The organism is Paraburkholderia bannensis NBRC 103871 (assembly GCF_000685015.1).
Classification (GTDB): domain Bacteria; phylum Pseudomonadota; class Gammaproteobacteria; order Burkholderiales; family Burkholderiaceae; genus Paraburkholderia; species Paraburkholderia bannensis.
This window is the reverse complement of record NZ_BAYA01000018.1, coordinates 115,344-172,797: the sequence shown is the minus strand read 5'-3', so window position 1 is coordinate 172,797 and position 57,454 is coordinate 115,344. Positions and strand designations below refer to the sequence as shown.

The following is a 57,454-nucleotide window of genomic DNA, read 5'->3' as shown; positions in this document are numbered from 1 at the left end:
GTTGCGCCACCGCGCAAGACGGGCCAATCGAGCCGTGCAGCAAATAGTCCTTCAGAAACGTGGCGTGCAGCGTCTTGACGGCGGGCGCGGCAGGCGTGTGCTGGCTGGCGATGGGGATGTCGCGCGTGGCGATGCGCTTGAGGTCGCGATGCACCGCGGCCGGATCGGGCAGCGCGCGTCCCGGCGTCCAGCGGCAACTCGCGCTCAGGGCGCGCTGTGCCACGACGGCCTGCCATTCGCCGCTCGCCACCACGGCGAGCACGCTGCCATCGCGCACGATCTTCACCACGCCCGGCATCTTGCCGATGGCGGCTTCGTCGAAGCCCAGTAGTTTCGCGTCGTAGACCGGCGGCATGACCACGCGCGCGTGCAGCATGCCGGGCAACTGCATATCTTGTACGTAGCTCGCGCCGCCCGTCACCTTGCCGGGAATATCGACGCGCGGCAGCGACGTGCCAATCACGCGGAACGTGCTCGGATCCTTGAGCGGCGAAACCGGCTCGGCATTGCGATGCAGGTCGACGAGCGAGACGGCTGCGCCATAGCTGATCGTGCGGCCATCGGGCGCGCGGATCACGCCGTCCTGTGCGCTCAGCGTATTCCCTGGTATGCCGAAGTGTTTTGCCGCCGCATCCATCAGCAGGCCGCGCACCTGCGCCGCCGCGTTGAGCAATGCGCTGCCGCTATCGGCGATGGTGTGGCTGCCGGCGGTCAGCCCTTCATCGGGCGAGGCTCCCGTGTCCGCCGTCAGGAAGGTAATGAGCGAGGGCGTCATGTTCAGCTCCTCGGCGGCCACCTGGAGCAGGGCGGTGCGCACGCCCGTGCCCAGCTCCACCTTGCCGGTGAACACGGTTACGTGGCCGTCGGGCGCAATCTTGATCCACGCATCCAGCAGCGGATTGGTCTTGAGGCTGCCCGCCAGCGCCTGGGTCTTGCGCGAGACCGTGATGGCCTTGCCTTCATCGGCGATGACCTGCTGCGCGAAGACATCGACGCCCGGAACCAGGCTGAAAGCGACGAACAGCGCGCCCGAGCGCATGAAACGGCGGCGGCCCGGGTCGATCGGCTCAATCGCCGCAAGCGGCTCGTGCGGGTCGAATGCGTTATCGGAATGGCTCATTCTTTGTGCGCCTCCACGGTCGCCGACGCCGCAAGCGGTTGCGAGCGCAACGTTTCAGAACGTGTATCGGGCAAACCCGCCACTTCGCGCACTGCCGCAAGGATGCGCATATGGGTGCCGCAGCGGCAGAGGTTGGGCTCCATGTGCTCGCGCAATTCGGCTTCGCTCGGGTGCGGATTGCGTTCGAGCAGCGCCTGCGCGCGCATGATCATGCCCGCGATGCAGTAGCCGCATTGCGCCGCCTGATGCTTGATGAACGCGCGCTGGAGCGCGCCGGGCTGCTGCGTGGTGCCGAGGCTTTCCAGGGTGCGCACCGTGCGTGTGCCGATGGCGCTCACGGGCACGAGACAGGAGAAGGTCGGCTTGCCGTCCAGCAGCACCGTGCAGGCGCCGCATTGACCGAGGCCGCAGCCGAATTTCGCGCCATGCAGATGCAGGTCGTTACGCAGCGCGTAGAGCAGCGGCGTCGACGGATCGATGTCGAGGGTGTGGTTCTGGCCGTTCACGTTGAGCGTCGTAGTCATCGTGCGTTGTCCTGTTGTCTGAGCTGGGCGGCGAGCGCCTGGGCGTCCGGCCATGCGGTTTTTGTCGTGTACGCGCCGCGCAGGTAAGCGGCGAGATCGGCGACCTGGCGGTCGTCGTAGAGCGCGGCGAATGCGGGCATGTAGTTCATGGCGTCCTCGCCGTGCCAGCCGATGCCGTTCAACATCATCTGGATCGCGTTGCGCGGCGTGGCGGCGTTGACCGCGGTGCTGAACGCGAGCGTCGGGCGCTGGCCGATCGCCTGCATCGGCGCAGCGGGGCCGTGACATTGCGCGCAGGAAGCGGCGAAGAGCACCGCGCCGCGCTGTTGCGCCTCGCCCGGCGCGGTGGCGGCCGCCGCAACGTTCACTACGTTCGCCGCGCTCCCCGCGCCCGCAGGCTTTTGAATCGACAGGATGTAGGCCGAGATGGCCTCCACGTCCTCGGGCGGGACGCTCGCCAGGTCGCGCGTGACCGGCAGCATTGGCCCTGCCGCCGCGCCATGTTCGGACGCACGGCCAGTGCGCAGATACGTGACGAGCTGGGCCTGGCTCCACGGCTTCGCGGCTTGCCCGAGCGCATTGAGCGCGGGCGCATCCCAGCCGTCGACGATGCCGCCGTCGAACGCATGGCCGAGCTTTTCGCCGCCAATCGCATTGAGCGGCGAATGGCACGACGCGCAATGGCCCAGTCCATCGACAAGCTGCTTGCCGCGATTCCATTGCGCGTCACGGGTGGCAACTTCATCGTGCGGGCCGGGCCGCAAGAACAGCACGTTCCAGAACGCGACCAGCGGCCTGAAATTGAGCGGAAAAATCAGCGCATTGGGCGGCGTCGTCTGGCTGACCGGCTCGCGGCTCATCAGGTACGCGTAGGCCGCCGCGATGTCGTGATCGGACATGCGCGTGAAATGCACATACGGAAACGCGGGATAAAGCTGATGCCCGTCGCGCGCGATGCCGTGACGCAGGGCGCGCGCGAATGCCGCCTGCGACCACGCGCCGATGCCGGTCTGCACATCGGGCGTGATATTGGTCGCGTAGATCGTGCCGAACGGCGTGGCGAGCGGCAAGCCGCCCGCGAAGGGGCGGCCGCCGGCTTTCGTGTGGCACACGACACAGTCGCCGAGCGCCACCACGCGCGCGCCTTCAAGCTTGAGTTGCGTGCTGAACGCCGTCGGCGCGGGCGGCGCCTGCGGCGCGATGGCCGGTTCGTAGAGCATTGCCGCCACGACCGCGAGACCCGCAATAACGACCCCCGCCGCGCCGATCAACCAGCGTTTGCGGTTCATGGCCGCACCTTCGGGAGCGGCAAGAGATGCGAAAGTGCGGACATCGAAATTTCCCCTGTGAAGAAAGCCGTCGGTTACGCAGCCTGCCCTCGCGCGTGCTTGACCGCATGCGGGCCGCCGACGATCAGAAAGTGCGCGAGCGCGAGCAGCGGAAAGGCCGCGGCGACACCCGCCACGAGCGGCCAGCCGCCGTGTTCGTAGAGCACGCTCGCCATCGCGGAGCCGATTGCGCCGCCCACGAAAATGCTCGTCATATAGAGCGCGTTCAGGCGATTGCGGCTGGCGGCATGCAGCGCGTAGATCTCGCGTTGGCCCAGCACCATGCTCATCTGCACCGCGAAGTCGAGCAGCACGCCGGTCGCCACGAGGCCCGCCACGCCGGTCGAGCTTTGCACCAGCGTCGTGGCGTAAGCGAGCGCGCCCACCACGAGCGCGATCAAGGTCGCGCGCACCGAATGCCCCGCATCGGCAAGCCGTCCGGCGATGGGCGCCGACGTCGCGCCGATTGCGCCGACCAGCGCGAACAGGCCGATGCCGCCCTGCGAGAGACCGTAATGGCGCGTCAGTTCGATGGGCACGGCAGTCCAGAACAGGCTGAACGACGCGAACATGAGGCCCTGATAAAGCGCGCGATGACGCAGCACGGGCATGGTGCGCACGAGATGCAGCAGCGAGCCGATCAGTGCGAAATAGGTCGCGCGATGCTCGGGCTGGCGGCGCGGGATCGTCAGCGCGAGCACGCCGGTCACGAGCGTCATCAGCACCGCCGCCGAGCCGAACACCACGCGCCAGCCGAACCATCCGGCCACCACGCTGGAGATCGGGCGCGCCAGCAGGATGCCGAGCAGCAGCCCGCCCATGATCGTGCCGACGATGCGTCCGCGCGCATGGTCGGGCGCGAGATGCGCGGCGAGCGGCACGAGGATCTGCACGGCGACCGAGCTGAAGCCAATCAGCAGCGACAGCACGAGGAACGCGCCCGCGCCATGCGTGACGGCGGCAGCGGCAAGGCTCGCAATCGAGACGAGCGCGGTGGCGATCATCAGCTTGCGGTTTTCCACCAGGTCGCCGAGCGGCACGATGAAGAACAGGCCGAGCGCATAGCCGATCTGCGTGAGCGAAACGATCAGGCTGGCGGCGCCATTCGACAGGTGCAGCGACGGCGCGACCAACTCGGTGATCGGCTGCGCGTAATAAAGGTTGGCGACGATCGCACCGCAGCTGAAGGCGAACAGTGCGACAAGTCCTGCAGTCAGGTTGGCGGCGGTCTGGCTCGATTCGCCGCCGGTCTTGACTGCGCGCGAAGGCGTAGACATTCCAGGCTCCTTGAACGGATGGATCTCGATGGATCACGACAGCGCAAAGCTTAGGCGCGGGGCGATGGCGCCGGAATATGGCCACGGCGCAAGCTTGCGTTGCGTGGCGCGCAATGAGAGCCGGGCAACTGCGCCACGACAGCAAGCGTGACAGGCCGCGTCTTAAAAATCCTTTGGCGCGACCTTAAAAGAACTGGTGGTGCGCCTGGAAACGCCCGCGAGAGGCAGCGGGAGCGGCCACAGGAAGGGCCGCAGGAGGGGCCAGCGCGCGATGCGCGGGCATAATGGCGCGCATGGATAAACTGCTCGCTCTTACCACGCTGCTCGAAGTCGCCGATAGCGGCGGATTCGCGAAGGCCGCACGACGGCTGGGCGTGGCCACCTCGTCGGTGATGCGGCTGATGGACAGCCTCGAAGCGTCGCTCGGCGTGGCGCTGCTCACGCGTACGCCGCGCCGCGTGAGCCTCACCGACGCGGGCGCGGCCTACGTCGAACAGGTCTCGCGTCTGCTCGACGAACTGGCCGAAGCCGATGAAAGCGTGCTCGATCGCGGCGCGGAAGTGGCGGGCGCGCTACGCATCACCGTGCCGTCTGCCTATTGCCGCGCCGTGCTCGGGCCGCATCTGGCGGCGTTCGTGCGCGAGCATCCACGCGTGTCGCTGGACGTGCTGGTGGCCGATCATTACGTCGATCTCGCGCTGGAGCGCATCGACGTGGCGGTGCGCATTGGCGTGCCGGCAAGCGACCCGCACCTGATCGTGCGCACCTTGCAGGAGAACCCGCGCTGGGTGGTGGCGAACGCCGATTACCTCGCGCGCGCGGGCACGCCCGTCACGCCTGCCGATCTGGCCGGGCACGAATGCGCGCGCATCGGCTACGGCGGAGGCTATCGGGCGCGCCAGGCCTGGAGCTTCGCGCGCGAGCAGGAAGAGGAGTCCGAAGTGGTGAACGTGCGCGGACGGCTCGTGACGAACAACGTCGACATGTTGCGCGACGCCGTGCGCGCGGGACAAGGCGTGGCGTTATTGCCGCAATGGCTCGTGCAGGAAGAAGTCGCCGATGGCGCGCTGGAGCGGCTCTTTGCCGATTATCGCGTCACCGCCCAGGGCCGCGAGGCCGTCGTCTACGCGGCGTGGCTGCCTAATCGCCGCCATTCGAGCAAGGTGCGCGCGCTGCTGGCGTTCGTGCAGGCGCGGCTGGGCTAGCCGCTAGCCGCTAGCCGCTAGCCGCTAGCCGCGAACGGGCGCGGGCATCCATTCCCCGGCGAGCGCCTGCGCAACGCCCAGGCGATGCGCGAGGATCACCAGTTCCGCGAACGAACGCGCCTGCATCTTGCGCATCGCACTGCCGCGATGGATCTTCACCGTGACTTCGCTAATGCCGAGCTCGTCGGCGATCTGCTTGTTCATGCGGCCCGACGCCGCGAGCGACATCACCTCGCGCTCGCGCTGCGACATCGATTCGTAGCGCGCGGCCACATCGTCATTGGCGCGGCTCTGCGCAAGGCGCGCACGGTCGCGCGCGAGCGACGCCGAAATCGCATCGAGAAAATCCTGGTCGCGGAACGGCTTGGTGAGGAAGTCGGTCGCGCCGGCCTTCATCACGCGCACGCTCATCGGCACGTCGCCGTGGCCGGTGATGACGACGACGGGAATCGGGTCGCCCATGCGGTTGAGCGTGTCCTGCAGCGTGAGGCCGCTATTGCCGCGCAGGCGTACGTCGAGCACGAGGCAGCACGGCTCGCCGCCGCGCGTGCAATCCAGGAACGCCTGTGCATTCAGAAAGCCGCGCGCGTCCAGGCCCACCGAGCGCACCAGCATGCAGAGCGCCTCGTTGACGGCCTCGTCGTCGTCGACGATGTAGACCGTCGGCGAGTCGCTGGGAGAAGGGGAAGGGGCGTCGGTGCTGGACTGCAGGTTCACGTGTCGGTTCCGGATGCGCGCATGAATCGGACGGCATGCGTGGGGACATCCTAACGTGGCGTAAACCCGGTGTCTTGTTGGTTATCGGAGCGTTTTGGCGAAAATCGCGCAGCGAATTTTGGGCTCAGGACGCCGTCGCGTTCATCGTCGCATTCTGCCGCCGCCACGCGCCGGGCGCCGTGCCGACCGCTTTCGAGAACATGCGCGTGAAATGCGTCTGGTCGGAGAAACCGCAGGCGTTGGCGATTTCGACGAGCGTGAGCGTGCTGTGCGCGAGCATGCCCTGCGCCTGGGCGATGCGCTGCGCGAGCTGCCATTGATACGGCGTGTAGCCCGTCGAGCCGCGAAACGCACGAATGAAATAGCTCGCCGACAGACGGCATTCGGCGGCGATCGCTTCGACCGAAATGCCCGCGTGCGCGCCCGCGCCGTCGAGCAGCAGTTCCTTGGCGCGCGTCTCCTGCCAGCGCGACAGCGTCGCGCGCCGCTGCGCCGCGCCTGCACTCACGCCGCCGTAGCGCGCGACCAGATGCTGGCCCATCGCAAGGCCAATCTGTTCGAGAAAGAGCGGACTGTGCGCTTCGGGCTGATCGAAGGCGGGCAGCAGCGCGCGGGCGAGATGGCCGAACACGTCGTCGTGCTGGCCAGTCACGCGCGAGAGACCCGTCACGCGATGGCGCGAAGCATCGGCGCCCAGGCGTTCCAGCCACGCACGCGGCACCTCCACGAGCACGAAGTCGAACGAGCCGGACAGGTCGGCGCGATAGTTGTCGTCGAAATCGCGCACATAAAGCGCGTGCTCGCCGAAGTCGTGCGCGCTCGCCGCGCCGTTGCGCATGATGCGCCGCCGGTGGCCGCCTTGCAGCGACACGCCAACCAGAAAGCCGCGATCCTCCGCTGGCGTCTCGACCTGGCCGAAGATGCGCTCGCGTGCATGTTTGCGGTGCAGGTTCAGCTCGCCTGCGTCCAGTTGCTGGCTCAGCGCGAGCCGCTCCAGCGAGCAGCCGAAACCGTCGCGCACGGATGGTGCGGCCTGGGCGGGCGTGGCTTGAGTGGAATGGGCGCGCGGGGAGGGGGTCTCGGTGGTCACGGGCACGATCTCCGGGAGCGTCGATACCGGCGCGGCAAGCCGGCGCCGTCGGACTGGCAGTATAGGGCATGTCATATTTGTTCGCGGCGCCTGTCGTGGATTGACGCGCGGTTGTCAGAAGTTGTCGGGAATATGTCCCGGTCGTGCTATCCCGAGCGCAGACCGCCTAATACCTTCGTATGAGTGGCGCGCGAACCGCGCGCAAGGCGCGTCCAGAAGGCTCGCCGCCCGGGTCGCGGCGCGCGGCGCCCCGATTCGCGTTCTTCCGGTCAGGCGTGCGGGTGTTACCGGTAGCACAGCCACACCTATGGATGATGGAACAAGCGCCGACGAAACCCTACGATTCGCTTAACGACACGATGCAACGGTGTCCGGGCCGCTGCGCGAACGCGCAATAGAGCGAATAACGAGCACAGAGATGGCGAGGAAACCATGCACCAGTTCGACCGGGTGAGCGTGTCGCTGGCCAGCCGCGAACTCTTTCTGGATGGGCAGCCGCATCCACTGAGCGCGCGTGCATTCGACATCCTCGCGCTCCTGATCGAGGCGGACGGCAGCATCGTGTCGAAGGACGATATCTTCCACGCCGTGTGGCCCAGCACCATCGTCATCGACAACAACATTCAGGTGCATATCTCCGCTTTGCGCAAGCTGCTGGGCGGCAAGGACGGCTGGATCCGCACGGTCGCGGGCCGGGGCTACCGGCTCGCCGCGCCAGACCCGCGCGCCGTGGTGCAAGTCGATGCGCCGCGCGCCGCCCCGGCAGCCTGCGCCACGCCTGCACCCGCCCCCGCGCTGCGCAACGACGTCTGGCCGCGCGCCGTGCCCCGCATGGCGCTGATCGGCCGTGACGAGCCGCTCGCCAACCTGCTCGCACTGCTTGAGTGCACCACGCTGCTGACCCTGGTGGGCACGGGTGGCGTGGGCAAGAGCGCGCTCGCGTGCGAACTGGCCTACGCGTACAGCGCGGGCACCGGCGCGGGAATCCGCTACATCGACTTCTGCGCGGAAATGGCGCATTGCGCGGCGCACGCCGTGCCGCGCCTGCCGGACTTCGATCAGGCCGCCGCCCGCCACACGCTGTTTGTGGTGGACGGCTGCGAGAGCGCGATCGACGAGGCGGCGGCGTTCTGCCATGCGCTGGGCGCAGCGTATCCGCAGGCGCGCGTGGTGGCGACTAGCCGCGAGCCGCTGCGGATTGCCGGTGAGCGCGTCTATCGGGTCGCGCCGCTTGCCTTGCCGCCGCATGAGGCGCGCGAGGCGCAAGCTGCGCTTGAGGAGCCGGTGCGCGCGAGTGCCGCCGTGCAGCTATTCCTGCGCCACTTGTGCGCGGGCGACAACGGCAACCCGATGGTCACGCCGCCGCTGGACATGGTAGCCACGCTCTGCCGCCAGCTCGACGGTCTGCCGCTCGCACTGGAGCTGGCCGCGCGCCGCGCCGCGTTGATTGGCGTGGGGCCGCTGCTCGCACAACTCGACACGCAATTGCTGGCGCTGCCCAATGGCCTGCGCGGCGTGCCCGCAAGACAGCGCACGCTGGGCGCGACGCTCGAATGGAGCCATGCGCGGCTCGATGCGACCGAGCAGGCGGTGCTGCGCCGGATCGCGGTGTTCGATAGTGCGTTCGAGCTTGGCGCGGCGATGACGCTGGCCGCCTGCCCCCGCATCGACGCGGATCTCGTGATCGAAGGGCTCAGCGGGCTGGTGTCGAAGTCCCTCGTCACGGCCGAGCCGCACGCGACGACGGCGACCATGCGTTACCGCATGCCGCGCGTGACGCGTGCATTCGCGCTCGACAAACTCGCTCAAGCCGACGAGGCACACTGGCTCACGCGCCATGTGCAAGCTCTGTCCGAATGTCCCGCCGCGTCGCTGGCGTTCGCTGCCTGAATCAGCCGGTTGAATTAAATCCGGCTTTAATCGCAATTCAGGATTCTTCAGGTTTCGATAAGGACTTCTCTTTCTGTCGTCGATAAGCTGCCGTCAGGCATGCGGAATCGTACGGGCTTGCGAATCAACCCCGCCGCATCGCTATTGACCATAACGCACGCCATAACGTGCGCCACGTCGTTCGCACAGCGCGCGACGCATCGACGGAGAGAAACCGCATGACCACGCAACAGACTCACTCGACCCCCGCTTCGACCACGCGCCGCCGCCTGCTTTCCGCGAGCGCCGGCGTGGCCGGCGCCGTTGCCGCCATGTCGAGCCTGAGCGCCAGCGCCGCCGCGTCCGCAGGCGCCACGCCCGGTGCGCACGCGCACGGCACGGGCCACCACCATGGCGGCGGCTTCGTGAACGCGAAGGACGGCACGCCGATCTTCTTCAAGGACTGGGGCACGGGCACGCCGGTGGTGTTCTCGCACGGCTGGCCGCTGTCCGCCGACGCGTGGGACGCGCAGATGCTGTTCCTCGTGAACCAGGGCTACCGCGTGATCGCGCATGACCGCCGTGGCCATGGCCGCTCGGGCCAGCCGTCCGGCGGCAACGATATGGACACCTACGCAGACGACCTGGCCGCCGTGCTCGACGCCCTGGACGTGAAGGGCGCGATGCTCGTGGGCCACTCGACGGGTGGCGGCGAAGTCGCGCACTACATCGGCCGTCACGGTGAAAAGCGCGTCGCCAAAGCCGTGCTGATCGGCGCGGTGCCGCCGATCATGGTGAAGACCGAAGCCAACCCGAACGGCCTGCCGATGTCGGTGTTCGACGGCATCCGCGCCGGTGTCGCCGCGAACCGTTCGCAGTTCTACCTGGATCTCGCCACGCCGTTCTACGGCTTCAATCGCCCGAACGCCAAGGTGTCGCAAGGCCTGGTGCAGGACTTCTGGCGCCAGGGCATGGCCGGTTCGGTCAAAGGCCAGTACGAGTGCATCAAGCAGTTCTCGGAAGTCGACTACACCGAAGACCTGAAGAAGATCTCGGTGCCCACGCTGATCCTGCACGGCGACGACGACCAGATCGTGCCGATCGACGACTCGGCGAAGCTCTCGGCGAAGATCGTCAAGAACGCGACGCTCAAGGTCTACGCAGGCGCGCCGCACGGCATGTGCAGCACGCACGTCGACCAGGTCAACCAGGATCTGCTCGCGTTCCTGAAGGCGTGATCGCGGCGCGGTTAAACGCGCGTTAAATCCGCATTAAAGGTCTTTTCAATCCGTCCGGTAGCGATATCGGGCGGGCTTGCTATTGGCGCGAATAAATCAATCGAATCAATGCTGGTTCACAACTCTTCAGGTTTTCGACAGGACTTTACAGCGGGTGACCTCTAACCTTTGACGCAGCAAGCAAACCCGCACGAAACCCGCATTAAAGAGGAGAGCGTCGATGAGCGCCCTTGATCAACCTCGCCGCATCGCGGACCTAGTGGTCTACAACGGCAAGATTGCCACCCAGGACGAGCGCCGCTCGTTCTCGACCGCGCTGGCTGTCGCCGACGGCAAGATCGTCGCGAGCGGCAACGACCGCGACGTCATGCAATGGGCGCGCGACGGCGCACGCCGTATCGATCTCAATGGCCGCACCGTGATTCCGGGTCTCAACGACTCGCATCTGCACGTGATCCGCGGCGGCCTGAACTTCAACATGGAGTTGCGCTGGGACGGCGTACCGTCGTTGCGCGACGCGTTGCAGATGCTGCGCGAACAGGTCGCCCGCACGCCCGCGCCGCAATGGGTGCGCGTGGTGGGCGGCTGGAACGAATTCCAGTTCGAGGAAAAGCGCGGCCCGACGCTCGAAGAAGTCAACGCGATCGCGCCCGATACGCCGGTCTTCATCCTGCACCTCTACGACAGCGCGCTGCTCAACGCGGCGGCGCTGCGCGCGGCAGGCTACGACCGCGACACGCCGAACCCGCCCGGCGGCGAAATCCAGCGCGACAAGCGCGGCAATCCCACCGGCATGCTGATCGCGCGCCCGAACGCGGGCTTGCTCTACGCGACGCTCGCGAAGGGCCCCAGGCTGGCGCTCGAAGACCAGAAGAATTCGTCGCGCCAGTTCATGCGCGAACTGAACCGCCTGGGCGTGACGAGCGCCATCGACGCGGGCGGCGGCTACCAGGCCTATCCGGACGACTACGAAGTCATCATGGATCTGGCGAAGAACGACCAGCTTACCGTGCGCATCGCCTACAACCTGTTCACGCAGAACGCGAAGCGCGAGATCGAGGACTTCGCGAAATGGGTGAAGTCGACGCGTCCCGGCGATGGCGACGACTTCCTCAAGGTCAACGGCGCGGGCGAAATGCTGGTGTTCTCGGCGGCCGACTTCGAGGACTTCCTGGAGCCGCGCCCCGACCTGCCGGACGGCATGGAGCAGGAACTCGAAGACGTCGTGCGCCTGCTGGTGCAAAACCGCTGGCCGTGGCGTCTGCACGCGACGTACGACGAGTCGATCGAGCGCTTCCTCAATGTGTTCGAGCGCGTGAACAAGGACACGCCCTTCAACGGCCTGCGCTGGTTCTTCGACCACTGCGAGACGATCTCGCAACGCAATATCGAGCGGATCGCGGCGCTGGGCGGCGGCATTGCCGTGCAGCACCGCATGGCTTTCCAGGGCGAGTACTTCATCTCGCGCTATGGCGCGCAAGCCGCCGCGCGCACGCCGCCGGTGCGCCAGATGCTCGAAGCGGGCCTGCCCGTGGGCGCGGGCACCGATGCGACGCGCGTGGCCAGCTACAACCCGTTCGTTTCGCTCTACTGGCTCGTGTCGGGCCGCACCGTGGGCGGCACGCAGATGTATGCGCAGCGCGACCGGCTGGAGCGCATGGAAGCGTTGCGCCGCTACACCGTGGGGAGCGCCTGGTTCTCGAACGACGAGACGAAAAAGGGCGCGCTCGTGCCGGGCCAGTACGCCGATTTCGCGGTGCTGAGCGACGACTTCTTCACGATCGAGGAAGAAGCCATCAAGCACCTGAATTCGGTGCTCACGGTCGTGAACGGCCGGGTCGTCTACGCCGACGCGGAATTCACTTCATACGGGCCGCCCGCACTGCCGGTGAGCCCGTCGTGGTCGCCGGTTGCTGAATTTGGCGGCTATGCGCGCTACAAGCCGGTCGCTGCCAATACAACGAACGCAACACTCGCGCAGTCCTGCAGCGACGCCTGCGTGAACCTGTGCGGCGTGCACAAGCATGCTCACGGCTGGGCGTGGCGCAGCAATGTGCCCGCTGGCGACGCCAACGCGTTCTGGGGTTCGCTCGGCTGCAGTTGTTTCGCGTTTTAAGTTGGGTATTGAGCTTTAAGTCAAGACGAGGTTCGTGATGAAACGTTTCGAGAGCGCCGATATTGCGCTGCTGTTCCTGCGCGTGAGCGCCAGCCTGCTCGTGCTGTTCGTGCACGGCTTGCCGAAAGCGCTGCACGTGCGTGCGCAACTCGGTGCGATCGAAGATCCGTTGCATCTGGGCAGCGCCTTCACGCTCTCGTTCGCGATTTTCGCGGAGGTGGTGTGCCCGGTGCTCATGTTGCTCGGCATCTTCACGCGCCTCGCCGCGCTGCCGATCCTCGTCGTCACGGCGGTCGCGCTCGTGCTGGTGCATCCGGACTGGACGCTCGAACAAGGGCAGTTCGCGTGGATGCTGCTGATCCTGTTCGGCACCGTGGCGATTGGCGGTGCGGGGCGCTGGCGGCTCACGTGGCAAGGCATGCTGCGCGCCGCGCGTCGTTTCCAGCGGCGCCATCTGCTGGGCGCAGACTCCACCAACATTGCGAGCAGCAAGCCATGAGCGCGACCGCAGCAAACAGCAAGGCCGTGCTCGACCCGATGCGCGGCGAGAACACGGTGCTCGCCTTCGTCGCGGGCTTTGTCGATACGCTGGGTTTCGTCGCGCTGTTCGGCCTCTTCACGGCACACGTCACCGGCAACTTCATCATGATCGGCTCGGGCATCGCTGGCGTGAGCGGCGGCCTGCTCATCAAATGGCTGGCGTTCCCCGCGTTCGTGAGCGGCATCGTCGCAGCGCGCGTGCTCGCGGACAGGTTGCACGCGCGACCCCATGCCCTGCGCGTGGGCGCACTCTATGTCATGCAGATCGCGCTGCTGGCGGGCTTCATGATCGCGGGCCTCGCTGCCGCGCCGATCACCAACGCCGATGCGCCGCTCACGATCGCGTGCGGGCTGCTTGGCGCGGCGGGCATGGGCGTGCAGAACGCGCACCCGCGCCTCACGGCGCGCAGCGTCGTCGCCAATACGGTCATGACCGGCAACGTCACGCAGGCCGTGATCGACGTATTCGATCTGCTGACGGGCAGCACGCACGTCGATCGCCGCGAAGTGCGCGAACGCCTGACGCGCACGCTGCCGCCGGTGCTCGCTTTCGGCGTGGGCGCGAGCCTGGGCGCGATTGGCTATCTGGCCGCGTCGTTCTGGGCGCTGATCGTGCCGCTCGCTTTGCTGGGCGCGATTGCCTTCTTTGCCTGCCGCGCGAACGATAAGAGCGCAGCGCCGTAAAACCCTATTCGATTCTTCATCCGGAGCAACACGTGTCTTTCTTCAACCTGAATCGTCCCCTGAGCGCGATGGCGGCCGCTTCGCTCGTCGCCTTCGCGGCGCTGGGGCTGTCCTTCGGCGCGAGCCCGGTTTTCGCGGACGATTCGCAATATCCGGCAAGCGTCGCGCAGACGGGCGCAGTCGCGGTCGGCCCGCAATACGACACGACGCACGTCTACGTCGCGAGCGCCGACATCGACGCCTTCGTCAACAGCTTTCTGGCTACCTTCGGCGGCAAGGCCTCGCCGCGTGCCGTGTTCACGGTCACGCCGACGCCGAGCAAGACCGCATCGCAATACGTGCAGACGCCGGTGGGCATGCTCTCCGTGTTCGCCTTCGAGACGCCGGTGCCGTACCCGTTCGGCAACGAGCGCACGGGCTATCTCGTCACCGATATCGACAAGGCCGTGCACGCCGCGCGCGCGGCGGGCGCGGACGTGATCGTCGAGCCGTTCGACGACCCGATCGGCAAGGACGCGATCATCCAGTGGCCGGGCGGCCTCACGATGCAGCTTTACTGGCACACGAAGGCTCCGTCGTATGCGCCGCTCGAACGGGTGCCGGACAACCGCGTTTATGTATCGAAGTACGAAGCATCCAATTTCGTGCACCGTTTCGTGCGCTTCTCGCACGGCAAGGTGGTCTCGGACAACCGTCACGCCGATGGCGCGGAAATCGGCAAGAACGGCGAAACGATCCGCCGCGTGCGCATCGAATCGGCCTTCGGCAACATGCTCGTGTTCGTGACCGACGGCAAGCTGCCGTATCCGTATGGCCGCGAAACGACGGGTTATGGCGTGACCGACCTGGATGCGACGCTTGAGAAAGCCCAGGCCGCTGGCGTGAAGGTGCTGGTCGCGCCCGCGCAGAACGCGGAAGGCCGCACGACGATGGTCGAATTCCCGGGCGGCTACGTCGCGGAGCTTCATCAACTGGCGAAGGCGCCGGCGAAGTGATTGCGGACATGAACGGCATGCGTTTTCGCTTTTCCTCGTCGATGAAACAGACGACCGCGCTCGCCCTCGTGGCGAGTGCAATAGTGCATGCAGGCGCGGCGCGCGCTCAAACGCAGGCTGCGGAAACACCCGCAGCCGCCTGCAACGCGACGCGTCCGATCCCGAGCTTCAACCGCTGGCAGGAAAACTGGGGCGCGCTGGCGAACCCCTGCGTGCCGCGCAAGCCGCTGGATCGGCTCAAGTACATCCCGCTGTCGAGCGATCCCTCGTGGTATCTCTCGCTCGGCGCGAACCTGCGCGAGCGCTTCGAATTGAACAATACGCCGCTCTTTGGGCTGGGCGGATCGAAGCCCGATAGCTGGGTGATCCAGCGCGCCGAAGTGCATGCCGATGCGCGTTTCGGCGAGCACGTGCAGGCGTTTTTCCAGCTTGAGGACGCGCGACCCTTCGGCAAGGACGCGGTGTCGCCGGTGGACAAGAACCCGCTCGACGTCGAGCAGGCCTTCGTCGCGTTTGTCTACGGCGTCGGCCCTGGCACGTTCAAGGCGCGCGTGGGGCGCCAGGAAATGGCGTTCGACTTGCAGCGTTTCGTGTCCGTGCGCGACGGCCCGAACGTGCGCCAGGCGTTCGACGCATTGTGGGCCGATTATGAAATCGGCAAATGGCGCTTTATCGGCTATCTGACGCAGCCGGTGCAGTACCGCGATGTCGATACTTTCGACGACGTCTCGAACAAACATCTGAAGTTCAGCGGCGTGCGCATGGAGCGTTCGAGCCTGGGGCCGGGCGACCTGTCTGCGTACTGGTCGCGCTACGAGCGCGACAACGCGCGCTTTATCGGTGCGAGCGGCGACGAACGGCGCGATGTGTTCGACGCGCGCTATGCGGGCAAGAGCGCGCCGTTCGACTGGGACGTCGAAGCGATGGCGCAGACGGGCCACGTGGGCGCGGCGACAGTCGGCGCGTGGGCGTTCGGCGCGCTGGGCGGCTATACGTTCGCCGCGCTGCCGGGCACGCCGCGACTGGGCGTGCAGGTCGATGGCGCGTCGGGCGAGCACCATCCCGGCGATGGCCACGTGGGGACGTTCAATCCGCTCTTTCCGAACGGCTATTACTTCACGCTGGCCGGTTATACGGGTTACAGCAACCTGATTCACGTGAAGCCTTCGCTCACGTTCAAGCTCACGCCGAAGCTCACGCTGATGACGGCGCTGGGGTTCCAGTGGCGCGACACGACCCAGGACGCGGTCTACGGCCAGGGCATGGCGACGGTGCCTGGCACCGCAGGCAAGGGCAATCTGTGGACAGGGATGTACGCGCAGGTGCGCGCCGACTGGATCGTCAACGACAACGTGGCACTGGCGCTGGAAGCGGTGCATTTCGAAGTGGGCGATTCGCTGCGGGCGCTGGGTGCGCGTAACGCCGATTACGTCGGCGTCGAAGCAAAGCTCGCGTGGTGAGCGTGACGGATCAACGCGAGAAGGGAAACAACGAATGCGCTTATCGACAGGGGAAAAACGTGAACACGCCACTGCAGAGTATTGAAATGGCGCGGCTCGCCGCCGCGGTGAACGCGAATATCGACGACGCGCGCGTATGGCGCTGGTACAGCGACCTGATGGAGGACGATCGCGTGCGTTGCGAGCGCACGCGGCGCGGCTGGCAGGTCACCGTCGACGACTGCCATACGGTCGAGGACGAATCGTTCGATTGCGCGGTGCGGCTGGCCGCGCAGGCGTGGGGCGATATCGCGCGCGCGCCGGTGAAGCTGCGGCGTCGCCGCAAGACCGCAGCAAGGCCGAGCGTGGCGGCGCTGCCGCAGTTCTGGTGAGGTGAGGCGGCGGGGTTATTCGGGCGCCTGGGCATAGCGCGCCGCCATCGTGCGCGCGCGGGCCGCAAACTCTTCGCGCAGGCTCGCGGGCGCAAGCACCTCGATCGAATCGCTGTGGCTGTGCAGGAAGCGGCGCAGCATGACCGATGGCTTCACGGTTGCGCTCAGCACGAAAGAGAGCCGGTCGGGCGCCCAGTCGATTTGCTGGTTCCTGTGGAGCTTGAATTCGTTGAGCATGTGCTGGGCGGCGCTGCGTGCGTGCGGCGCGCGGCTGGCGTGGATGCGCAACTTGAGTTGAACCGCGGCTTCGGGGTAGAAGTGCAGCGCCTCCTCGATCCGCACATAGGCGTCGAGATTGAAACTGGCGTCGCGCTCGGCGGCGTGGTTGAGCGCTTTCGCGCGTTTGATGCGGTCTAGCCGGAACAGCCGCTTTTCATCTGAACCCGTCTCCCTGGCGACGAGATAGAACACGCCCGCGCGATTGACGATTCCGAGCGGCGAGCAGGCCTCGTAGTGCTGGCTGCTTTGTGGCGCGTCCTGCGGTCTCTGGTAGTCGAAGCTGAGCTTGCGGTCGTGCAGCACGGCATCCGAGACCTGGCGATAGACCTCGATATCGACTGCCGGGTAAATGAGCGGCTGCGCGCCGTCCATGCGCACGAACTTGTGCTTCCAGTCGACGCCCGCGCGGGCGAGCGTGCCTTTTTTTGCCGACCTCAGGCGAGTCCGCGCCTTTTCGAGCGCGGGCTCCAGCCCGGCCATGACCGAGGTCGGCAGGCCTTGATAATGGCAGCGGTCGAGCGAGACGAGCGCAATGGCGAGATTCGTGTCGATATGCGCCTGGCTGCTCAGCATGACCGCGTGGGTGGTCTTGAACCAGCGCGCCCCATTGGTCGCGCCGACCTTGTCGACGTCGGGCGCCATCTTGCCGAGCTGACGACGGATGGTGCGTTCGTGCCACGGCTTGCTTGCGTTGGCCTCGACGAACTCGCGGATCCTGCGAAAAGGGATCCCTTTCTCTGCTGCTGCACTCACGTCTGTGGCGTCCGCCACGTAGGGCAAGACGGACAGCAAAATCTCTTCGAGTTCCATGCTGGCTCGCGTATGGGTCAGGGCGCACGAGTGTAGCGAAACTGGATTCATCGCGTGTAGCGCTCCGCGAGTTCGGTGTCGATGTCTTGAAGCACGTCGAGCGCCTTGCCTTGAAGCGCGACGGTGGCTGTGCCGAAGAGTTCGGCGGGATCGGTATTGATGCGGACAAGCGGCAGCCGCAGGCTTTGCGCGAACATGCGCACGCCGGGCAGCGCGAGCCCGGCGCCGACTTCGATCACGACCGGATTGCGCGGGCCCGCGCGCCACGTCTCCATACGCAGACGTTGTGCGTTGGTGCGCGCCACGACCCACGCCGGGTCTGAGAACAACAGGAAATTGGGCCGTGCCAACGCGCCGCAGCGGCGGCAGCGCGGCAACGTCTGCGCTTTTTTGCTTTGTGCGCCCGCTGGCGCCGCTGGCCAGATGTCCGGCGAGCAGGGGCGAGCGCACTGGAAATGACGTATCGAGCCGTGGCATTCGACGATGCGTCCGGGTGCGAAGCCAGCGTCTTCGAAATGGCCATCCACGTTGCTCGTATAGACGAAGGCGCCGTGAGGCTTGCGGCTCGCCCAGTCGAGCAGCATGGCATGGCCCGCGTGCGGCTCGGTGCTTTCGCAGACGCGCAGCGCTTCGCTGTAAAAGCGCCATGCTTCGGTCGGGTCGGCTTCGAAGCAGCGGCCTTGCGTCCATGCGTGCAGGTCGCGCTCGTGCATGCCTTCGGGCAGCAACGTCGTCCACAGGCCGCGCGAGCCGCGAAAATCGGGCAGGCCTGAGTCCACGCTCATGCCCGCGCCCGCAGCGACGATGAGCGCGTCGGCTTGGGCGATGAGTTGGGCTGCGTAGTGAAGCGCTTTCGTGTCCATTCCCTTTTCCCGGTTGATACGGAATGGGGCAAGCATCCACGTTGATCAGGTCATGGCGTGTCCTAATGTGTCGCGCAGGGTGGCTGGCGGGCGGTGCGCTGGATTAGGACGCGGTTTGTCCTAATCGGGTGGAATGATGCTTCTCGTCGCGGAACAGGGAATGAATGCGCGACGCAACGAATGACACTGTGAATGACGCTACGGGGCCGGGCAATGACGAAAGACGACTACATCAAGAGCGAAATCGTTGAGCAGTTTATTAAGTGGATGAACGCGAAACTGGATTGCGAAACGTTTGCGCATAGCTATTGGATGCGTAAGCGGAATCGACAATGGTCGTGCACCAGCGTATTCGACGCCTATGAAAAATATGATTGGCCGCATCGCGGCGTAGAGGCGCTCGGGGTGCCTGCGGGTCATACGTTTGAATCGAATTCGCAGGCGCTTGAGGCATTGCAAAAGGCGCTGGTCGATGCACTGCTCAAGAATGACGACAAGCGCGCCTGCGAGATTCTGTGCGCGTTGATGGGCTGGGGCGGCGTGCGCGCGGGCAATGTCAGCTGGTTGACGGCCAATCAGGAGGGGCTCGCCGGGCTGGTCGCGACGATGCGCGATGCGCTCAACGCTGGCAGTACGGAGCATGCGCTTCTGGCGTCGAATACACTGCGTTTCAATTCCGGCATGAGCAAGGCTTATTCGCTTGTCTGCAATGGGTTCGTGATTTATGACAGTCGGGTGGCGGCAGCGCTAGGCATGGCGATAGCCAAATTCTGCGCTGAACAAGATCTGGAATCAGTGCCTGCCGAACTGCAATTTCCGTGGGCCCCGGCCAAGAGCGCGTCGAACGCCGTGAATCCGCCGCTGCGGGATCCGCGTCAGGGCCCGTTCGACTTTCCGCGTCTTGCTGGTGCGAAGAAATATGCCGCGTGGAACCTGCGTGCGAGCTGGCTGCTTGCAGCCATCGCGAAGCGGGCAAGTGGCGGCGAAAGCGGCTTCGCGAGGATCGAGTCCGATGCGCGCAGGTTGCGTGCGCTGGAGGCGGCGCTTTTCATGATTGGGTATGACCTCGTGCGCAGCGATCAGGCGACGGGCGATCGCGAAGGCGCTGTGAGTGTTGAGCCGGCACCCAAGCGGCCTCGCAATCACGACGGCGACTGGATCGAAGGCTTTACGCCGTCGTACAAAAAGCGCTTTGAATATCGGATTGAAGAGGATCGAATCAAGATTAATAGTCCACTGGCTTTCAGGGATGAACGCGTCAATGCGACGGTGCAAATCCTGTACGCGCAGTTTGGAACGACGCCGTTTCCGCTCGCCAACAACTGGAAGAAAGTGCGCAATAAAACTGAACAAAAGGGCGTTGGCATGGCATATAGCGACGCTGGCGGATCCAATGCGCCTGACACGAGCAAACTCTCGGCGATTCTGGAGGAATACGAAGTTTTTATGCCATGCTTCGACCCGCCGGGCGCTGGACGCCACTGGACGCTCAACACTGATGCACTCGGCCTGGTCGACGGCAAAGTCAACATCCGCCCGTGGCTAAACGAACGTCGCAACGACGAATAAGCCTGCCGTATTTACCAAGCGTCGCCGCCCTCAGCAATTCACGCGGCGACGCTACCCCGCCGCCGTGCCTGCCGCCACTGGCAATCCTTCGGCGCGCCAGCGCAGCATTCCGCCCGCCAGGTTCGCGACCTGCGTAAAGCCTGCCTTGCCGAGCAACACGCTCGCCTGCGCCGACCTCACGCCCGAACGGCACACCGCTACAACAGGCCGCTCGCGATCGAGTTCGTCGATACGCCCCATCAACTGCGAAAGCGGCACCAGCTTTGCGTCAGGCAAGTGCCCGAGGCAATCGATAAACTCGGCCGCCTCGCGCACATCGACGACCTGCCATTCCCGCGCGTGTTCGAGCAGCGTCATGGGCTCGATTTCCCATACGCCGCTAAAGCGCAGCGTGAGCGGCGCCCACTCGGGCGTTTCGTGCACGGGCGCGTCGCCATCGGGCTTGCCGCAGCGCATGTTCGCGGGCACGGCGACGGCCATCAGCTTCGGATGCGGCAGGTTCAGGTTGTTCATGTAACCCGAGAAATCGCCGATATCGACATCGCCGCCCAGGCGCGGATTGAAGCGCCGTTCCTCGGCCACGCTCGTGACCGTGATGCCGCGATAGTCATGCGCGGGATAGAGCAGGCAATCGTCGGGCAAGCTGAGAATCTGCTCGCGCACCGATGCGAACAGCTGCTCGGGGCTGCCGCCCTGGAAATCCGTGCGGCCGCAGCCGCGGATGAGCAGGCTGTCGCCGGTGAACGCCATGCTGCGGTCGTCCAGCACGTAGGTCAGGCAGCCGGCGGTATGGCCGGGCGTCGCGCGCACGTCGAGATGACGCTGGCCGAACGTGACGCGATCGCCCTGTTGCAAGGCACGATTGACGCCTTCGGCGCCGACGACCGAGGCGAGCGCGATGTCGCTGCCGCTGCGCTCGCGCAGCCGCCAGGCGCCGGTGACGTGATCGGCGTGGACGTGGGTGTCGAGTGTCGCCACCAGCTTCAGGCCCAGCTCCTGCACAAGCGAGAGGTCGCGCGGCACCTGTTCGTAGACCGGATCGATCAGCAGCGCCTCACCGCTGGCGGCGTCGCCGAGCAGGTACGTGTAGGTCGACGAAACAGGATCGAAAAGCTGGCGGAAGATCATCGCGCGCCTCTATCGCAAAGGGGCTCAGCCCGGCTGACGCGTCGTGCGCAGATACGGCTTGATGGTCTTGAAGCCGGGGAAGGACTTTTCGGCTTCCTCATTGCTCACGGCGGGCGTGATGATGACGTCTTCACCGTGCTTCCAGTTGACCGGCGTGGCGACCTTGTATTGCGCCGTCAATTGCATCGAATCGAGCACGCGCAGGATCTCGTCGAAGTTGCGGCCGGTGGTCATCGGGTAGGTGAGCATCAGCTTGATTTTCTTGTCGGGGCCGATGATGAAGACCGAGCGCACGGTTGCGTTGGTTGCTGCGGTGCGGCCTTCGCTGGTTTCGCCTGCGTCGGCGGGGAGCATGTTGTAGAGCTTGGCGACGGCGAGGTCGGTGTCGCCGATCATCGGATATTTGACGGCTGCGCCTTGGGTCTCTTCGATGTCGGCGGCCCACTTTTCATGCTCTTCGACCGGGTCGACCGAGAGGCCGATCAATTTTGCGTTGCGGCGCGTGAATTCTGGCTCGATTTTCGCCATGTAGCCGAGTTCTGTCGTGCAGACAGGAGTGAAGTCCTTTGGGTGCGAGAAGAGGATCGCCCATTGGTCGCCAATCCAGTTGTGGAAATCGATCGTGCCTTGTGTCGTGCGTGCTGTGAAGTTCGGGGCGATGTCGTTGATGCGGAGTGACATGGTTGGCTCCAGCCTGTGGAAGGGGGGCCCGGGGTGGGCCTTTCTGGAGTATGGCGCACAAAGGCGGTTTTTGGGAGTTGGGTGGTGGGTGGGGTTTCTTTTGATTATGTTCGCAATCTTTTTTTTGGTTGTTTGTTCTTGGGGTGTGGGCATTTCCTTGAGGTCGTGTCGGTCTATTAGCGTTGCCCCTGTGCGGGGCGGCACTTACTTTCTTTGCCGCGGCAAAGAAAGGTAAGCAAAGAAAGCCGCTCAAACCGCCAGTGTGACGCAGTCCACCACGCGCCCACCAGGGGAGTGGTGACTGGGCAGCGCTCGCTTCTCGCACCACACAACAGAGTGGTGACGCCCGCACATCCCGTTGCTCGCTGCGCTCGCAACGGCAGGGTATGCAGGGGAAACCAACGGTTTTGACTGCGATGGCGGCACGAAAACGCCTGCAAACCAAGGGGTTTTGTTATGCCCAACGGGGCGCTTGCGCCCCCGGATGTGCGGGCGCCGCCTATCCGTTATACGGCGAGAGATGCGAGCAATGCCCAGTCACCACTCCGCTAAAAGCCGAGAGGTGGACTGCGTCACACTGGCGGTTTGAGCGGCTTTCTTTGCCTACCTTTCTTTGCCGCGGCAAAGAAAGTAGGTGCCGCCCCGCACAGGGGCAACGCTAGCAGACCGACACGATCACAAGGAAATGCCCACACCGCCAGGAACCACGAAAGCAAACCTCAACGTCCCGACCACCCTCAAAACGTATAACTAACCTTCCCAAACGCAGTACGCCCGAGCGAGTTATACCCATAGGCCGTCACATACTGCCGGTTAAAAAGATTGGAAACCGAAGCAGACAAAGCGAGATGCGCATTCACCTGATAAGAAGCGCGCAGCGCGACGGTAAAGAAAGAGGGCAGATAGATCGAATTAAACTGATCATCAAACGTAGACCCGTTATAGAGCAACGAAACGCCGGTACTGAGTGCATGCAGATGCAACTCATCCCAGGAGTGATCCACATTCAGGCTAGCGGTTTGCCGAGGCCGTCGATTGAGCCACGTCTGGTCTGCGACATCCTGCGGATTGAGCAGGCCCACAGAAAGACTCACAGGCGTCGATTTCCCAAGCGTTCCCTTATACGAAAGATCGACGCCTTGAATATGCGCGCGCCCAACGTTCACAGGCAGGAACGTCTGCGAATCATAGGCAATCAGGTCATGCACCCGCGTGTCATAAATCGCCGCGGAGAACGTCCCAAACGAAGTGTTTGCATCAATAGCCGCTTCGACCGTATCGCTACGCTCCGGCAGCAAGTCAGGATTCGAATAGCCCGGATAATAGAGATCATTGAACGTAGGCAAACGAAACGCGTTGCCATATGAAACGCGCGCCGTATAAACCGGCGTAATAGCCCACGAAAGCGCAGCGTTACCCGTATTCACCGCTTGCCCCTGCACGATTTCATGCCGTCCCGCGAGGAACAGCGTCACGTCGCCAAGCGTTGCTGCCTGGTGCAGGGAAAAGGCGGAGTCGTTGCGCGCAGGCAAGCCGCTCGGTACATCGACGGGCAAGTACGCCTGCTCGCGCGTGAAGTCGTAAGTCAGCTTTGTTTCGCCGGACAAAGGCAGCCCAAACAGCACATGCCCGGTCTCCTGGTGCGTAATCGACGTCGATGTACTCAAACGCGTCGAATCGATTTCATCAGTCGCAATCGCAGGATCGTTCGCGTAGAGAAATTGCCGATCGTTCGCATAGCCAATCGACTGATCGAACTGCGTGGTCGGCGTGATATCCAGATGGAATGCAAGCCCCGTCGTCAGTTGATGATCGAGCTGGCGATCCGCGCCACCGAGGTTGTCGTAAGAAAGATCGGAACGGTGATAAAGCATGAAGGTCGAGATCGACCAGTTACCGTGCGCGTAACCCAGCCGCGCATTCACGTCCTGCGCGTGATACGGGTTGCGGCCGTCCTCGTGGCCATACGCGCCGGGTTGCGTCGCGTCGATGCCCGCCGTGTTGTAGTCGTGCACGCCCAGCGCGTAAGTCACGCCGCCGAGCGCGGCAAGCGGCCCGCTCGACGGCAGCGTGCCGGAGGTGCGCAACTGCGTGTCGAAGGTCTTGTTCGAGCCGCCGCCGAACGACACCGTCGTCTGGTTCGGCAGGTTCGACGCGTGGCGCGTGAAGAGCTGCACCACGCCGCCCATCGCGTCCGCACCGAACGAGGCGGCCGCAGGCCCCGAGATCACTTCGACACGATCGAATGCCGATGTCGGCAGGTCGGCCCATTCGGCGGTGCCCGTCGTCGCGGAGCCAATGCGGATGCCGTCGATGAACACGGCCACCTGGCTTGCCGACGAGCCGCGAATGCTGACCGTCGCCAGCGATCCCGGGCCGCCGCTTTGCGAGACCGTCACGCCCGGCAGGGTGGCGAGCGCCTGGGTGATGCTGGGATCGGCGGGCGAGAGGCGGTCGAGGTCTGCGCGCGTGAGCACCTGGGTGCTCGCGTAGCGACCGTCGAACGATTGCGGCAGATGCTGCGTGTCGCCGGTCACGAGGATGTTGGGCAGCGTGGTGTCGTCGGCGTGCGCAATGTGTGAGGCGCTGGCCGCGATCACGGCAACAGCGAGGGCCAGATGACGGCGCCCGCCGCGCGGCGCGGTGGCCGCGGTCGAAAAGGTGAACATGAATCGAGTCCTGAGGTCGGTCTGTCCTTGCAACGAGCAGCCGCGCGCGGTGGCGGGCGGCGCTTGCGCATCGGGACACCCCGCCCGTCGCGGCTGCGTGGACCTCGGTCGATGGCAGGTCTCCTGGCTCGCGGGTCGTCGTCCATGCCGGCCTTCCCGGCACCCGGTGCGGGTTGCCAGTGGCGCGTGCGGCATGGACTCGCCGTTCACAGTTGCGGGGGCAGCCGCAGCCTGACGGCGCGTGCGCCGCTTCTGCGTTCCCTTTTGATTCCCTTGCGGGAAACCATCAGCGCGCAAGGGTAGGGGCGCTGGCGCGCAGCGTCAACCGCTTTTTTGCGCTTCGATTAAAAGACCTCAATGCGCCGATTCACCGCAAAACACAGAAGCTGCGCGCATGCTCAGGATCGCCGTGTCAGGCGCGGGCCGCCGTGGCCCGCTTCACGCGCACAGATGGGCAATCAGGCCGCGCGAACATGCTGCATATCGCGCCATGCCTCGATACGCTCGGTATCCAGGCCGAACTGGTCGAGCGCGCGGCTCACCGAATGATCGACCATCTCCTCCAGGCTTTGCGGCTTCGCATAGAACGCAGGCACCGGGGGAAACACGACCGCGCCCGCCTCGGTCACCGTCGTCATGTTGCGCAGGTGGATCAGGTTCAGCGGCGTTTCGCGCACCATCAGCACGAGCGGCAGGCGTTCCTTGAGCACCACGTCGGCGGCGCGCGTGAGCAGCGTGCTGGTGACGCCCGAGGCGATCTCGCCGACCGTGCGCATCGAGCACGGCACCACCAGCATGCCGAGCGTGCGGAACGATCCCGACGAGATCGACGCGCCCACGTCCGCGATCGCATGCACGTGATCGGCCAGTGCATGAACCGCATCGCGCGAGAGCGGCGATTCGTATTCGCGTGTCAGTTCCGCCGCGCGCGACATCACCAGGTGCGTTTCCACGCCCATTTCGCGCAGCAGGCGCAGCGTGCGCTCCGCATAGATGAAACCGGTCGCGCCGGTCACGCCCACGATCAGGCGCTTGCGTCCGTCGAGTGCCCGCTTACTCATGATCTTCGTCCTCCTGATCGTTGAACAACGTCGGCGCCCACGGACGCGGATCGACTTCCATGAACTTCGCACGCTCGAATTCGCCGCGCAGGTGGAAGGGCGCCGTGCAGTCGAACACCGTCTTGCAGGTCACGCCGCGCGCGGGCAGCGCCGGATTGAACTCGGGCGTCTGCGAGGGATCGAGCACGTGGCCGTTCACCTTCGGCAGCAGCATCGTCGATACGTCGCCCTGGTAGCGCGTGGTCATGGCCCAGAGGACGTCGTCGCTATCGAAGGGATCGACGTCTTCGTCCACGAGGATCACGTGCTTGAGTTCCGAATACACGCCCAGCGCGATGATCGCGGCCTGGCGCGCGCGCCCGTCGTCGAAGGCGTTGCGCTTGTTCACCTGCAGCACCGCGAGCAGCTTGCCGCCGCCGGCCGTGTGCGCGTAGACCTGGCTCACGAAGCCCGGCATGGCCGCTTCCACGGCGTTGTAGATGCTGGCCTCGGTGGGGATGCCCGCGAGGTTGGTGTGCTCCTCGCCGGGGCCGACGAGCGTCTGCATGATCGCGCCGTGGCGCATCGTGACGGCCTTGACCTTGATGACGGGCAGCGAGGGATTGGCCGGGCCGTTGTAGCCCGGAAACTCCGGCATCGCGTGACCGGTGTGCGTGTTCTGGTCTTCGACCACGCGCACGTTCGGCAGGATTTCGCCTTCGATCACGATCTCGGCGCGTGCAATCGACTTCTGCGCGACGCTCACGCAATCGACGAGTTCGACCGGCGTGCCGCGCAGGCCACCCGCGATCGACAGCTCGTCGAAGCCGAGCGGCGTGGTCGGCGCTTCGAAGCACGCGCCAATATGGATCGCCGGGTCGAGGCCCATGTTGATCGAGACGGGCAACGCTTCGCCGCGCGCTTCGGCCTTCTGGCGGAAGGCGTCGATATGGCGGCCCGGCGCGAAGAAAATCGAGAGTTCGTCGCGGTTTTGCACGCACAGACGGTGGATCGTCACGTCGGCGTGGCCCGTGTCGGGATCGCTGCCGAGCACGAGGCCGAGGCACAGGAACGGGCCCGCGTCGCTCGTCGTGTTGGTCGGCGCGGGAATCAGCTTGCGCAGGTCGAAATCGGGATCGCTCGCGAGGTGCACGGTCTGCTGGCAGGGCGCGGCGTCGCGCGCCACGGTGACGGGCGCGATGGCGTTGCGCACCGCGTCGGCCATGCGCTGCGTGAGGCGGCGCGGCGGCGCGTCGAGCAGCATGCCCACACGCTTGCGGCTCGCCATCAGGCCGACCAGCACGCGGCTGTGCGGATAGCCCTTGATGTTATTGAAGATCATCGCCGGGCCGAGGCGCGTGGGGCGCTCGACGGTGCCGCCCGCGCCGATGCGCTTGTAGACGCCCGCGAGTTGCGCATGCGGATCGACTTCGTGCGAGGTTTCGATGAGCTGGCCGGGCGCGGCGGCAAGGCGCGCCAGCGCGGAGCGCAGGTCGATGACAGGGGCGTCGGCTGCCTCGGCTGCGTGGGAATCGTGTGCTGCGGAATCGTTGATCTGTTGCATGGTAAAGCCGTCCATCGGGTTGCTGATGGGCTCTATTTGACCCCTTGCGAACGATTGAATCAATAAATCGAAAGCCACGTTTTTGATAAGATAATCTTATCTATAGAACGAGGCCGACGATGGATTTTCGCCACTTCCGCACCTTCGTGATTGCCGCCGAGGAACTGCATTTCGGCCATACGGCCGAGCGTCTGGGCATCGCGCAGCCCGCCGTCACGCAGCAGATCAAGGCGCTGGAATCGCAGCTTGGCTTCAAGGTGTTTCATCGCGTGCGGCGCGGCATCGAGCTGACCACGGCGGGCGCCGTGTTTCTCGATCACGCGCGCGCGGCGCTCGCGCAGGCCGAAACCGCCGTGCTGGCCGGACGTCGTGCGAGCCGCGGCGAGCTGGGCAAGCTCTGCATCGCCTACGCGAATTCGATCGTGCTGGAGCCGGAGCTTCCGGCGCTGCTCAAGCGCTTCACGCAGGCGCGGCCCGAAGTCGAACTGGAGTTGCGCAGCGTGTCCGTGCAGGAGCAGATGAGCGCGCTCGCGGATGAGCGCATCGACGTGGCGTTTCTGCGCTCGCCGCCGGGCGCGCTGCCGGGCGCCATCCGCATCACGCCGTTTTCGCGCACGCCGCTCGACCTGGTGCTGGCGCGCGATCACCGGCTGGCGCGGCGCAAGCGCGTGAGCCTGCGCGAAGTGGCCGACGACCGCCTGATCGTCGTCGATGATCCACCGGGCGTGGGCCTGGGGCATCGCGCGCTGGAGCTATGCCTGGAAGCGGGATTCGAGCCGTCGAGCGTGCTGCGCACGACCGATTCGGTGGGGGTCATGCGCTTCGCGGCGGCGGGGCTGGGCGTGGGACTCGTGCCGCGCACGCTGGCTCGCTTCGACGTGGAGGAGGCGGTGTTCAAGCCGCTGGCGATGGCCAACGGCTATAGCGAAGTGGTGATCGCCACGCGCGCCTACGATCGCGCGGCGGCTACGCGGGCGCTGCTGGAGATGGCGGGTTGACCGGGCGTGTTTTAAGCGCGGTTTGAGCGTGATTTAAGCGCGTTTGGGCGTTCTGGCACGCGGCCTGGCGGGGGCTTTCGCTGCAACCTTCTTCGCAACTTTGTTCGCGACATTTGCGGCGGCCTTCTCCGCAGCCTTTTCCCCGGCCTTCACCGCGACAGGCGGCGGCAATTCGCGTGCGGCCCACTCGCGCACCGCCTGCGCGAACAGCCGCAACGCCGTGGGCGGGTGACGGTTCGCGGGGTAGTAGAGACACAGGCCCGTCATCGACGGACTCCATTGCGGCAGCAACTGCACGAGCCGCCCCTCGCGCAGAAGCTCGCTCACGAGGTCTTCCGGCACCCACGCCACGCCAATGCCTGCCACGGCCGCTTCCACCATCAGGTTCAGGTTGCCGAGCGTGAGCGGCCCGTCGACGTCGATGCTTGCGCTCTTTCCCCGATGCTCCAGATCCCAGTGATAGATCGCGCCGCTTTCGAAACGGAAGCGGATGCAGCGGTGCGCGAGCAGATCGTGCGGCGCGCCGGGCGCGGGATGATCGGCGAGATAGGCGGGCGACGCCACGGCCACGAAGCGCAGGTCGGGCCCGAAACGGATCGCCACCATGTCGCGCGGCACGTCCTGCATGACGCGGATGCCCGCATCGAAGCCGCCTTCGACGATATCGACCATGCGTGTATCGACGACGATCTCCACACGGATCTCGGGATAGGCGCGCAGAAAGTCGGGCAGCACGTGGCGCACGAGCGGGCGCGACGCCGACTCGGATGCGCTGATGCGGATCGAGCCGGACGGACGGCTGGCAGCGGAGGTCAGCGTGTTGACGGCGTCGTCGAGATCCGCAAGCGCAGGGCCGACGCGTTGCAGAAACTGCTCGCCCGCCTCGGTGAGCGCGACCGAGCGCGTCGTGCGGTTGAACAGGCGCACTTGCAGACGCGCTTCCAGCACGCGCATGGCGTGGCTCAACGCGGACGGCGAAACGTCGAGCGTGCGCGCCGCTGCACGGAAGCTGCGTGCCTTGGCGATTTCGACGAAGGCTGTGAGTTCGGACAGCGCGGCGCGTGACATAGGTGAATTTGGCTCAATGCTTTATCAGCGGTAGAGCCGATTGATGAGTGGGATGTCGCACTTTACACCGCGTGGAGGGGGGCGAGCAGATCGAGCCGCCTGCGCTGCGTTCAACCTGAACGATCTTGAACGTTCTCGCCGACAAGTCCAATCGCGGAGGCACGCGCGAATGCGATCTGTATCAAATGCACGGTGGTCGAGATAGCGCAAGGTCAGCTGCCTGGTGGCGTGCTATTAAACACGCCTCAACCAGACGGAGGTGACATGTCGTTACCCGAATGGGGCAGTTCTTTTAACGCGCTCTACGTGCCGCTCAAGGGCGGTTGGCAGTGCGCGCTAGTGCCCGCTCGCGATATCGAAGACGTAGACCGTGGCTGTCGACTTTCATACGAGGAGCGCCAGAAAGCGCGAAACGCGCGCGAAGAACAGATGGAGCAGGACAGGCGGGATTTCGAGCAACTGTTCCGGGTGAGCATCGCTCGCCGTGCTGCGCGTACCTCAGGCGATTTCAGCGCCTACGCAGACTTCATCGGCAAGCATGTGCGTGGACGATGGCACAAGCCAATCGACGGCGAAGACATCACGCGCATTCTTCGCGAAGCAGTGCGAGATGGCCTGATTGTCCCTGTCATTGATCGTGACTGGCGTGGCAGTGTGGGCGTATCGAAGCGCTACGCGCCACAAACCTGGGGCGAAACGTATCGAAGCGGAGGCGGGGACGCAGTGGCCGCCAGTCCGCGCGGCAAGACATTTCATCAGTCGGTGATGGAATCGATGGGCCTTGATGCCGACGGCGCCACGGCCTACATCGAAAAGTACAACGCAATGGTCGAACGCATCGACGCAATCCAGGCCGCGAACGCTGCACGGCGTGCTGCCGCTGCGGCGGCCAGCTATGACGACGACTTGCTCGGTGCAGTGGAAGCGGCAGCCGGGGCGGCGCCCGGCGACGGCGACGATTCAACGCCGCTCGGTGACGCGCAGCCGTTCGACTATCAGCCTGATATGCCGGATGGGGATGCGGAGGATCTGGCCGGTACAACAAACGAAAAATACGCACGGAAGATGTTCGGCTACGACAGTTCCACCTTCCGGGACATGATCCACAGATTCAAGAAGACCAACGGCATTGGCCCGAATGACGACCTTGAATTTGAGGAGAATGGGGATGTGTATTTCAATGGCGACTACATCGATAACTTTCATAGCTACGACAACTGAGGGGCAGGAATGATGGAAAAACTTGCCGCAGCGAGTTTTACGATAACGGGAGATCGTGTCACGCCAGAGTGGTGGACACGGTATTTTGGGGTGCCGCCGGACGTGGCCGTGACCAAAGGAGAGCCGCTCAAGGATGCGACAGGCCAAGGCCGACTGTTGGCTAGACGCACAGGTGTCTGGGGCATTGACAGCGAAAAGGCCGTGCGCAGTGATCGACTGGAGCCACACCTGCGATATCTGGTTGAGCGGTTGGCGCTGCCCCGGTCAGACCTGAAGGCGCAGATAGAACACGCTGGCGCGAAGGTGCGCTTTTTCTGCTTCTGGGTCAACGAGAGCGGCAACCGCGTCCCCGATGTGCCCGACGATATCCGCGCCATGATGGCGTCCATGGGCGGCACAGTCGAGATCGACGAATATCGTTAGCGCGCGCCGGGCATCTCCGACGCCCTCCGCTTTCTTCACGAATCGTGTTTAATGTCTCCACGCCTCGGGGGCTAATGTTTGAGCGTCACCTGAGGCATGCTTGCAGCTATCGAAGCGCGTCAACGGGGCGCGCCGCAATGAGCAATGGAGAACGAGACATGAGCAAGACCTACCGCATCGCGGCGATCGCAGGCGACGGCATTGGCCAGGAAGTGATGCCCGAGGGCGTGCGCGTGGTGCAGGCCGCAGCCGCGAAATTTGGCCTGTCGATCGAATTCACGCATTTCGACTGGGCCAGCTGCGACTACTACCTCGAACACGGCAAGATGATGCCCGACGACTGGTTCGCCACGCTCAAGGGCTTCGATGCGATTTACTTCGGCGCGGTGGGCTGGCCCGACAAGGTGCCCGATCACATCTCGCTGTGGGGCTCGCTGCTCAAGTTCCGCCGCGAATTCGACCAGTACGTGAACCTGCGTCCGGTGCGCCTGCTGCCCGGCGTGCCGTGTCCGCTGGCCAACCGCAAGCCGGGCGACATCGACTTCTTCGTGGTGCGCGAAAACACCGAAGGCGAATACAGCTCGGTGGGCGGCAAGATGTTCGAAGGCACCGACCGCGAATTCGTGCTGCAGGAATCGGTGTTCACGCGTCAGGGCGTGGATCGCATTCTCAAGTACGCATTCGAACTGGCCAACCAGCGCGGCCGTAAAAAGCTCACGGCGGCGACCAAGTCGAACGGCATCTCCATCAGCATGCCGTACTGGGACGAGCGCGTAGCCGCGATGGCCGAGGCCTATCCGGACGTGAAGTGGGACAAGCAGCACATCGACATCCTGTGCGCGCGTTTCGTGCTGCAGCCGGATCGCTTCGATGTGGTGGTCGCGTCGAACCTCTTCGGCGACATTCTTTCCGACCTGGGCCCGGCGTGCACGGGCACGATCGGCCTGGCGGCGTCGGCAAACCTGAATCCGGAGCGCAACTTCCCGTCGCTGTTCGAGCCGGTGCATGGCTCGGCGCCCGATATTTTCGGCAAGGCGATTGCGAACCCCATCGCCATGATCTGGTCGGGCGCGATGATGCTCGACTTCCTCGGCAACGGCGACGCCCAGTTCAAGGCCGCGCACGACGCGATCATGCAGGCGATCGAAACGGTGCTGGTGGAAGGCCCGCGCACGCCGGACATGGGCGGCACGGCGAGGACGGGCGACGTGGGGCTGGCGGTCGCGCAACAGCTCTAAGTCCGCTTGAGTCCATTTGAGGCAAGGCATGTCTGGACGGCAGGGAACACGGCTTCGTGGCCGCGTTTCCTGCCGTTTTCGTTTGTCGGCGCATGTTGCCGCCCGCATTTTCAAGATGACCTCGCGCCCAATCGGGTTAGCTTTGCCGTTTTTCAGGCACGAGCTGGGAGTGAGGGATGCGTGACAATGGGGAGGTGGCGCAGCGCCTGAGCGAGGCGATGCGAGCGGGTGCGAGTGGCACCACGTCGGAACTGGCGCTGTGTGCGCAGGCCGATGTGCGCAGTGTGCGCGCGATCCTGCGGCTGTGGCTGGACGCGGGCCTGGTGCATGTGGAGGAAGTGATTGCGCCACGGCGCACGTTTGTTTATCGCTATGGAGGAGCGTTGCCCGGGGCGGTGACTGCGGCGGCTGCGCCCCGCAGCCGGTCGCGATCGGTGACCGAGACGCCGCCGGATCGCTGGCCGCAACTGGATCCGGATCTGGCCGCCGCTGTCGATGCAATGGTCAGGGTGCATTCGCGCGAGCGATGACGCGGCTCGATTCGCCATTGGCAATTGCCGGCAATCTTTTCCCATATATAACGGCAAATAATTCATGCGGCATATATTAATCCGCAATTAATACCTCTATTAACAACTCTTTCCCGAAATCGATTTTCCGGGCGATAAATAGGTCAGCGTGAATTGATTGGCACGATAAAATCCCGTGGCGTGTAACGCGACAGACCAGAACGGGTCATTACCAGTCATTACCAGGCCTGATAAAGCATGCGAGATTTATCGGCCAAACAAACTTTGAGAGAAAAGGGCGCCGAGAAACCACGCGCATTGTCGCGATTTGCCGCGATGCCGGTTGTCGTGGCCGCTGACCGAAAACGCCTCAAAAATTAAGCAGAAGAAAATGAACGGAAAAAAACGGGAGATCCTGACGTGATCGTGTGGATTCTGGCGCTGCTGGGATACGTTGTGGTTGCAACGGTTTCATCGGCTATCGGCGCGGATACGTTCGCGCCTGGACTTGTAGGGGCCCTGGTCGGCGGGGCGGTGGGCTGGCTGCTGAAGGAGCGGCGTCAAGGCGAAGAAAGCCGCGACGCAAGCCCGAACGGCAACGGCAACGCAAGAGAGCCGGTGCTGACCTGGCAGCAGAGCGTGAGCGCGCTGACCGAACGCGTCGCCAAACTGGAAGCCGAAGTGGCGTTCCTGCGCTCGTCGGCGGGCATGGCCCAGCGCGAGGCGACCACGTTCGTGCACGCTCCCGCAGTCACTGAGCGGGCACAGCAGGCACCGGCGGCACCGCCACCAGGCGAGGTCAAACCGCTACCGCCTGCCATCGCCGCACGGGTGCCGCAAGCGGACTCGGTACGCAAGGAAATCGCGCCGCCCACGCAGCCCGACGAGGCTTATGCCGCTACGCGCGCAGCCCCGCTGGCCACGGCCGCGAGCGCCGCAGCACCGCAGCGCGCCCAACCCGCCGAGCCTGCTGTACCGGTAGAACCGCCAAAACCCGCAGAACCCGCAAAGCCGAACATCGTCGAGCGTCTCGTCAACGCCGCACTCGGCTGGCTGCTTGGCGGCAATACGGTGGTGCGCGTCGGCATTGTTGTGTTGCTGTTCGGCGTGGCCTTCCTGCTCAAGTACGCCGCCGACAACAGCCTGCTGCCGATCGAGTTCCGCATCGCCGGCGTGGCTGCGGGCGCCGTGGCGATGCTCGTGGCGGGCCAGCGCATCGGCACGCGCCGCGGCGCCTACGGGCTGGTGCTGCAAGGTGGCGGCCTGGGCGTCCTCTATCTGGTCGTGTTCGCCGCCGCGAGGCTTTACCAGTTGCTGCCGGCCGGTGCCGCGCTCGGTTTCATGATCGCGATTTGCGGGCTGGGTGCGTTTCTCGCCGTGCGCCAGGATGCGCGTCCGCTCGCGTTCATGGGCAGCGCGGGCGGCTTTCTCGCTCCCGTGCTGCTGTCGAACGGCAGCGGCAACCATGTCGCGCTGTTCTCGTACTACCTCGTGCTGAACATCGGCATACTCGCCATGGCGTGGTTCAAGGCGTGGCGACCGCTCAACCTGCTCGGCTTCGTCTTCACGTTCACCATCGGTACGGCGTGGGGCGTCACGGCCTACCGGCCCGAACTGCTCGCATCCACCGAGCCGTTTCTCATCGCGTTCTTCCTGATCTATACCGGCATCGCGCTGCTCTACGCACGACATCGCGAAATCGCGCTCAAGCACTATATCGACGGCACGCTGGTGTTCGGCACGCCGATCGTCGTCGCCGGACTGCAAGCCGCGCTGATGCGCGACGTGCCGTTCGGGCTCGCCTGGAGTGCGGTGGCGCTCGCTGCCTTCTATCTGGGCGTGGCGGCCTGGCTGCGTCCGCGCCGGGCGCGCCTGGGCCTGCTGTTCGAGTCGATGCTGGCGATTGCCGTGCTGTTCGCGACGCTCGCGTTGCCGTTCGCGTTCTCCGGCCCGACGACGAGCGCCGCATGGGCCGTCGAAGGCGCTGCGCTCGTCTGGGTCAGCGTGCGCGAGCGCCGGCTTGCGCCGTTCTATTTCGGCATCGCGATGCAGGGCGCGGCCGCCTGTGCCTTTGCCTATAGCGTATCGCTGCACGCAGGCCCCGGTGGCCTGCCTTTCCTCAATTCGATGTGGATTGCCACGTTGCTGATCGCAGTAGCTGGCGTGTTCACGGGCTGGTGGCTGCATGGCCGCCAGGAGGCGCGCGCGTGGCACGCGTGGACGCCGCTATGGGGCCTCGTGGGCGCGGTCTGGGGACTGGCGTGGTGGCTCGGCGGCGGTGCGTGGGAAATCCTGCGCTATGCGACGCAACATAAGGTTGCCGACGGGTTCATTGCGGCCGCGCTGGTGCTGTTGTTCGTCCTGACGGCGTGGCTCGCGCACATCGCCCGCCGCCGCCTGGCGTGGCCGCTCGCCGAATGGGTCGCGCTCGCGCTGGCCCCGGCGCTCGCCCTGATGCTGATGAACGTGTACGACACGCAGGTTGTGCCGCTGCATGCGCTTGGCGCGCTCGCCTGGCCGCTCGGCCTGATCGGCGCCTATGTGCTGCTGTTCCGGCAGCAGCGCGACGTCTCCACCAGCGTACTCGCGCCGCTGCATACGCTCATGTTCCTGAACCTCTGCGCGATCCTTGCGATGCAGGGCTACTGGACGATGCGCGCCTGGGTGCCCGAAGGCGCCTGGAGCTGGAGTGCGTGGGCCTATGGCATGGGTGCGATGCTGCTGGCCGTCACGTTTGCGGGTTCGCGGTTGCGCTGGCCGGTGCGGGCCTTCGAGCGCGCCTACGTGCTCTGGGGCGCCGCGCCGCTCGCGCTGGCGTTGTGGGCGTGGAGCGTGGCGAGCGCCCAGAGCGACGGCGATGCTTCGCCGCTCGTGTGGATCCCGTTGCTCAATCCGCTCGACGTCGCGCAGATGCTGGCGGCGCTTGCACTGATCGTGTGGTTCAGGCGACTGTCTGCGATGGGCGTCAACTGGCGTCCGGCATGGCTCGGCTACGTGATGCTCGCCAGCGCGTTTCTGTGGTTCAACAGCCTGATCCTGCGCGGCCTGCACCAGTACGCTCACGCCGCCTACGACGTCGATGCCGTGCTGTCCACGTTTGCGTGGCAGGAAGTCTTTATCGCGGGCTGGGGCCTTGCGCTTGCGCTCTCGTTGCGGTTCGTGCGCGGCGAGACGCGCGAGCGCATGATCACCTTCGCGGCAACGCCGCTCGTCGCGATCATGTGGCTCTGGGCCCTCCGTGCCACGCTGTTCGAGGATGGCGGCAGTCTCGCGCGTATCCCGTTGCTTAATCCGCTCGACCTGCTCGCGATCATGATTTTCGCAATTGCAGGCTGGGTGCTCGTGCGCCTGAAGCGTCAGCTCAGTCCGACCGACGACTGGCGCAACCTGAGCGCGGCCGTCGCTGGCGCGACGCTGTTCCTGTGGCTCAACACCGTGCTGCTGCGCACGTTGAGCCATTGGGCGGGGATTCCCTACAACGTCGACGACCTGGTGCATTCGACGCTCGCGCAGGTTGCCGTGTCGCTGTTCTGGACGGTCTGTGCGCTCTCGGTGATGCTCTGGAGCACGCGGCGCGCCATGCGCGTCTGGTGGTTCGTCGGCGGGACGCTGCTCGCGGTGACGGTCGTGAAGCTCTTTATCTTCGATCTCTCGCACGTACAGGGTGTCCAGCGCATCGTGTCGTTTATCGGCGTGGGCGTGCTGCTGCTCGTGATCGGCTATGTTTCGCCGTTGCCGCCACGCAGCGCGCTGGCCGAGGAGGCGAAATCGTGAAACCGGCCGCCTTCGTTCTGGGCAGCGCGCTGGCGTTCGCGGCGGGCGGCGCGCAAGCGCAAGCCAGCGTGCAGCCCCATTTTGCGCATCGCTACGCCATCGAGCTGGCGGGCAACGCGGCCTACTACACGATGACTGTGCCGCAGAGCGTCTATGCCGCGAGCGCGCGCAGCGACCTGGGCGACCTGCGCGTCCTCAACGGCGCGGGCGAACCGGTCGCCTACACGCTGGAGACGCCGGGCGATGCGCCCAGCGTCAATCGCACGCGCCGCAATGTCGAGTGGTTCGCGCTGCCCGGCTCGAACGGCGATACGTCGGCGGGCGGTTCACTTGGCGTGACGATTGCAGCCGATGGCTCGCTGCATGCGCGCTCGCCAGCGCAGCCGCCGACGGCACAGCGTCACGACGAGCTGGTAGACCTTGGCGCGGACTCCGCAACGATCGACGCCGTCTGGATTCATCTGCGCAACGACAGCTACCAGGGGCGCGTGAGTGCCGAGCAGTCGGACGACCTGCGCACATGGGAGCCGCTGGGCGACGCGGAACTGCTGCGTGCAAGTCGCGACGGCAAGATGCTCGTGCAGGAGCGCGTCGCCGTCGAGGGGCTGCGGCGGCGTTATCTGCGCCTGCATTGGGCGGACGCCGAGCCCGACATCGGCGCCATCGAAATCGAAACGTCCACGCACACGTCAGCCGAATCCGACGCAGCGCGTGAGCCATGGCGCGACATGCGCGTGCGTGCCGGGACGGCGAACGGCGAGTATCTCTTCGACACGGACGGCGCGTATCCCGTCGATGCACTGCGCTTCGAACTGCCGCAACGAAACACGGTGGTGAACGCGACGATCTATTCGCGCGCCGGGGCGGGGCAGCCGTGGCAGCAGGTCGCCGACGCGTCGCTGTATCGCATCGAGAGCAAGTCGGGCGAGACGAGCAATGAGCCTGTCCAGATCGGCGCGAATACCGACCGGCAATGGCGCGTGCTCGTCGATACGCGTAGCGGCGGACTGGGCAGTGGAGTGCCGGGCGTCGCCGTGCGCTGGCGGGCCGCGCAATTGACATTTCTTGCCCGCGGCAACCCGCCGTTCGAGCTGGCCATTGGTGACCGGATGCTTACGTCGGTATCGGTGTCGCGCGCAGAGTTGCTGACCGGTGGGACGCCGGAAATCGCACCGGCGCGACTTGGCGAGGCGAAAGCTGTCGTGTTGCCCGAAGCGCCGTCCGCCGACGCGGGCCAGGATCGCGACGCGACGCGCCGTTACGTGTTGTGGGGCGCCTTGATTGCCGCGGTCAGCGTGCTTGCGCTGCTGGCGGTCAGGCTGGCGAAGGGCAGCGCGCCGGGTAAGTGAGGGGTTGGCGTGCGCGGGCGTCCAGGGGGTCGCTCGCGCGGCGATGCTCAGGCCGCGCCATTGTCTGCGGGCGGTGGCGCGGCGCTCTGCATATCGGCGGGTTGCGCCGCGCGACACAGCGCGGTCAGCCACACATCCTCGCCATGCGGCGCGACGCGCGCCTGGCCTTGCTCGACCACGAGCCGCCACGTATCGTCGGGCAGCGACGCGCGATACAGCACGCGATAGTCGCCGCGCCGCGCGAGTGCATCGTTGACCGCCGTTTCGCGCGCGGCGCGATCGTCGGGATGAATATGCTGCGAGATCTCGACGTAATGACGCGGCGCCATCGCTGCATCGACGCCGAACAATCTGCACCATTCGTCCGACACGATCAGTTCGTCCTGCGCGCGCAGCCAGCGCCACGCGCCCACGCCCGCGATGCGCGCGGCGTCGTTGAGCAGTTGCAGGCGGCGCAGCAGCGCGGATTCATCCTCCTTGCGCGCACTGATGTCGATAGTCGTGCCCACTACGCGCACCGGGCGGCCCGCGTCGTCGAGCAGCGTCGCCACACGCGACTCGATCCAGCGGATCTGGCCGTCGGGCAGGACGATCCGGAAGTCCCACACGCGCGGCGCCTTGCTCGCGACCATGTCTTTCAACGCATCGGCGTTGAGCCAGATCGAGTCTTCGGGGTGCAGGATTTCCCAGAACTCGTCGTTGCTGTGGATTTCGCGGCCGTAGAGTTTGGCGCAGTTGCTCGAATAGATGAGTTCGTCGGTGACGAGGTTCCATTCCCACGTGACGATGCCGGCCGACTCCTGGGCCTGCTTCATGCGCGCTTCGTTCGACATGATCTCGGCGGTGTAGCGCCGGCGCAGGTCGGTCATGGGGAGTTCGGGCGTGGCCGCAAGGCCAAGGTCGCGGACGGCTTCGTCGCCGTAGCGCAGCCAGACCCAGTTGACGTCGAGGAAGGCCGCCAGGCGGCGCAGGTTCGAATAGTCGATCTCGCCGCCGCGCGTCCACTTGTGCACCGCGGGGCGGGAGATGCCGACAGCGTCGGCTACTTGCTGAAGGCTTAGCTTCTTGTGCTCGAGCAGCACCTTGAGGCGGAACGCGAACGTATCCTCGGACATCCATTTCCCTCTATGACGTTGCGCGTGACGCGGCTGGGCGCCGCGAGTTTGGAGTCGGTAGTTTAGCGGATTGGGGTGGGGTGTGTTTTTGGGGGCGGTTGGTGGGTTTTTGTTGTTGGTTCGGGGTTTGTTGGCATTGCCTTGTGATCGTGTCGGTCTGCAAGCGTTGCCCCTGTGCGGGGCGGCACCTACTTTTCTTTGCAGCGGCAAAGAAAAGTAGGCAAAAGAAAGCCGCTCACACCGCCAGTGTGACGCAGTCCACCACGCGCCTACCAGGGGAGTGGTGACTGGGCATTGCTCGCATCACGACCCGTATAACGGATAGGCGGCACCCGCACATCCGGGGGCGCAAGCGCCCCGTTGGGCATAACAAAACCCCTTGGTTTGCGGGCGTTTTTACTCTCGACAAGGCAATCAGAACAGTGGGTTTCCCGTGCATTCCCTTCCGTTGCGAGCGAAGCGAGCAACGGGATGTGCGGGCGTCACCACTCTGTTGTACGGCGCGTGACGCGAGCGCTGCCCAGTCACCACTCCGATCATGGGCGAGAGGTGGACTGCGTCACACTGGCGGTTTGAGCGGCTTTCTTTGCTTACCTTTCTTTGCCGCGGCAAAGAAAGTAAGTGCCGCCCCGCACAGGGGCAACACTGGCAGACCGACACGACCTCAAGGAAATGCCAACAAACCCAAAAACAACAACAAAACAAAAAAATCAAAGATCAATCACAATCCTGCCCCCGCGCGCGCGCGAGACACACAAAAGAATCGTCTTCTGTGCGGCCTTCTCATCCTCATCAAGATACTGATCGCGATGATCGGCTTCGCCTTCGAGAATGGCGACCTCACACGTCCCACACACGCCCTCGCGACAAAGCGACTCGACCGTCACCCCAACGCGCTCGATAGCCTTGAGGATAGTTTCATCTTCCGCGACTTCGACCTCGATCCCAGACTTCGCGAGCACGACAGTAAAAGCCTTTCCACCGGTATCGGACGCAGCAAACTGCTCGGAATGCAACTGGGCCTTAGGCCAGCCAAGCAACGCGGCATTGGCATAGACCGCGTCATTCAACCCTTGCGGCCCACAAACATAAACATGCGCATCTGCAGGCAGATTCTTGAAAAGCTTGAGCAGATCGAGCCGCTGCCCTTCGCTATCGACATAGCAATGCACATTAGCCGCATGCGGCCCAGCCATAAGCTCATCGACAAACGCCCCATGCTCCGCACTGCGATAAGCATAGTGAAGCTCAAGCTCAAGATCAGCGCCCGCATGCTCATTCAACTGCGCAAGAAACGGCGTAACACCGATCCCCCCAGCAATGAACACATGCTTCTTCGCGCCCTGCGCGAGTTCAAAAAGATTCGCAGGCGACCCAATCGCGAGCCGCGTACCCTTCTGCACGCGCTCGTGCATAAAAGCCGATCCGCCCCGCGAGGCCTCCTCGCGCCGCACAGCAATCTGATATTGCCGCGTGTCGTGCGGCGAACTCAGCAGCGAATACGCGTTGTGATGCCACTGCGCGCCGTCCTGCATCGAGACCAGCACATGGGCGCCCCCACTAAAAGCAGGCAGCGGCGCGCCATCTGGCAGCGCAAGCGTAAAGCGCTTGATGAGCGGAGTGAGTTGCTCGACGGCGACAACGTCGACAGTGATCGATTCGCGGGCGTTCATGGTGCCTTCCTTTACCGCAGGCGGGTGATTCTGGATTCGGAATTCGGATAAATGCGGGCGCGGTGGAAGCCGCGCCCGCGCCGGGCTGGATGACGCGCTTAACGCGTCACGCCGCCCATGCAGAGATACTTGATCGACAGATAGTCTTCGATGCCGTACTTCGAGCCTTCGCGGCCGATGCCCGACTGCTTGACGCCGCCAAATGGCGCCACTTCGTTGGAGATCAGCCCCGTGTTGATGCCGACGATGCCGTACTCCAGCTGCTCGGCCACGCGCCAGATGCGGCCGATGTCGCGGCTATAGAAGTACGCGGCGAGTCCGTAGATCGAGTCGTTGGCAAGCTGCACGACTTCCGCGTCGCTCGAAAAACGCACGATGGGTGCGACCGGGCCGAAGATTTCTTCGTTGAGCACGGCCATGCCGGGCTTCGCATCGGCGAGCACGGTCGGCGCGTAGAAGTTGCCGCCGCGCGCGTGAGGCGCGCCGCCGGTCACTACGCGCGCGCCTTGCGCCACGGCGTCGCGCACGAGGCCATCGACCTTGTCGCGCGCCGCTTCGGTGATGAGCGGCCCGATGTTGACGCCTGGCGCAAAGCCGTCGTCCACCTTGAACGCGGCGACACGCGCGGCGAAGCGCTCGCAGAACGCGTCATAAAGCGCGTCGTGCACGTAGAAGCGGTTCGCGCACACGCAGGTCTGGCCCGCGTTGCGGTACTTCGAGAGCAGCGCGCCTTCCACGGCTGCGTCCAGATCGGCGTCCTCGAACACGATAAAGGGCGCGTTGCCGCCCAGTTCGAGCGAGACCTTCTTGACCGTGTCCGAGCACTGGCGCATCAGCAGGCGGCCCACTTCCGTCGAGCCCGTGAAGCTGAGCTTTTTCACGAGCGGGCTGGACGTCATCTCCAGGCCGATTTCGCGCGACTTGCCGGTGACGATGTTGAGCACGCCCGCCGGAATGCCGGCTTGCTCGGCAAGCGCCGCGAGTGCGAACGCCGACAGCGGCGTTTCGTTGGCGGGCTTGACGACCATCGTGCAGCCTGCGGCCAGCGCGGGCGCGGCCTTGCGCGTGATCATCGCGGCCGGGAAATTCCACGGCGTGATCGCGGCGCACACGCCAATCGGCTCCTTCGTCACGACAAGGCGCTGATCCGGGTTCGGGCTAGGAATCACGTCGCCGTCGATGCGCTTGGCCTGTTCCGCGAACCATTCGATGAACGAGGCCGCGTAGGCGATCTCGCCGCGCGCTTCCGCGAGCGGCTTGCCTTGTTCGCGCGTCATCAGTTCGGCGAGCGTTTCCTGGTTCGCCATCACGAGTTCGAACCAGTTGCGCAGCAGGCGCGCGCGCTCCTTCGCGGTCGTCGCGCGCCAGCCGGGCAGGGCGCGTTGTGCGGCGTCGATGGCCGCGCGGGTTTCGCCCGCGCCCATATTGGGCACGTGGGCGATGCACTCGCCCGTCGAGGGGTTGTGCACGGCGAGCGTCGCGCCGTCGCTGGCGTCGCGCCACTGGCCGTCGATATAGGCCTGCTGGCGCAACAGGCCGGGATGTTGCAGCGATGTCATGTTGCGTCCTCGCCCTTAGTCCTGGTAGTGCTGCGCGAGCAGATTGTGGAAGTGGGCGATGCCGTGCTCGCTGATGCCGCTGCGTTTTTCGTCGACCATGATGCGGCCCTGGCCACGATAGCCGCGCGACTTCAGGCCCTTCTGCACGCTCTCGACGAGGCGCAGGTCTTCGGGGCGGAACACAGTGCGATACCACTCGATCAGCTTCTGCTGTTCTTCGGTGGGCTCGTCGTTGAGGAAGTAGATGTCGTAGTGCTGGAGCGTGACTTCCGCGCTCATCGGGAATTCGTAGATGACCGTCATGAAGTTGCTGCCCGGCGGCACATTGAACATCGTGCACGGCCACGCCCAGTAGCCGTGGAAGCTCGGGTCGGTGATCGACGGGTCGAGCTTGAATGAACGCTCCGACGATTGCGCGTGGCCGAACTGCAGCGTCCACTTGCCATGCAGCGTGTGCGTGTACTGGTCGACCTTCACCGAATCCGAGAAGCCGGGGTGCGCCGGGCCGCAGTGATAGCACTCCAGGTAGTTGTCGACGATCGACTTCCAGTTGGCGGGCGTCTCGGTCACGAAACGCGCGGCCAGCTTGAGGTCGTCGATGACGGGGCAGGCATTGCGCAGGCTCGCTTCGAGCCCCGGCAACTGCGCTTCCACGTTGTCGGCGTCCGGGTTCAGGTTGATGAACACGAAGCCCGCGTATTCCTCCACGCGCACCGGCACGAGCGTCGAATTTTCCTTGTCGAACGACTGGACGTGGTCGCAGTTGTTGGCATGCGCGAGCGCGCCGTCCAGCTTGAACGCCCAGGCGTGGTACGGGCAGGTGATGACGTTCTTGGCCTTGCCGCTGCCTTCGAGCAACTGATGGCCGCGGTGCGGGCAGACGTTATAGAACGCGCGCAGCACCTTGTCCTTGCCGCGCACGAGCAGGATGCTCTCGCCGACGATTTCGCGCGTCACATAGGCGTTGGCTTCCGCCAGTTCGCTGCGGTGCGCGACGCAGATCCACGTGTCCTCGAAGATGCGCTTTTCTTCTGCCTTGTAGACCGACTCGGCGGTGTAGTAGCTCGCCGGAATAGTCCAGGCGAGTTCCGGGTTGGCGCAGAAGTCGGCCGGCAGCTTGGGCAGGTCGGGTTGCTTGTGAAATTCGATCGGGAGATAGGTCATGGGATCCGCCGCTGTGAGAGAGAGTACGCTCGAAAATTAACTGACAGTTACGACATAACTATGGGTTAACGAAAGAATAAGAGAAATTTCGTCGATAAGGGATCAGGGTTATCCCTCGACGTGCTGCTGAATCCCGCGGAAAGCCCTACCGGTCAAATGCGTAACGCGTATCCTTAGTGCTAAATATCGAAAGAGCTTGAGCGCTCGCAAAGCAAATCGATTTCGTGAGCGTCGTCAATAGGAGGATGCGATAGTGCGTCTCACCCCTCCAGGATGCGTACTATTGTTAACCAGTGGTTTGTTGTTAACCATAGGATAACCGTGTCGTGGCCGGAACCGGAAAAGCATTCCGCAGCCGCGCGCGGCGCGCAGGGTGGCTTCGTTTGACGCGAGCCCGCCCGCGCCACCCCACAACTGGAGGAGACATGACACAAGAGGCAATGGCCGAAGCGCTGGCCGGCGAGCCGTCGCGCGCCAAATCGCGTATCGAATCGCGTTCGATCGACTACGTGCCGCTCGCCGAACGCAAGGGCAAGGCCTGGCATTTGTGGCCGGTGTGGTTTACGGGCGATGCCAATCTGGCGACCATCGCGGCGGGCGCGATCGGCATCAGCATGGGCGGCAATCTGCTGTGGAGCGCCATTGCCATCGTGCTCGGCAATGTGCTCGGCACGTTCTTCATGGCGTTCCATTCGAGCCAGGGGCCGCAACTGGGCCTGCCGCAGATGATCCAGTCGCGTCCGCAGTTTGGCTATATGGGCGCGCTGCTGGTGTGGGTCGTCGCGCTCGTTACGTATATTGGCTACAACTCGTTCAACCAGTTGATGGCGGGGCAGACCGCGCATCATCTGCTGGGCACCGAGCCGCATCTGAGCTACATCGTCTTCACCGTGCTGGCGGTGGGGCTTGCCGTGTTCGGCTATGACCTGATCCACAAGGCACAGCGCTGGCTTGCGTTTGCGCTGCTCATCGCGCTGACGATCTTCAGCGTGGGCATGTGCGTGAAGATGCCGTTCCCGGCGGCGCAACTGAGCTTCGCGGGCTTCAAGGCCACGCCGTTCCTCGTGCAGCTCTTTTCGGCGGCGGCGTATCAGCTTTCGTGGTCGATCTACGTCTCGGACTACTCACGGTACCTGCCGCCCAATACCGGTGTGCGCGCAACCTTCTGGTGGACGTTCCTGGGCGCGCTGATCGGCGGCGTCTGGATGATGCTGGTGGGCACCGCGGCGGCCGCGCTCAATGCGCAGATCGAGATTTCGGATGCCGTGCAGCGCGCCGGCGACCTGATCTTCCCGGGCTTCGGCACGGTCACGCTGCTGCTTGCGCTGCTGGGGCTGCTTGCGATCTCGGGGCTTAACTTCTACGGCGCATCGCTCACGCTGCTGAGCATCACCGATTCGTTCAAGCCGCTCAAGTCGAGCGCGAGCAAGCGCATCGCGAGCCTGATCGTCGTGGCGCTGGTGGCGACGGCGCTGGCGTTCTCGGCGTCCGATAACTTCATGGGCAAGTTCGGCGACTTCCTCGGCATTCTGGGCTATCTGTTCACGCCCTGGACTGCGATCAACCTGATCGACTTCTTCGTGGTGCGCCATTCGCACTACTCGGTGCGCGAAATCTTCAACCCGCGTGGCATTTACGGGCGCTGGAACTGGCGCGGCCTGACCGCTTACGCCGTGGGTTTCGTCGCGATGATTCCGTTCTTCAAGACCGACATCTACACCGGCCCGGTCGCCCGCATGCTCGGCGGCACCGACGTGGCGATGCTCGTAGGGCTGCCCGTCGCCGCGCTGGTCTATCTGTGGACTTGCCGCTCGCTCGACATCGAACAGGAACGTCGCTTCGTGCGTGAAGCCGATCGCGGCCTGAACTGATTCCTCACGATAACAACGACAAGACAGAGAACATGAATTCGATGAAGACACTGCGCACGAGCGCGCTGCATGCGGCCGTGCTGACGCTGGCTGCGCTGCCGCTGGCGGTCGTACCGCTTGCGGCCAGCGCGCAAAGCAGCGTGACGCTCTACGGCGTGCTCGATGCGGGCGTTACCTATGTGAGCAATGCAGGCGGCTCGCATCAGGTGAAGTTCGACGACGGCGTTTCGTATGCGAACCGCTGGGGCATTAAAGGCGTAGAAGATCTGGGCGGCGGCCTGAAGGCCGTGTTCAAGCTGGAGAGCGGCTTTCACGTGGGCAACGGGCAGATTTCCAACGGCGGCTCGCTGTTCGGCCGCGCAGCCTACGTGGGCTTGCAGAACGACTGGGGCACGCTGACCTTCGGCAACCAGATCGACATGACCCAGGAGATGGTCTATCTGTACAACGTCTCCGCGTGGGCGAGCGGCTACGCCATCAACCAGGGCGACTTCGACCGCATGAACGGCGACCATCTGCCCAATGCGGTGAAGTTCATGTCGAACACCTTCGGCGGCTTCCAGTTCGGCGGCATGTATTCGTTCAGCAATACGCCGGGCAGCTTCCACAATGGCAGCGCGTGGAGCGTGGGCGCGCAGTATCAGCGCGGCGCGTTTGCGATGGGCACGGCCTATACGCAACTGAACAATCCGTCGGGGATTTACGCGTTCGATCCTTACGCGATGATCGGCGTGCATTCGTTCTTCGGCCAGCCGACCGTGAGCGTCGATCCGGGCACGGGCGCGATCAACGATCTCTACGCGAATACGCCGTTCCCGGTGGACAAGCAGGGCGCGTTCGCCGTGGGCGCAAGTTACGCGCTTGGCAACGTCACGCTGATGGGCGACTTCACTTATACGCAGATCAAGGCGTTCGGCCAGAGCCAGCACATGCAGGTCGGCGAGGGCGGCGCGAACTGGCAGGTCACGCCCGCGCTGAGCCTGGTGGGTGGCTATCAGTACACGCACTTCGACGCGCATCACTGGAACCAGCTTTCGGCGGGCGTGCACTATCTGCTTTCGAAGAGCACGGACGTGTACGTGTCCGGCGACTGGCTCAAGGCGTCGCAAGGCGTCGATGCGGTGATCGGCTATAGTTTCACGCCTTCCACCACGACGACCCAGGCCGATGTGCGTATCGGCATGCGTCACTCCTTCTGATTTTCCCATGCTCAAACTGCCTGGCACTCCCGAACTGGACGATCTGCGCGTGTTCTGCACGGTCGCGCGCAAGTCGAGCTTCAGCGCCGCGGCGCAGGCGCTCGACGCGTCCGCCGCGTACGTAAGCAAGCGCGTGGGCGTGCTCGAAGCGAGCCTCGGCACGCGCTTGCTGCATCGCTCGACGCGCCGTGTGGCGATCACGGCGGCGGGCGAGCGCGTGCTCGCATGGGCCGAAAAAATCCTCGACGACGTCGATCAACTGGTCGAGGACGTCTCCAGCACGCAGCGCATCCCGCGCGGCACGCTGCGCGTGTCGAGCAGCTTCGGTTTCGGGCGCAAGTTCGTCGCGCCGGCTTTGGCGGCGATGTCGGATCGCTATCCGCAACTGAATGTGCGGCTCGACCTGTTCGACCGCGTGGTGGACGTGGCGGCCGAGGGCTTCGATCTGGACGTGCGTATCGGCGACGAGATTGCTGGGCATTTGATCGCGAGACGCCTCGCCACGAACTACCGCGTGCTGTGCGCGTCGCCGTCGTATGTCGCGCTGCATGGCGCGCCGGGCACGATTGCCGATCTCGATTCGCACGCGTGTCTGGCGATCAAGGAGCGCGATCATCCGTTTGGCGTGTGGCGTCTCGATGTGGGCGGCGAGTCCGTGAGCGTGAAGGTGACGGGGCCGCTCTCGACCAATCACGGCGAGGCCGCAGTGCAATGGGCATTGGCGGGGCGCGGCATCGTGCTGCGCTCGATCTGGGACGTCCAGCCGCTGCTGGACGAGGGGCGACTCGTGCGCGTGCTGCCCGACGTTACGCAGCCCGCCAACGTGTGGGCCGTGTTTCCCCAGCGGCTCGCGCAATCGGCGAGGGTGAAAGCGTGCGTCGAATTTCTCGCCGAAGCGTTTGTATCGGCGGGCATCGGCGATGCAGCGGCGCTGGACTCCAGCGCACCGGGCGAAGCCTGTGCGCCGCAGCGCCTGTTCGAGTCCGCGCAGTTTGAGTCCGCGCAGTTCGAATCAGAGTAACAAGGCAACGGAAAAAGGACACGAAATTGATCGATCCCGCCCAACTGCGCAGCCTGCTGTCGGCGCGCCGCGAAGGCTACGGCCTCGAACGCCCGTTCTACATCGACCCCGCGTTCCACGAACTCGATATCGACGCGGTGTTCTCGAACGAATGGCTGTTCGCGTGCAACGTCGCCGAAATCCCGCGCGAGGGCGACTACGTCACGCTCGCGATCGGCGAGACCTCGGTGGTGGTCGTGCGCGGCAAGGATGGCGAAGTCGGCGCGTTCTTCAACACCTGCCGCCATCGCGGCTCGCTGATCTGCACCGAAGCGGCGGGCCACGCGAAGCGCCTCGTGTGTCCGTATCACCAGTGGGTCTACGAGCTGGACGGCACGCTCAGGAGCGCGCGGCAGATGCCGGCGGATTTCGACCGCAGTGAGCACGGTCTGCGTCCCGTACACGTCGAAACGATCTGCGGCATGGTCTATATCTGCATCGCCGATACGCCGCCCGATATCGCGCGCTTCAAGGCGGCCGTGTCGCCGTACATCGCGCCGCATCATCCGGAGCGCACGAAGGTGGCGTTCTCGATGACGATTGTGGAAGACGCCAACTGGAAGCTCGTGATCGAAAACAATCGCGAGTGCTATCACTGCATCGGCAGCCATCCGGAACTGCTGGCCACGCTGATTGAATTCGCCTTGCCCGACGACCCGCGCGCGAACCGCGATTTCCAGTTGCTGATGCAGGAAAAGACGGCGCTGTGGGACAGTCTGGGCCTGCCGCATCAACCTGCCGATGGCGGCACGGAATTCCGCTGTATCCGCTTGCCGTTCCATCGCGGTGCGGTGTCGTTCACTTCGGACGGGCGGCCTGCGTGCAACAAGCTGCTGGGCGATTTTACCGAGCGCGACCTGGGATCGGTAAGAATGTTCAGGGTTCCGAACAACTGGAATCACTTCCTGTCCGACCACATCATTCATTTCCGCGTGCTGCCGATATCGGCGACGCAGACTGAGCTCAAGACGACGTGGCTCGTGCATGAAGATGCGGTGGAGGGCGTCGATTACGACGTCGAGACACTGATCGAAGTCTGGCGCGCGACCAACGCGCAGGACGCGACACTGGTGGAGATGAACCAGCGCGGCGTGAGTTCGAAAGCGTATACGCCAGGGCCTTACGCGCCTTCGGAGTTCATGCTCACGAACTTCACGAACTGGTACGCGCAGAAACTGGGCGAGCATGTCGAACGTATGAACGGACGGGAAAAGACGATCCGCCTGGCGGTGGCGCAAGCGTAAAGGTCGCTGGCAGGGCTGGCGCGCGCGCAAAGACGCGGTGCTATATTCTCCAGCCCTCTTTTCCCGTTCGACCTCATGCCCGCCCCACGTCTTCTTCGCAGCCGCGCAGTCCGTATCGTTGTTTCGCTCGCGGTGATCGCGATGGCCGCGTGGCTGGCCGCCGCGGTCTATGTATGCGCAAGAGGCCTGACCATGCCTCATGAGCACGCCGATCTCGCGGTGGTGTTCGGCAATGCGCTCGAAGACGACGGCACGCCCAAGCCCATCCTTGCCGCGCGCCTGGACGTGGCGCTGCAATGTTTTCGGGCGGGCGACTGTCCGCGGCTGTTCGTGAGCGGCAGCATCGACGGCCCGGGGCTCGACGAGGCCGCCGCGATGCGTACGTATCTGCTCGCGCGCGGCGTCCCCGCCGATCGCATCGTGGTCGATCGCGCCGGCGACAACACGCTGGCGACCGCGCGCAATGCCGTGGCGTATATGCGCGCGCAAGGGCTGTCGCGCGTGCTGCTGGTGTCGCAGTACTACCACCTGCCGCGTGCGCGCTTTGCTTTCGAGGCGGCGGGGGCGTCGCAGGTCTTTGGCGCCTGGCCGCACGCATTCCGCTTCATGGATCTGTATTCGAGCTGGCGCGAGGTGCCTGCGCTGGCGGTGTATCGCGTGCGGCTGGGCCTGGACGCCGATGCGCGGCCAGTCAGCTTCCGTCCCGTGCTGTTCCTGATGGGCCTCGTCGGACTGGGGAAATGAGGGCCGCGAACAGTGCTCAAGAATCACGCAGAAAAACAGGCAGGAACCTGAGGGCGAACTCCTAAAGTTTGTTCGCAGCCTGCCGAAAATCCAGGCATGGCGCACGAACATTCGAAACTTCCTGAAAATGACCCGATCTGGGCCGAGGCACGGGCCCTCGAGGCCAGCATCCGTGCGATCCGGCGCGCTCAGGGCAAACGCAATCCCGAGGACTTCGCCCCGGACGATCCCGACTGCATCGACGCCATGGAAGAGTTCGTGCGCGATGTCGGACGCGTGCTGGCGCTGTACACCCAGGAAGCCGCCAGAGGCGGCGACAACGATCTGCACGGCGCGGGCGCGACCGGCTAGCGCGCCACGCTGCATGAAACCAGGCAGCCTGAGACACTAGCGGGAAATACGCGGCCGCCCATTGAAGCGCGCTGCGCCGGATCCCTACTCCTACCCAAGTGTCTCCCCCACGATGAATACATCGCGTCGAAAGTTTCTGGTTCTGAGCCTGTGCTCGGCTTCTTCGCTGGCGCTCACCGGCGAGGCCTTCGCGGACGAACCCGTGCTGGCCGAATCCGACGAGCAGGCGCGCCGTCTCGGCTACAAGGCGGATGCCACGACCGTCGATACCAGACAGTTCCCGAGCTACAAAGCGGGCCAGGCGTGCAGCGGCTGTTCGCTGTTCCAGGCCGGTTCGGACGACAAATGGGGCGACTGTTTGCTGTTCAGCGGCAAGCGGGTGGCCGCGGCCGGGTGGTGCACGTCGTTCAGCACCATGTGAAGCGGGCTCAGCGGGTCACGGCGATCACAAACACGCCGTGACCGGCGACCTTACTCGCCCTTGGCAGGACGGCCGGTCTTGACGGTTTCGAGCGCCGTAATCGCGGCCAGCAGGCGCTTGGACGAAGCCGAATCCAGCAACTGGATCCCGGCGCGCAACAGTTCGCTCTTCTTGACGGAAATGCCCGCGTCGAGGCACTTGCGCTTGAGCACGGCGATGCGCTCGTGATCGGCCTTCGGCATCGTGAAGCTGTCGCGAATCACCTTCTCTTTCTTCGCCTGTTTGGCCTTTGTTTTGGCGGCGGCTTCCTGCGCGCGTGTCGCCTTGGTGGTTCTGGCCGCCTTCCGGGTCGCCTTCTCGGCTTTTTCGACTTTCTCGGCCTTTTCAACCTTTTCTACCTTTTCTACCTTCGCGGCTTTTGCCGATGCAGCCTCGTCGGCTTGTGCTTTGGCCTTGCTGACGGCTTCAGCGGCTTCGGCTTTCGCTGCGGCCTTACGTTGCGCTCTCTTCACGTCTCCCGACGTCGGGAAGTAGAACGCTTTCTTCGTGGGCTTGCGGGCGATTTCGGTGGTCATGCTGGATTCTCGAATTTAAAACGATAAAACAGTATATACGGTTTATGGCGCTTTCCCGCCTCTGGCATGGCCTTGACGGCACGCGTGGACGTCCCTTACGCTCTGCCTCAAGCGGTGCAGGCCGCTTCCGGGTCCGCGGAAAGGGTTGAACCCACCTGTCGTCGTCAGGCCAGGATTTCCCATCCTTTGTGCTGCCGGTATTGCGGGCCTTCGGCAAAACTGCACGAGGATGTCATGCAAACCTTGCCTCCCAGGGCTCATCCCGATCATCTGAAAAAGCAGGCGAAAGAACTCTTGCGCCTGTATCGCGATGGCGACCCCAAAGCGCTTGCGCGCTTCATCGCGGCGCTTCCCGCCGCCGCCCGCCGCACCCCCGCCGAAGTCATCGCCATGCAGCTACGTCTGCACGATGCGCAGTCCTGCATCGCGCGCGAGTACGGTTTCAGTTCGTGGGCCGATCTCAACGCGTTCGTGGAAGCGCGCGTCGTGGCGCAACAGGCGCAGGCGAAGCTGATCCGGCGCTGGCTCGAACTGGCCTATGGCGGCGACGTGACCGGCAGCTACGACGCGGCGCGCCCGCGCGTGGCCGCGCAGCTCCTGCGCGAACATCCGGAGCTGGTTTTCGCCGATGTCGCGCTCGCGTGCGCGGCAGGCCATGTCGAAGCCGTGCAGCGAGCTATCGACGCCGATCCTGCCTGGGTCAACCGCGTGAGCGGTGCGCTCGCCTTGCCGCCGCTCGTGGCCGTTACGCATTCGCGGCTCGGGCAGGTGCCGGAATATGCGGCCCGCCTGCGCGACTGCGCTCGCGTGCTGCTCGATGCGGGCGCGAGCCCGGATCAGCGCATCGGCAATCGGTTTCCGCCTGCCTCGCTGGCCGCGCCTGCCGAAGCGGAACCGTTGAGCGCCTTGTACGGCGCGGCGGGCGTCAATCGCGACCCGGCGCTCACAGCGATGCTGCTGGCGGCGGGCGCCAATCCCAACGACGGCGAATCGCTCTATCACTCGCTCGAAAATCCGGCCTGCACGCGCCTGCTGCTAGATGCGGGCGCGCACGTGAGCGGCACGAATGCGTTGCGTCGCGCGCTCGACATGGTCGATCCGACGGCGCTCGAACTGCTGCTCGCGCACGGCGGCGATCCGAACGAACCTGCCGGCGAAGGCCCGACAAAGACATGGGGTGCGCCGCTGCTGCGGGCGATTGCGGTGCGCTGCCCCGTTCGGCACATCGATGCGCTGTTGAAGGCGGGCGCCGATCCGCACGCGCAGACAGAAGCCGGCGTGAGTGCGTACCGGCTGGCGATGCGTACCGGCCTGATCGAGATTGCCGGGCGTCTGCGCGCAAGCGGGGCGCAGGAGACCTTGAGCGACGAGGATCGCTTCGTGGCGGCCTGCGCGCGTGCCGACGCGCACGACGCGCGACGCATCCACGCGCAACATCCGGAACTGCTGCGCTCGCTGTCGGGCGACCCGTTACGCCTCTTGCCCGATGCCGCCGCATGGGGCTCGGACGATGCGGTGCGGCTGATGGTCGAACTGGGCTGGCCGATCGATGCGCGCGGCGGCGACTGGGACGCCTCGGCGCTCAATCACGCGGTGTTCCGCGGCGACGCCGCCTTGACGGCGTTCCTGCTGGAGCACGGCGCGAACTGGCGCGAGGCGCACGGCTATGGCAGCGACGCGCTCGGCACGCTGTCGTGGGCGAGCGTCAACGAACCGACGGGATTGGCGCGTCCCGACAGTCGTCCCGACTGGCCCGCATGCGCGCGGGCGCTCGTCGCGCACGGCTTGCCCGCGATCGAACGCGATCCCGCGAATGCGGAACGCGTGCTGATCGAGGGACGGCCGATGCGGTTTTCGGAGGGGGTGACTGAAGCGCTGCTGGGTGCCGGCAGCGCTCAGTGATAGGTCATCTTCGTCGACGACAGCTTCGTGAGCGTGCCGTTCTTGAAGCGGAACCAGCCCTCGGGGCCTTGCATCACGACTTCGTCGGGCTGCCAGAACACGCGCTTGACGGTCAGGGTGGTGCGCACGTGCTGGACGAGCGGCGGCTGGCGGCGCAGGTCGTAGAGCACCGGGCCGTAGGCGCTTTGCACCAGCACGCGCGAGACCGTGTCACCCTGGCCGCCCGTCTCGTCGAAATGCGTGAGCGTTTTCGCATCGAAGCGATCGATGATGTCGCGATCGAGCATGGCCACGAAATCGCGGTCGTCGCGCACGAACTGGAACGTGCCCGCGGGCGTGTTGAACGGGCCGGGCGCGCTGACCTGCGCGTGCGCGCCAGTCGCGAGGGCGCAGGCCGACAGTCCCGCGAAAATGAGTCGTTGTAACAGTCGTTTCATCATGCTTTCCAGGTAAGGCGCGCGCTGAGGCATGCGGAGCGCGGTTTCAGGCGTTTTGAAGACAGAAGTGGGGAGCATTGTCGCCAATCCTGCGCAAAACGTCGAATCGCGTCGCGTCGCGTCGCGTCGTGCCGTGCCGTGCCGTGCCGCATCCTGCGCCCTGCCACCCGATTGCGGGGCCAGACAAGCCAGCCGATATAATCGACGCTCTATTCCACGAGGAACTCGCATGAAATCCCTGATTGCCTTGATTGCCGCTGCGACCGTCGCAACGAGCGCCTTCGCCGCCAACCCTGTCGAGAAGCTGCCCTCGGGCGTGGTGGTCGAGACGCTCAAGCAAGGCACCGGCGCGTCGCCGTCCGCAGAAGACGTCGTGCGCGTGAACTATCGCGGCACGCTTGCGAACGGCACGGAGTTCGACGCTTCGGCCAAACACGGCGGCCCGGCCAGCTTCCCGCTGAACCGCGTGATCCCGTGCTGGACGCAAGGCGTGCAGAAGATGAAGGTCGGCGGCAAGGCGAAGCTGACCTGCCCGGCCGACACGGCCTACGGCGACCGCGCAGTCGGCCCGATCCCGCCGAACAGCACGCTCACGTTCGAAATCGAACTGCTCGGCATCGGCCAGTAAGTCCAGCCAGCAGGCCAGACCGGAAGCGCCCGTCCCGCGAAAGCGGCGCGGGCGCTTCCCGCTTTTGCTTCCTTTACACTCGCGTCATCCGTCAACCTCCACGGCGAGGCCACCCGATGACGCGTCTTGTCCCTCCCATCGATACCGCTCGCCTCGACGACGAATGGCTCGAAGCGGACGGCGCGGGCGGCTTCGCGTCGGGGACGGTCGGCACCGCGCGCACGCGTCGCTATCACGCGCTGCTGCTGACGGCGACCCAGCCGCCCACTGGCCGCGTGGTGCTGGTCAACGGCATCGAAGCCTGGCTCGAACACGACGGCGGCAAGCTCGCGCTCACCGCGCAGCGCTATGGGCCCGATCTGCTTTCCGCCGATATTGCCAGCCGCCTGCTGGGTTTCGATACTGCGCCGTGGCCGCAATGGCGCATCCGCTTGAACGAGGCGGCCGTGCTGGTCGCCGGGCTGTTCGTTGTCGGCGCGAGCCGCGAGACCGTGCTGCGCTGGCGGCTTGAAGCGCCGCCTGACGCCAGCGCCTATACGCTGAAAGTGCGCCCGCTGCTATCGGGCCGCGACTATCACGCGCTCCATCACGAAAATCCGGCGTTCGCCTTCGATGCGCACATCGACGGCGAACGGGTGCGCTGGCAGCCCTACGGCGATCTGCCCGCAATCGTCGCGCAATCGAACGGCAGCTATACGCATGCGCCGGACTGGTATCGCCACTTTTACTATGCGCGCGAGCAGGAGCGGGGCCTCGACTGTATCGAGGATCTTGCGACGCCAGGCGTGTTCTCGTTCGACCTCGGCAAGGGCGATGCGGTGTTGCTGCTGCGCGCGCAGACGCAACCCGGCGTTGCCGATCCAGGCGAAGGTGCGATGAACCGCGCGCAACGCCTGGCCGGGCTGGAAGCCCTGCGCAGGGCGGGTTTCGCCACGCGGCTGCAACGTTCGGCGCGCGCCTATGGGGTGGCGCGCGGCGACGGCCGCACGATCGTCGCGGGCTATCCGTGGTTCACCGATTGGGGCCGCGACACGTTTATTGCGATCCGCGGCCTGCTGCTCTCGAACGCAGCGAATGAGCGTCATGGCGCACAAGCGCGCGAAGACGTGGGCGCGATCCTGCTCGAATGGGCGGCTACCGTTTCCGAAGGGATGCTGCCGAACCGCTTTCCCGATGCGGGCGGCGCGCCCGAATACAACTCGGTCGATGCGTCGCTGTGGTTCGTCGTGGCGGTGCACGATTTTTTCGCATCGGCGGAAACACCCGCGCTCACGCGGCGCGTGCTGCAAGACGCCGTCGACGCGATCCTCGATGGCTACGCGCGCGGTACACGCTACCGCATCGGCGCCGATGCGCGCGACGGACTGCTGCGCGCGGGCGTGCCCGGCGTGCAGCTCACGTGGATGGACGCGAAAGCGGGCGACTGGGTCGTCACGCCGCGCATCGGCAAGCCGGTCGAGATCCAGGCGCTGTGGATCAACGCACTGCGCATTGCGCTCGCGTGGGACACGCGCTGGCGCGAGCTTGAGGCGCGTGCGAGCGCGTCATTCGCGCAGCGTTTTGTCGATCCGTCGACGGGGGCGCTATTCGACGTGATCGACGTGGATCATGTCGATGGCCAGGTCGATCGCTCGATCCGGCCCAATCAGGTGTTCGCGGTGGGCGGCTTGCCGTTCGCGCTGCTCGAAGGCGAGGCGGCGCGCGCCGTCGTCGCGCAGGTCGAGACCCATCTGCTCACGCCCATGGGGCTGCGCACGCTCGCGCCGTCCGACCCCGCGTATCGCGGGCGCTATGCGGGCGGCGTGCTGGAGCGCGACGGCGCGTATCACCAGGGCACGGTCTGGCCGTGGCTGCTGGGCGCTTTCGTGGACGCGTGGCTGCACGTGCACGGCGATGACGCGGCGCAACGCGCAATCGCGTACACGCGTTTTGTCGCGCCGCTGCTCGCGCATCTGGACGAGGCCGGTCTCGATCACGTCAGCGAAGTCGCCGATGGCGATGCGCCGCATCATGCGGGCGGCACGCCGTTCCAGGCGTGGTCGCTTGGCGAGTTGCTGCGCATCCTCGGGCGGCTGGACGTAACTGGCTGAGCCGGCAAGCATCAAACCGCGCTAGCATGAGGCTCCCGGCGCGCCCGCGCGCCGACCCAGCCGACCCAGAACAAGGGGGATGCCCATGCTGCAGCGCGCCGCCGGTCTCGATCTCACCGCCGAAGGCAAACGCCTCTATTCGAGCGACTACGCCCGCTGGCAGCGCTGGGGGCCGTACCTGAGCGAGCGCCAGTGGGGCACGGTGCGCGAGGACTACAGCGAGCACGGCACCGCGTGGGACTATTTTCCGCACGATCACGCACGGATGCGGGCCTATCGCTGGGGCGAGGACGGCCTGGGCGGTTTCGCCGACGAACGGCTGGGCTGGTGCGTCGCACTGGCGCTCTGGAACGGCCGCGACCCGATCCTGAAGGAACGCCTGTTCGGCCTCACCAACGCGCAGGGCAATCATGGCGAGGACGTCAAGGAGCTGTACTTCTACCTGGACGGCACGCCCACGCATTCGTACATGCGCATGCTCTACAAGTATCCGCAGGCGGCGTTTCCGTACCAGGATCTGGTCGACGAGAATGCGCGGCGCAGCACCCAGGTGCCCGAATACGAAATTCTCGATACCGGTGTATTCGACGACGAAAATTATTTCGATGTCCAGATCGAATATGCGAAGCACACGCCGGAAGACGTGGTGATGCGCGTTACCGTGGAGAACCGCGCGGGACGTCACGCGTCCATCGATGTGCTGCCGCAGATCTGGGCGCGCAATACCTGGTCGTGGAAAGCGATGACCGGCAAGCCGTCGCTCACGTTTGTATCGGCGGCGCAGGGCGATCATGTGCTCGCGCGCGGCGACAAGCACGAGCCGCTGATCGTGACCGCCGCATCGAAGGACGCGATGAGCGTCGAGTGGCTGTTCTGCGAGAACGATACCAACGTGAAGCGCCTGTTCGACATGGACGGCGCGGGGCCGTTCAAGGACGGCTTCAACGATTACATCGTGCATGGCGATGAAAGCGCGATCCGCCGCGACGCGGGCACCCGGGCGGCCGCGCGCGTGCATCTCGAACTGGCCGCGCACAGCCGGGCCGTCGTCACGTTCCGCTGGCGGCCGGTGTCCGCGCCGAAGGACGACGTGCCGCTCGACATCGACGCGCTTTTCGCCCAGCGCATCGCCGAAGCGGACGCGTTCTACGACGCGCTCCAGCGCGATATCGACAGCGCCGATGCGCGCCTCGTGCAGCGCCAGGCGCTCGCGGGCCTGCTGTGGTCGAAGCAGTATTACGAGTACGACGTGCATCGCTGGATGGAAGGCGACCCGCTGCAACCCACGCCGCCCGCGAGCCGCAGGCGCGGGCGCAACGCGGACTGGCTGCATCTGTGCAATGCCGACATCCTCTCGATGCCGGACAAATGGGAATATCCGTGGTACGCGTCGTGGGATCTCGCGTTTCAGGCGGTCGCGTTTGCGCTGATCGATCCGATGTTCGCGAAAAAACAGATGCTGCTGCTGGTCAAGGATCGCTACCAGCACCCCAACGGCCAGCTTCCCGCTTACGAATGGGCATTCGGCGACGCGAATCCGCCGGTTCATGCGTGGGCTGCATGGCGCGTCTACGAGATCGACCGCGCCGTCACCGGTCGCGGCGACCGCGAGTTCCTCGAACGCGTCTTCCACAAGCTGCTGCTGAATTTTTCGTGGTGGGTGAACCGCAAGGACGCCGACGGCCATAACATTTTTCAGGGCGG

At 65.0% G+C, this 57,454-nt stretch carries 48 protein-coding genes and 1 riboswitch (2 of these 49 only partly in view); of the genes, 28 read left to right on the top strand and 20 right to left on the bottom strand.

The features are described 5' to 3' along the window. The 4 genes from BBA01S_RS25970 to BBA01S_RS25955 all read right to left on the bottom strand — a co-directional run. Positions 1-1,120, bottom strand: the start of a protein-coding gene (locus BBA01S_RS25970) for a xanthine dehydrogenase family protein molybdopterin-binding subunit (protein ID WP_042297911.1). 1,181 nt of this gene lie to the left of the window's left edge; the window shows 1,120 of its 2,301 coding nt (coding positions 1-1,120); its start codon is at positions 1,118-1,120; its stop codon lies beyond the left edge, outside the window. After that, on the bottom strand, positions 1,117-1,644 hold the full coding sequence (locus BBA01S_RS42830) for a (2Fe-2S)-binding protein (protein WP_042297910.1): 528 nt from the start codon (positions 1,642-1,644) through the stop codon (positions 1,117-1,119). Before BBA01S_RS42830 ends, BBA01S_RS25970 begins: the two co-directional genes overlap by 4 nt. Next, positions 1,641-2,933 carry a cytochrome c gene (locus BBA01S_RS25960; RefSeq protein WP_027818995.1) on the bottom strand — a complete coding sequence of 431 codons (1,293 nt, stop codon included), beginning with the start codon at positions 2,931-2,933 and terminating at the stop codon, positions 1,641-1,643. Before BBA01S_RS25960 ends, BBA01S_RS42830 begins: the two co-directional genes overlap by 4 nt. A 74-nt stretch (positions 2,934-3,007) precedes the next feature. Beyond that, complete coding sequence (locus tag BBA01S_RS25955; RefSeq protein ID WP_027818994.1) at positions 3,008-4,249, bottom strand: MFS transporter; 1,242 nt, start codon at positions 4,247-4,249, stop codon at positions 3,008-3,010. 293 nt (positions 4,250-4,542) lie between these two features. Between BBA01S_RS25955 and BBA01S_RS25950 the strand changes: the two genes are divergently transcribed. Then, positions 4,543-5,454, top strand: a complete 912-nt coding sequence (locus tag BBA01S_RS25950) for a LysR family transcriptional regulator (RefSeq protein WP_027818993.1) — start codon at positions 4,543-4,545, stop codon at positions 5,452-5,454. 24 nt (positions 5,455-5,478) lie between these two features. On the opposite strand, the gene BBA01S_RS25945 is transcribed toward BBA01S_RS25950, so the two are convergent. Both BBA01S_RS25945 and BBA01S_RS25940 read right to left on the bottom strand, forming a co-directional pair. After that, a complete protein-coding gene (locus tag BBA01S_RS25945; protein ID WP_027818992.1) occupies positions 5,479-6,165 on the bottom strand; it encodes a response regulator transcription factor in 687 nt (228 codons plus the stop codon). A 130-nt stretch (positions 6,166-6,295) separates the two neighbouring features. Continuing rightward, on the bottom strand, positions 6,296-7,261 hold the full coding sequence (locus BBA01S_RS25940; RefSeq protein ID WP_027818991.1) for a helix-turn-helix domain-containing protein: 966 nt from the start codon (positions 7,259-7,261) through the stop codon (positions 6,296-6,298). A 432-nt stretch (positions 7,262-7,693) separates the two neighbouring features. On the opposite strand from BBA01S_RS25940, the gene BBA01S_RS42825 reads away from it, so the two are divergent. The 8 genes from BBA01S_RS42825 to BBA01S_RS25900 all read left to right on the top strand — a co-directional run bounded on the left by BBA01S_RS42825 (position 7,694) and on the right by BBA01S_RS25900 (position 16,534). Then, entirely contained in the window at positions 7,694-9,151 is a 1,458-nt protein-coding gene (locus BBA01S_RS42825; protein ID WP_042297908.1) for a winged helix-turn-helix domain-containing protein, read from the top strand. Between the two features lie 218 nt (positions 9,152-9,369). Then, positions 9,370-10,368: an alpha/beta fold hydrolase gene (locus BBA01S_RS25930; protein ID WP_042297907.1), complete on the top strand. Its 999-nt coding sequence runs from the start codon at positions 9,370-9,372 to the stop codon at positions 10,366-10,368. A gap of 220 nt (positions 10,369-10,588) precedes the next feature. After that, the gene (locus BBA01S_RS25925; protein ID WP_027818989.1) at positions 10,589-12,484 is read left to right on the top strand and encodes an amidohydrolase; all 1,896 of its coding nucleotides are present in this window, start codon (positions 10,589-10,591) and stop codon (positions 12,482-12,484) included. A gap of 37 nt (positions 12,485-12,521) precedes the next feature. Beyond that, positions 12,522-12,983 (top strand): DoxX family protein, encoded by a 462-nt coding sequence (locus BBA01S_RS42820; RefSeq protein ID WP_084162546.1) that lies wholly within the window; start codon positions 12,522-12,524, stop codon positions 12,981-12,983. Then, on the top strand, positions 12,980-13,708 hold the full coding sequence (locus tag BBA01S_RS25915; RefSeq protein ID WP_027818988.1) for a YoaK family protein: 729 nt from the start codon (positions 12,980-12,982) through the stop codon (positions 13,706-13,708). The genes BBA01S_RS42820 and BBA01S_RS25915 overlap by 4 nt, the downstream gene beginning before the upstream one ends. 68 nt (positions 13,709-13,776) lie before the next feature. Beyond that, positions 13,777-14,703, top strand: a complete 927-nt coding sequence (locus BBA01S_RS25910) for a VOC family protein (protein ID WP_042297928.1) — start codon at positions 13,777-13,779, stop codon at positions 14,701-14,703. 41 nt (positions 14,704-14,744) lie between these two features. Next, the gene (locus tag BBA01S_RS25905) at positions 14,745-16,163 is read left to right on the top strand and encodes an alginate export family protein (protein ID WP_245641590.1); all 1,419 of its coding nucleotides are present in this window, start codon (positions 14,745-14,747) and stop codon (positions 16,161-16,163) included. 59 nt (positions 16,164-16,222) lie between these two features. Next, positions 16,223-16,534, top strand: a complete 312-nt coding sequence (locus tag BBA01S_RS25900; RefSeq protein WP_027818985.1) for a hypothetical protein — start codon at positions 16,223-16,225, stop codon at positions 16,532-16,534. A gap of 15 nt (positions 16,535-16,549) precedes the next feature. Here the strand turns inward: BBA01S_RS25900 and BBA01S_RS42815 are convergent, their stop codons facing one another. Both BBA01S_RS42815 and BBA01S_RS25890 read right to left on the bottom strand, forming a co-directional pair. Continuing rightward, on the bottom strand, positions 16,550-17,623 hold the full coding sequence (locus BBA01S_RS42815; protein ID WP_042297906.1) for a helix-turn-helix transcriptional regulator: 1,074 nt from the start codon (positions 17,621-17,623) through the stop codon (positions 16,550-16,552). Positions 17,624-17,670: 47 nt separating this feature from the next. After that, positions 17,671-18,486 carry an SIR2 family NAD-dependent protein deacylase gene (locus BBA01S_RS25890; protein WP_042297905.1) on the bottom strand — a complete coding sequence of 272 codons (816 nt, stop codon included), beginning with the start codon at positions 18,484-18,486 and terminating at the stop codon, positions 17,671-17,673. 213 nt (positions 18,487-18,699) lie between these two features. Between BBA01S_RS25890 and BBA01S_RS45295 the strand changes: the two genes are divergently transcribed. Then, the gene (locus BBA01S_RS45295) at positions 18,700-20,055 is read left to right on the top strand and encodes a hypothetical protein (protein ID WP_052391894.1); all 1,356 of its coding nucleotides are present in this window, start codon (positions 18,700-18,702) and stop codon (positions 20,053-20,055) included. A 51-nt stretch (positions 20,056-20,106) separates the two neighbouring features. Here the strand turns inward: BBA01S_RS45295 and BBA01S_RS25880 are convergent, their stop codons facing one another. From BBA01S_RS25880 to BBA01S_RS25860, 5 genes are all read right to left on the bottom strand, one after another. Further along, the gene (locus BBA01S_RS25880; RefSeq protein WP_027818983.1) at positions 20,107-21,183 is read right to left on the bottom strand and encodes an MBL fold metallo-hydrolase; all 1,077 of its coding nucleotides are present in this window, start codon (positions 21,181-21,183) and stop codon (positions 20,107-20,109) included. 24 nt (positions 21,184-21,207) lie between these two features. Continuing rightward, positions 21,208-21,864 (bottom strand): peroxiredoxin, encoded by a 657-nt coding sequence (locus tag BBA01S_RS25875; RefSeq protein ID WP_027818982.1) that lies wholly within the window; start codon positions 21,862-21,864, stop codon positions 21,208-21,210. 737 nt (positions 21,865-22,601) lie between these two features. After that, positions 22,602-24,533 carry a TonB-dependent receptor domain-containing protein gene (locus BBA01S_RS25870; RefSeq protein WP_084162544.1) on the bottom strand — a complete coding sequence of 644 codons (1,932 nt, stop codon included), beginning with the start codon at positions 24,531-24,533 and terminating at the stop codon, positions 22,602-22,604. A 96-nt stretch (positions 24,534-24,629) separates the two neighbouring features. After that, a riboswitch (cobalamin riboswitch) is annotated at positions 24,630-24,835 on the bottom strand. A 156-nt stretch (positions 24,836-24,991) separates the two neighbouring features. Beyond that, a complete protein-coding gene (locus BBA01S_RS25865; RefSeq protein WP_042297904.1) occupies positions 24,992-25,594 on the bottom strand; it encodes a UbiX family flavin prenyltransferase in 603 nt (200 codons plus the stop codon). Continuing rightward, positions 25,587-27,137: a UbiD family decarboxylase gene (locus BBA01S_RS25860; RefSeq protein WP_084162552.1), complete on the bottom strand. Its 1,551-nt coding sequence runs from the start codon at positions 27,135-27,137 to the stop codon at positions 25,587-25,589. Before BBA01S_RS25860 ends, BBA01S_RS25865 begins: the two co-directional genes overlap by 8 nt. A gap of 119 nt (positions 27,138-27,256) precedes the next feature. Between BBA01S_RS25860 and BBA01S_RS42805 the strand changes: the two genes are divergently transcribed. Then, on the top strand, positions 27,257-28,135 hold the full coding sequence (locus BBA01S_RS42805; protein ID WP_052391893.1) for a LysR family transcriptional regulator: 879 nt from the start codon (positions 27,257-27,259) through the stop codon (positions 28,133-28,135). A gap of 33 nt (positions 28,136-28,168) precedes the next feature. Here the strand turns inward: BBA01S_RS42805 and BBA01S_RS42800 are convergent, their stop codons facing one another. Beyond that, positions 28,169-29,203 (bottom strand): LysR family transcriptional regulator, encoded by a 1,035-nt coding sequence (locus tag BBA01S_RS42800; protein WP_084162543.1) that lies wholly within the window; start codon positions 29,201-29,203, stop codon positions 28,169-28,171. A 264-nt stretch (positions 29,204-29,467) separates the two neighbouring features. Here BBA01S_RS42800 and BBA01S_RS46110 point away from each other — a divergent pair, with 264 nt between their 5' ends. The 6 genes from BBA01S_RS46110 (at position 29,468) to BBA01S_RS25820 (ending at position 37,717) form a co-directional block, all read left to right on the top strand. Beyond that, positions 29,468-30,424, top strand: coding sequence for a hypothetical protein (locus tag BBA01S_RS46110; RefSeq protein WP_052391892.1), 957 nt, complete (start codon positions 29,468-29,470; stop codon positions 30,422-30,424). Between the two features lie 9 nt (positions 30,425-30,433). Beyond that, positions 30,434-30,847: a DUF4279 domain-containing protein gene (locus tag BBA01S_RS25840; protein ID WP_027818977.1), complete on the top strand. Its 414-nt coding sequence runs from the start codon at positions 30,434-30,436 to the stop codon at positions 30,845-30,847. 158 nt (positions 30,848-31,005) lie between these two features. Then, the gene (locus BBA01S_RS25835) at positions 31,006-32,085 is read left to right on the top strand and encodes a tartrate dehydrogenase (RefSeq protein WP_027818976.1); all 1,080 of its coding nucleotides are present in this window, start codon (positions 31,006-31,008) and stop codon (positions 32,083-32,085) included. A 176-nt stretch (positions 32,086-32,261) separates the two neighbouring features. Further along, positions 32,262-32,615: a hypothetical protein gene (locus BBA01S_RS25830; protein WP_027818975.1), complete on the top strand. Its 354-nt coding sequence runs from the start codon at positions 32,262-32,264 to the stop codon at positions 32,613-32,615. A 402-nt stretch (positions 32,616-33,017) separates the two neighbouring features. Continuing rightward, positions 33,018-36,368, top strand: coding sequence for a DUF2339 domain-containing protein (locus BBA01S_RS25825; protein ID WP_027818974.1), 3,351 nt, complete (start codon positions 33,018-33,020; stop codon positions 36,366-36,368). Then, on the top strand, positions 36,365-37,717 hold the full coding sequence (locus tag BBA01S_RS25820) for a DUF3999 domain-containing protein (protein ID WP_027818973.1): 1,353 nt from the start codon (positions 36,365-36,367) through the stop codon (positions 37,715-37,717). The genes BBA01S_RS25825 and BBA01S_RS25820 overlap by 4 nt, the downstream gene beginning before the upstream one ends. 47 nt (positions 37,718-37,764) lie before the next feature. Here BBA01S_RS25820 and BBA01S_RS25815 read toward each other — a convergent pair whose 3' ends face one another. The 4 genes from BBA01S_RS25815 to BBA01S_RS25800 all read right to left on the bottom strand — a co-directional run bounded on the left by BBA01S_RS25815 (position 37,765) and on the right by BBA01S_RS25800 (position 43,228). Continuing rightward, entirely contained in the window at positions 37,765-38,832 is a 1,068-nt protein-coding gene (locus tag BBA01S_RS25815) for a helix-turn-helix domain-containing protein (protein WP_027818972.1), read from the bottom strand. 710 nt (positions 38,833-39,542) lie between these two features. Further along, entirely contained in the window at positions 39,543-40,505 is a 963-nt protein-coding gene (locus BBA01S_RS25810) for a PDR/VanB family oxidoreductase (RefSeq protein WP_027818971.1), read from the bottom strand. A gap of 98 nt (positions 40,506-40,603) precedes the next feature. After that, complete coding sequence (locus BBA01S_RS25805) at positions 40,604-42,064, bottom strand: NAD-dependent succinate-semialdehyde dehydrogenase (protein WP_027818970.1); 1,461 nt, start codon at positions 42,062-42,064, stop codon at positions 40,604-40,606. 15 nt (positions 42,065-42,079) lie between these two features. Continuing rightward, the gene (locus BBA01S_RS25800; protein ID WP_042297903.1) at positions 42,080-43,228 is read right to left on the bottom strand and encodes an aromatic ring-hydroxylating oxygenase subunit alpha; all 1,149 of its coding nucleotides are present in this window, start codon (positions 43,226-43,228) and stop codon (positions 42,080-42,082) included. A gap of 425 nt (positions 43,229-43,653) precedes the next feature. Between BBA01S_RS25800 and BBA01S_RS25795 the strand changes: the two genes are divergently transcribed. The 7 genes from BBA01S_RS25795 to BBA01S_RS25765 all read left to right on the top strand — a co-directional run bounded on the left by BBA01S_RS25795 (position 43,654) and on the right by BBA01S_RS25765 (position 50,118). Continuing rightward, on the top strand, positions 43,654-45,099 hold the full coding sequence (locus BBA01S_RS25795) for a purine-cytosine permease family protein (RefSeq protein WP_027818968.1): 1,446 nt from the start codon (positions 43,654-43,656) through the stop codon (positions 45,097-45,099). 32 nt (positions 45,100-45,131) lie between these two features. Then, positions 45,132-46,298, top strand: a complete 1,167-nt coding sequence (locus BBA01S_RS25790; protein ID WP_407668337.1) for a porin — start codon at positions 45,132-45,134, stop codon at positions 46,296-46,298. A gap of 7 nt (positions 46,299-46,305) precedes the next feature. Continuing rightward, positions 46,306-47,319: a LysR substrate-binding domain-containing protein gene (locus tag BBA01S_RS42795; protein WP_084162542.1), complete on the top strand. Its 1,014-nt coding sequence runs from the start codon at positions 46,306-46,308 to the stop codon at positions 47,317-47,319. A 26-nt stretch (positions 47,320-47,345) separates the two neighbouring features. Beyond that, positions 47,346-48,602, top strand: a complete 1,257-nt coding sequence (locus tag BBA01S_RS42790; RefSeq protein ID WP_218004259.1) for an aromatic ring-hydroxylating oxygenase subunit alpha — start codon at positions 47,346-47,348, stop codon at positions 48,600-48,602. A 75-nt stretch (positions 48,603-48,677) separates the two neighbouring features. Then, positions 48,678-49,346, top strand: coding sequence for a YdcF family protein (locus BBA01S_RS25775; RefSeq protein WP_052391891.1), 669 nt, complete (start codon positions 48,678-48,680; stop codon positions 49,344-49,346). Between the two features lie 96 nt (positions 49,347-49,442). Next, positions 49,443-49,697, top strand: a complete 255-nt coding sequence (locus tag BBA01S_RS42785) for a hypothetical protein (RefSeq protein WP_063750569.1) — start codon at positions 49,443-49,445, stop codon at positions 49,695-49,697. A 112-nt stretch (positions 49,698-49,809) separates the two neighbouring features. Further along, positions 49,810-50,118 carry a high-potential iron-sulfur protein gene (locus tag BBA01S_RS25765; protein WP_027818965.1) on the top strand — a complete coding sequence of 103 codons (309 nt, stop codon included), beginning with the start codon at positions 49,810-49,812 and terminating at the stop codon, positions 50,116-50,118. Between the two features lie 50 nt (positions 50,119-50,168). Here BBA01S_RS25765 and BBA01S_RS25760 read toward each other — a convergent pair whose 3' ends face one another. After that, positions 50,169-50,693 carry a hypothetical protein gene (locus tag BBA01S_RS25760; RefSeq protein ID WP_027818964.1) on the bottom strand — a complete coding sequence of 175 codons (525 nt, stop codon included), beginning with the start codon at positions 50,691-50,693 and terminating at the stop codon, positions 50,169-50,171. Positions 50,694-50,927: 234 nt separating this feature from the next. Between BBA01S_RS25760 and BBA01S_RS25755 the strand changes: the two genes are divergently transcribed. Continuing rightward, positions 50,928-52,595, top strand: a complete 1,668-nt coding sequence (locus tag BBA01S_RS25755; protein ID WP_027818963.1) for an ankyrin repeat domain-containing protein — start codon at positions 50,928-50,930, stop codon at positions 52,593-52,595. On the opposite strand, the gene BBA01S_RS25750 is transcribed toward BBA01S_RS25755, so the two are convergent. Next, a complete protein-coding gene (locus BBA01S_RS25750) occupies positions 52,589-53,032 on the bottom strand; it encodes a Rossmann-fold NAD(P)-binding domain-containing protein (protein WP_042297920.1) in 444 nt (147 codons plus the stop codon). The genes BBA01S_RS25755 and BBA01S_RS25750 overlap by 7 nt on opposite strands. A gap of 229 nt (positions 53,033-53,261) precedes the next feature. On the opposite strand from BBA01S_RS25750, the gene BBA01S_RS25745 reads away from it, so the two are divergent. The 3 genes from BBA01S_RS25745 to BBA01S_RS42780 form a co-directional block, all read left to right on the top strand. Continuing rightward, entirely contained in the window at positions 53,262-53,660 is a 399-nt protein-coding gene (locus BBA01S_RS25745; RefSeq protein WP_027818961.1) for an FKBP-type peptidyl-prolyl cis-trans isomerase, read from the top strand. 116 nt (positions 53,661-53,776) lie between these two features. Next, positions 53,777-55,750: an amylo-alpha-1,6-glucosidase gene (locus tag BBA01S_RS25740; protein ID WP_027818960.1), complete on the top strand. Its 1,974-nt coding sequence runs from the start codon at positions 53,777-53,779 to the stop codon at positions 55,748-55,750. A 79-nt stretch (positions 55,751-55,829) separates the two neighbouring features. Further along, positions 55,830-57,454 carry the 5' portion of an MGH1-like glycoside hydrolase domain-containing protein gene (locus tag BBA01S_RS42780; RefSeq protein WP_042297900.1) on the top strand. It continues 1,093 nt past the right edge of the window, so 1,625 of the gene's 2,718 nt are visible here — the first part of the coding sequence; the start codon lies at positions 55,830-55,832; the stop codon falls past the right edge of the window.

Excerpts from the sequence above, each read along its gene's own strand:
- BBA01S_RS25835 (WP_027818976.1), top strand. The coding sequence starts at position 31,006 with ATGAGCAAGACCTACCGCATCGCGGCGATCGCAGGCGACGGCATTGGC.
- BBA01S_RS25795 (WP_027818968.1), top strand. The coding sequence starts at position 43,654 with ATGACACAAGAGGCAATGGCCGAAGCGCTGGCCGGCGAGCCGTCGCGC.
- BBA01S_RS25745 (WP_027818961.1), top strand. The coding sequence starts at position 53,262 with ATGAAATCCCTGATTGCCTTGATTGCCGCTGCGACCGTCGCAACGAGC.
- BBA01S_RS25740 (WP_027818960.1), top strand. The coding sequence starts at position 53,777 with ATGACGCGTCTTGTCCCTCCCATCGATACCGCTCGCCTCGACGACGAA.
- BBA01S_RS25925 (WP_027818989.1), top strand. The coding sequence starts at position 10,589 with ATGAGCGCCCTTGATCAACCTCGCCGCATCGCGGACCTAGTGGTCTAC.
- BBA01S_RS25905 (WP_245641590.1), top strand. The coding sequence starts at position 14,745 with ATGAAACAGACGACCGCGCTCGCCCTCGTGGCGAGTGCAATAGTGCAT.
- BBA01S_RS25865 (WP_042297904.1), bottom strand. The coding sequence starts at position 25,594 with ATGAGTAAGCGGGCACTCGACGGACGCAAGCGCCTGATCGTGGGCGTG.
- BBA01S_RS25790 (WP_407668337.1), top strand. The coding sequence starts at position 45,132 with ATGAATTCGATGAAGACACTGCGCACGAGCGCGCTGCATGCGGCCGTG.
- BBA01S_RS25860 (WP_084162552.1), bottom strand. The coding sequence starts at position 27,137 with ATGCAACAGATCAACGATTCCGCAGCACACGATTCCCACGCAGCCGAG.
- BBA01S_RS45295 (WP_052391894.1), top strand. The coding sequence starts at position 18,700 with ATGACGAAAGACGACTACATCAAGAGCGAAATCGTTGAGCAGTTTATT.
- BBA01S_RS42815 (WP_042297906.1), bottom strand. The coding sequence starts at position 17,623 with ATGGAACTCGAAGAGATTTTGCTGTCCGTCTTGCCCTACGTGGCGGAC.
- BBA01S_RS25910 (WP_042297928.1), top strand. The coding sequence starts at position 13,777 with ATGGCGGCCGCTTCGCTCGTCGCCTTCGCGGCGCTGGGGCTGTCCTTC.
- BBA01S_RS25960 (WP_027818995.1), bottom strand. The coding sequence starts at position 2,933 with ATGAACCGCAAACGCTGGTTGATCGGCGCGGCGGGGGTCGTTATTGCG.
- BBA01S_RS25870 (WP_084162544.1), bottom strand. The coding sequence starts at position 24,533 with ATGTTCACCTTTTCGACCGCGGCCACCGCGCCGCGCGGCGGGCGCCGT.
- BBA01S_RS25950 (WP_027818993.1), top strand. The coding sequence starts at position 4,543 with ATGGATAAACTGCTCGCTCTTACCACGCTGCTCGAAGTCGCCGATAGC.
- BBA01S_RS25765 (WP_027818965.1), top strand. The coding sequence starts at position 49,810 with ATGAATACATCGCGTCGAAAGTTTCTGGTTCTGAGCCTGTGCTCGGCT.
- BBA01S_RS25915 (WP_027818988.1), top strand. The coding sequence starts at position 12,980 with ATGAGCGCGACCGCAGCAAACAGCAAGGCCGTGCTCGACCCGATGCGC.
- BBA01S_RS25840 (WP_027818977.1), top strand. The coding sequence starts at position 30,434 with ATGATGGAAAAACTTGCCGCAGCGAGTTTTACGATAACGGGAGATCGT.
- BBA01S_RS25890 (WP_042297905.1), bottom strand. The coding sequence starts at position 18,486 with ATGGACACGAAAGCGCTTCACTACGCAGCCCAACTCATCGCCCAAGCC.
- BBA01S_RS42785 (WP_063750569.1), top strand. The coding sequence starts at position 49,443 with ATGGCGCACGAACATTCGAAACTTCCTGAAAATGACCCGATCTGGGCC.
- BBA01S_RS25760 (WP_027818964.1), bottom strand. The coding sequence starts at position 50,693 with ATGACCACCGAAATCGCCCGCAAGCCCACGAAGAAAGCGTTCTACTTC.
- BBA01S_RS42805 (WP_052391893.1), top strand. The coding sequence starts at position 27,257 with ATGGATTTTCGCCACTTCCGCACCTTCGTGATTGCCGCCGAGGAACTG.
- BBA01S_RS25755 (WP_027818963.1), top strand. The coding sequence starts at position 50,928 with ATGCAAACCTTGCCTCCCAGGGCTCATCCCGATCATCTGAAAAAGCAG.
- BBA01S_RS42825 (WP_042297908.1), top strand. The coding sequence starts at position 7,694 with ATGCACCAGTTCGACCGGGTGAGCGTGTCGCTGGCCAGCCGCGAACTC.
- BBA01S_RS42820 (WP_084162546.1), top strand. The coding sequence starts at position 12,522 with ATGAAACGTTTCGAGAGCGCCGATATTGCGCTGCTGTTCCTGCGCGTG.
- BBA01S_RS42800 (WP_084162543.1), bottom strand. The coding sequence starts at position 29,203 with ATGTCACGCGCCGCGCTGTCCGAACTCACAGCCTTCGTCGAAATCGCC.
- BBA01S_RS46110 (WP_052391892.1), top strand. The coding sequence starts at position 29,468 with ATGTCGTTACCCGAATGGGGCAGTTCTTTTAACGCGCTCTACGTGCCG.
- BBA01S_RS25750 (WP_042297920.1), bottom strand. The coding sequence starts at position 53,032 with ATGAAACGACTGTTACAACGACTCATTTTCGCGGGACTGTCGGCCTGC.
- BBA01S_RS25810 (WP_027818971.1), bottom strand. The coding sequence starts at position 40,505 with ATGAACGCCCGCGAATCGATCACTGTCGACGTTGTCGCCGTCGAGCAA.
- BBA01S_RS25955 (WP_027818994.1), bottom strand. The coding sequence starts at position 4,249 with ATGTCTACGCCTTCGCGCGCAGTCAAGACCGGCGGCGAATCGAGCCAG.
- BBA01S_RS25830 (WP_027818975.1), top strand. The coding sequence starts at position 32,262 with ATGCGTGACAATGGGGAGGTGGCGCAGCGCCTGAGCGAGGCGATGCGA.
- BBA01S_RS42795 (WP_084162542.1), top strand. The coding sequence starts at position 46,306 with ATGCTCAAACTGCCTGGCACTCCCGAACTGGACGATCTGCGCGTGTTC.
- BBA01S_RS25805 (WP_027818970.1), bottom strand. The coding sequence starts at position 42,064 with ATGACATCGCTGCAACATCCCGGCCTGTTGCGCCAGCAGGCCTATATC.
- BBA01S_RS25880 (WP_027818983.1), bottom strand. The coding sequence starts at position 21,183 with ATGATCTTCCGCCAGCTTTTCGATCCTGTTTCGTCGACCTACACGTAC.
- BBA01S_RS25800 (WP_042297903.1), bottom strand. The coding sequence starts at position 43,228 with ATGACCTATCTCCCGATCGAATTTCACAAGCAACCCGACCTGCCCAAG.
- BBA01S_RS25930 (WP_042297907.1), top strand. The coding sequence starts at position 9,370 with ATGACCACGCAACAGACTCACTCGACCCCCGCTTCGACCACGCGCCGC.
- BBA01S_RS25775 (WP_052391891.1), top strand. The coding sequence starts at position 48,678 with ATGCCCGCCCCACGTCTTCTTCGCAGCCGCGCAGTCCGTATCGTTGTT.
- BBA01S_RS42830 (WP_042297910.1), bottom strand. The coding sequence starts at position 1,644 with ATGACTACGACGCTCAACGTGAACGGCCAGAACCACACCCTCGACATC.
- BBA01S_RS25815 (WP_027818972.1), bottom strand. The coding sequence starts at position 38,832 with ATGTCCGAGGATACGTTCGCGTTCCGCCTCAAGGTGCTGCTCGAGCAC.
- BBA01S_RS25875 (WP_027818982.1), bottom strand. The coding sequence starts at position 21,864 with ATGTCACTCCGCATCAACGACATCGCCCCGAACTTCACAGCACGCACG.